Source organism: Flavobacterium sp. TMP13, from assembly GCF_050847115.1.
In the GTDB taxonomy this organism is placed as follows: Bacteria; Bacteroidota; Bacteroidia; order Flavobacteriales; family Flavobacteriaceae; genus Flavobacterium.
Window position 1 is genome coordinate 2,208,529 of the sequence record NZ_CP193656.1, and the last position, 57,671, is coordinate 2,266,199.

The 57,671-nt window shown below is 35.1% G+C and carries 37 protein-coding genes (2 of these 37 only partly in view); 23 read left to right on the top strand and 14 right to left on the bottom strand.

Annotated features, from left to right (window positions below; translation table 11 throughout):
- The 7 genes from ACRASX_RS09665 to ACRASX_RS09695 all read right to left on the bottom strand — a co-directional run.
- A protein-coding gene (locus ACRASX_RS09665; RefSeq protein ID WP_432221046.1) for a TIM-barrel domain-containing protein crosses the window boundary here: on the bottom strand, positions 1–1,880 show its beginning. It extends 1,990 nt beyond the left edge of the window; only the first 1,880 of its 3,870 coding nucleotides appear in the window; it begins with the start codon at positions 1,878–1,880; the stop codon falls past the left edge of the window.
- Between the two features lie 144 nt (positions 1,881–2,024).
- Positions 2,025–4,220 carry a beta-N-acetylglucosaminidase gene (locus ACRASX_RS09670; protein ID WP_432221047.1) on the bottom strand — a complete coding sequence of 732 codons (2,196 nt, stop codon included), beginning with the start codon at positions 4,218–4,220 and terminating at the stop codon, positions 2,025–2,027.
- A gap of 91 nt (positions 4,221–4,311) precedes the next feature.
- A complete protein-coding gene (locus ACRASX_RS09675; RefSeq protein WP_432221048.1) occupies positions 4,312–6,078 on the bottom strand; it encodes a glycoside hydrolase domain-containing protein in 1,767 nt (588 codons plus the stop codon).
- A gap of 148 nt (positions 6,079–6,226) precedes the next feature.
- Positions 6,227–7,786, bottom strand: a complete 1,560-nt coding sequence (locus ACRASX_RS09680) for a sulfatase (protein WP_432221049.1) — start codon at positions 7,784–7,786, stop codon at positions 6,227–6,229.
- Positions 7,779–10,076 (bottom strand): family 20 glycosylhydrolase, encoded by a 2,298-nt coding sequence (locus ACRASX_RS09685; protein ID WP_432221050.1) that lies wholly within the window; start codon positions 10,074–10,076, stop codon positions 7,779–7,781. Before ACRASX_RS09685 ends, ACRASX_RS09680 begins: the two co-directional genes overlap by 8 nt.
- A 29-nt stretch (positions 10,077–10,105) precedes the next feature.
- Positions 10,106–11,758, bottom strand: coding sequence for a beta-N-acetylhexosaminidase (locus ACRASX_RS09690; protein ID WP_432221051.1), 1,653 nt, complete (start codon positions 11,756–11,758; stop codon positions 10,106–10,108).
- 555 nt (positions 11,759–12,313) lie between these two features.
- The gene (locus ACRASX_RS09695) at positions 12,314–13,270 is read right to left on the bottom strand and encodes a M28 family metallopeptidase (RefSeq protein ID WP_432221052.1); all 957 of its coding nucleotides are present in this window, start codon (positions 13,268–13,270) and stop codon (positions 12,314–12,316) included.
- A 734-nt stretch (positions 13,271–14,004) separates the two neighbouring features.
- Here ACRASX_RS09695 and ACRASX_RS09700 point away from each other — a divergent pair.
- The 6 genes from ACRASX_RS09700 to ligD all read left to right on the top strand — a co-directional run bounded on the left by ACRASX_RS09700 (position 14,005) and on the right by ligD (position 25,615).
- Positions 14,005–15,807 (top strand): T9SS type A sorting domain-containing protein, encoded by a 1,803-nt coding sequence (locus tag ACRASX_RS09700; RefSeq protein ID WP_432221053.1) that lies wholly within the window; start codon positions 14,005–14,007, stop codon positions 15,805–15,807.
- A gap of 103 nt (positions 15,808–15,910) precedes the next feature.
- The gene (locus tag ACRASX_RS09705) at positions 15,911–17,329 is read left to right on the top strand and encodes a hypothetical protein (RefSeq protein ID WP_432221054.1); all 1,419 of its coding nucleotides are present in this window, start codon (positions 15,911–15,913) and stop codon (positions 17,327–17,329) included.
- A gap of 404 nt (positions 17,330–17,733) precedes the next feature.
- Positions 17,734–20,172, top strand: a complete 2,439-nt coding sequence (locus ACRASX_RS09710; protein ID WP_432221055.1) for a PAS domain-containing protein — start codon at positions 17,734–17,736, stop codon at positions 20,170–20,172.
- A 152-nt stretch (positions 20,173–20,324) separates the two neighbouring features.
- Positions 20,325–20,525: a hypothetical protein gene (locus ACRASX_RS09715; protein ID WP_432221056.1), complete on the top strand. Its 201-nt coding sequence runs from the start codon at positions 20,325–20,327 to the stop codon at positions 20,523–20,525.
- A 272-nt stretch (positions 20,526–20,797) separates the two neighbouring features.
- Positions 20,798–22,945, top strand: coding sequence for a catalase (locus tag ACRASX_RS09720; protein ID WP_432221057.1), 2,148 nt, complete (start codon positions 20,798–20,800; stop codon positions 22,943–22,945).
- Between the two features lie 129 nt (positions 22,946–23,074).
- A complete protein-coding gene (ligD, locus tag ACRASX_RS09725) occupies positions 23,075–25,615 on the top strand; it encodes a DNA ligase D (RefSeq protein ID WP_432221058.1) in 2,541 nt (846 codons plus the stop codon).
- Here the strand turns inward: ligD and ACRASX_RS09730 are convergent.
- The 4 genes from ACRASX_RS09730 to ACRASX_RS09745 form a co-directional block, all read right to left on the bottom strand.
- Positions 25,612–26,385, bottom strand: coding sequence for a Ku protein (locus ACRASX_RS09730; RefSeq protein WP_432221059.1), 774 nt, complete (start codon positions 26,383–26,385; stop codon positions 25,612–25,614). The two genes, ligD and ACRASX_RS09730, sit on opposite strands and share 4 nt — an antisense overlap.
- Positions 26,386–26,441: 56 nt before the next feature.
- The gene (locus ACRASX_RS09735) at positions 26,442–26,891 is read right to left on the bottom strand and encodes a hypothetical protein (RefSeq protein ID WP_432221060.1); all 450 of its coding nucleotides are present in this window, start codon (positions 26,889–26,891) and stop codon (positions 26,442–26,444) included.
- Positions 26,892–27,089: 198 nt separating this feature from the next.
- A complete protein-coding gene (locus tag ACRASX_RS09740) occupies positions 27,090–27,563 on the bottom strand; it encodes a hypothetical protein (protein WP_432221061.1) in 474 nt (157 codons plus the stop codon).
- A 384-nt stretch (positions 27,564–27,947) separates the two neighbouring features.
- Positions 27,948–28,616 (bottom strand): flavodoxin reductase, encoded by a 669-nt coding sequence (locus ACRASX_RS09745; RefSeq protein WP_432221062.1) that lies wholly within the window; start codon positions 28,614–28,616, stop codon positions 27,948–27,950.
- Between the two features lie 723 nt (positions 28,617–29,339).
- Between ACRASX_RS09745 and ACRASX_RS09750 the strand changes: the two genes are divergently transcribed.
- Complete coding sequence (locus ACRASX_RS09750; RefSeq protein ID WP_231739501.1) at positions 29,340–29,909, top strand: GNAT family N-acetyltransferase; 570 nt, start codon at positions 29,340–29,342, stop codon at positions 29,907–29,909.
- Complete coding sequence (locus ACRASX_RS09755) at positions 29,890–31,152, top strand: MFS transporter (RefSeq protein ID WP_432221063.1); 1,263 nt, start codon at positions 29,890–29,892, stop codon at positions 31,150–31,152. Before ACRASX_RS09750 ends, ACRASX_RS09755 begins: the two co-directional genes overlap by 20 nt.
- A 364-nt stretch (positions 31,153–31,516) precedes the next feature.
- Here ACRASX_RS09755 and ACRASX_RS09760 read toward each other — a convergent pair whose 3' ends face one another.
- On the bottom strand, positions 31,517–31,891 hold the full coding sequence (locus ACRASX_RS09760; protein WP_066307004.1) for a hypothetical protein: 375 nt from the start codon (positions 31,889–31,891) through the stop codon (positions 31,517–31,519).
- 91 nt (positions 31,892–31,982) lie between these two features.
- Positions 31,983–33,080 carry an exopolyphosphatase gene (locus ACRASX_RS09765; RefSeq protein ID WP_432221064.1) on the bottom strand — a complete coding sequence of 366 codons (1,098 nt, stop codon included), beginning with the start codon at positions 33,078–33,080 and terminating at the stop codon, positions 31,983–31,985.
- A gap of 1,575 nt (positions 33,081–34,655) precedes the next feature.
- Here ACRASX_RS09765 and ACRASX_RS09770 point away from each other — a divergent pair.
- From ACRASX_RS09770 to ACRASX_RS09840, 15 genes are all read left to right on the top strand, one after another.
- A complete protein-coding gene (locus tag ACRASX_RS09770; RefSeq protein WP_432221065.1) occupies positions 34,656–37,727 on the top strand; it encodes a SusC/RagA family TonB-linked outer membrane protein in 3,072 nt (1,023 codons plus the stop codon).
- Between the two features lie 72 nt (positions 37,728–37,799).
- Complete coding sequence (locus ACRASX_RS09775) at positions 37,800–39,284, top strand: RagB/SusD family nutrient uptake outer membrane protein (protein WP_432221066.1); 1,485 nt, start codon at positions 37,800–37,802, stop codon at positions 39,282–39,284.
- A 353-nt stretch (positions 39,285–39,637) separates the two neighbouring features.
- Entirely contained in the window at positions 39,638–41,161 is a 1,524-nt protein-coding gene (locus ACRASX_RS09780) for a sulfatase family protein (RefSeq protein WP_432221067.1), read from the top strand.
- 113 nt (positions 41,162–41,274) lie between these two features.
- Positions 41,275–42,873, top strand: coding sequence for a sulfatase (locus tag ACRASX_RS09785; RefSeq protein WP_432221068.1), 1,599 nt, complete (start codon positions 41,275–41,277; stop codon positions 42,871–42,873).
- Positions 42,874–43,172: 299 nt separating this feature from the next.
- Positions 43,173–44,147, top strand: coding sequence for an aldose epimerase family protein (locus ACRASX_RS09790; protein ID WP_066306992.1), 975 nt, complete (start codon positions 43,173–43,175; stop codon positions 44,145–44,147).
- 21 nt (positions 44,148–44,168) lie between these two features.
- Complete coding sequence (gene galK, locus ACRASX_RS09795) at positions 44,169–45,335, top strand: galactokinase (protein WP_432221069.1); 1,167 nt, start codon at positions 44,169–44,171, stop codon at positions 45,333–45,335.
- A gap of 4 nt (positions 45,336–45,339) precedes the next feature.
- On the top strand, positions 45,340–46,395 hold the full coding sequence (locus tag ACRASX_RS09800) for a UDP-glucose--hexose-1-phosphate uridylyltransferase (protein ID WP_432221070.1): 1,056 nt from the start codon (positions 45,340–45,342) through the stop codon (positions 46,393–46,395).
- A gap of 115 nt (positions 46,396–46,510) precedes the next feature.
- Complete coding sequence (galE, locus tag ACRASX_RS09805; protein ID WP_432221071.1) at positions 46,511–47,524, top strand: UDP-glucose 4-epimerase GalE; 1,014 nt, start codon at positions 46,511–46,513, stop codon at positions 47,522–47,524.
- A 34-nt stretch (positions 47,525–47,558) separates the two neighbouring features.
- Positions 47,559–49,223, top strand: coding sequence for a sodium/sugar symporter (locus ACRASX_RS09810; RefSeq protein WP_066306985.1), 1,665 nt, complete (start codon positions 47,559–47,561; stop codon positions 49,221–49,223).
- A gap of 259 nt (positions 49,224–49,482) precedes the next feature.
- Positions 49,483–49,884: a hypothetical protein gene (locus tag ACRASX_RS09815; RefSeq protein WP_432221072.1), complete on the top strand. Its 402-nt coding sequence runs from the start codon at positions 49,483–49,485 to the stop codon at positions 49,882–49,884.
- 112 nt (positions 49,885–49,996) lie between these two features.
- Positions 49,997–51,376 carry a TolC family protein gene (locus ACRASX_RS09820; protein ID WP_432221073.1) on the top strand — a complete coding sequence of 460 codons (1,380 nt, stop codon included), beginning with the start codon at positions 49,997–49,999 and terminating at the stop codon, positions 51,374–51,376.
- Positions 51,377–51,386: 10 nt separating this feature from the next.
- The gene (locus ACRASX_RS09825) at positions 51,387–54,545 is read left to right on the top strand and encodes an efflux RND transporter permease subunit (RefSeq protein ID WP_432221074.1); all 3,159 of its coding nucleotides are present in this window, start codon (positions 51,387–51,389) and stop codon (positions 54,543–54,545) included.
- A 16-nt stretch (positions 54,546–54,561) separates the two neighbouring features.
- Positions 54,562–55,656, top strand: coding sequence for an efflux RND transporter periplasmic adaptor subunit (locus ACRASX_RS09830; RefSeq protein ID WP_432221075.1), 1,095 nt, complete (start codon positions 54,562–54,564; stop codon positions 55,654–55,656).
- A 154-nt stretch (positions 55,657–55,810) separates the two neighbouring features.
- A complete protein-coding gene (locus ACRASX_RS09835) occupies positions 55,811–56,431 on the top strand; it encodes a redoxin family protein (RefSeq protein ID WP_432221076.1) in 621 nt (206 codons plus the stop codon).
- A gap of 192 nt (positions 56,432–56,623) precedes the next feature.
- Positions 56,624–56,944, top strand: coding sequence for a four-helix bundle copper-binding protein (locus tag ACRASX_RS09840; RefSeq protein ID WP_432221077.1), 321 nt, complete (start codon positions 56,624–56,626; stop codon positions 56,942–56,944).
- Between the two features lie 151 nt (positions 56,945–57,095).
- On the opposite strand, the gene ACRASX_RS09845 is transcribed toward ACRASX_RS09840, so the two are convergent.
- On the bottom strand, positions 57,096–57,671 hold the 3' portion of the coding sequence (locus ACRASX_RS09845; RefSeq protein WP_432221078.1) for a hypothetical protein. Its footprint extends 231 nt past the window's final position; only the last 576 of its 807 coding nucleotides appear in the window; the start codon falls outside the window, past its right edge; it ends in the stop codon at positions 57,096–57,098.

Below are 57,671 nucleotides of genomic sequence, written 5' to 3' on the forward strand. Positions count from 1 at the left end.
TCTGATGCCGTTGCTTGGTAAATAGGAGCAACTAAGAAATAGGGTCCGTACATAAATTGGTATTGCGTTGCCTTACCTTCAGTATACGTATTTTTAGACTCCATAAACATCGGTCTGATCATCGGCTTTCCATCAACCGCTTCTTTTGCAATACTATAGGAATAAGGTAAAAGTTCGGACTTTAATTTCAAATAATTTCTATTGATAGAAGCTGTCGGTTCTGCCAAGGCGTGCGGATATTTTTCGTTAGATCCCCAACCATCCATGTTCAATTGCAGGGGTGTAAAAGTTTTCCATTGGAAATCACGGGTGTTGATGATTGGTTTTTTTCCTCCAAAAATACCATCCATATCCGATGAAATATTCGGTTGTCCCGATAATCCAGAACCAATATAGGTCGGTATGTGAAAACGAATGTATTCCCAAGAGCCACCGGTTTGATCGCCAGACCAAATGGTTGCATAGCGTTGCGTACCGGCCCAACCATCTAAAGAAATGATAAATGGCCTTGCCGTATTACCATATTTAGACATGATCGTTGCGGCATCGGCAACACCATTAAGTCCGAACGAATAGCCAGGGCCCACCCAAGCCACATCGGTTTTTAATACGCGTACGCCAGCATGGCGTACTTCTTTAACAATATCACGTTGCAATAAAGCGCTAATGCTGTCAATTGGATGCAAGTCGGATTGGGTCCATAAACCAATTTCTACGCCATTTTTCCGAGCGTAATCGCCAAAGGTTTTTAGGTTTTTAATGTTGCCATCCAAAGTTTCGGTTTGTCCATAACCTGCACCATAGCCATCATTTGGAAGAATCCATCCCAAAGGCATATCATTACTTTTATAACGGTCAATAACAGCTCTCGCTGAAAATTGGTAATTCTTAAATTCTCCATTAAGGGATTCTTTGATTCCCGTATTATTTTTTTGACTTTCCTTGTAGCGTTTGCCGTCTTCAAATAAAATTCCTTTTTCATCTTCAGCCCAATAATCGCGATTGTAAGCATTCAAATGTCCTTCGTAAAAACCAAATTTTGGAATTAATACAGGGTTTCCAGTTAATTGGTGAAAATCATTCAGCAAGGCAGTAGGAGTATCATTTATCATAAAGAAAACGTCTAGATAATCCGTACTGTGTGATAGTTTGACGGTTCCAGATTCTTTACTTCCAAAATCGTAAATTCCTTTTTTAAAGGTGTACCACATCACCGCGTATCCTTTGGTCGACCAAAAAAATGGGTTAGGAGAGGCCACTCCGCTATCGGTCCAATTGTTTTGGTTTTCGATAGCAATGACATTTCCCTTATGAGAAAATCGTCCGTTTTGAACGCCTCCGCCGTAGAAATATTCGTTTGTATTTTCTTTTAAACGGATCGAAACTTCCTTTTCCTCAAAAACAGGTAGTGCTGTTTCTTCTACAATAACGGATTGCTTTTGCGCATCCAGAATTTTAAACAAGGCAGTTTGCTTATTAAAAACGACCGTTATTTTTTCTGTAGAAATAGATATTTCATTTTGTTGGTCAGTAACGTTTAAATTGGAGACGGCTCTTCTCGGATTATCTACCAATATCTGAGCTTCAGGTTCTGCTTTTGGAGCACGCATTCCTTTTCCCGAATTGTCTTGAAAAAGTCTGAAAATAGTATTCCCATAAAAATCAAGAAGCATTTTCTCATTGTTAGGAAAAGACACTTCTACAGTCGTGCTATTTATTTTTTTTGCAGAAATCACTTGAAGACTTTCCGATGATTCTGCTTTTTCAGTTCCCTTTTTAGTTCCGCCTTGAGCGTGAAGATTATTTACAGTTACAATCGAAGTTATTGCAAACAAAAAACGTGCAATGGGTTTGATGGACCGAGTTCTAATTGTTGTCATATTTTGATTTATTATTCCCTTTATATGTAAAAAACGGCTTTTAATACCTAGAAATACCCCTTTGATTTTATAATTTAAGGTGTTTTAGGAAAATTATAATTTTTCCACCTAGCCTTATGTTATTTACTGAAGCGAGTCGTTTTTTTACTTTACTGTAACGGTAAATTGTCCAATCTTAGCTTCCACGTTTTCTTTAGATTTGTTGCTAATGCGAATGAATTTCACCGCTTGATCCACTGAAGCGTTCCTGATCGCTTTGTCTTCTTTAGTTTGCAGCGTTTTCCAATCGGTTCCATTGCTAGAAACTTCTAATTGTAAACTTTCATAAACAGACGAAGGAGTTAGTTTATAAGCAATTTTCTTGACGTTACTCACTTCTTTCAATTCAAAACCAAAGTATGCAGCTGGCGCAATTTGAATCACTTCCAAAGGCGGATTTAGAGAAAGCGTTCGGTCTTGCAACCTAATTTGTTGGTTATTCAATTGTGCAATAGAAGTATATAAAGAATGTGGATTGTAATTGGCTTCTACTTCTAACTTGGTATGAAACTCTTTGTTGTAAGCATTAGTCATATAAGCAAAACCAATATCGATTAAAGGAGCAACAACCAAAGTAGCGGTTTGTATTCCGGGTTGGTACGGATTCTGATTTTCGGTATGATCGATCGTATACATTTGTGCTTTAATAGCTTTAATGGCTTGGTAACTCAGTTCAAAATCAGCAGTATTTTTAGCTTGTAACGCTTTGTACATTTGCAACATCGCAAGACCCGATTGTCCTTGCAATTTAAACTGTTCTACCCACGCACGAATTTCAGTCAAAAGCACTGGATTATCAGTACTGTTTAATAAAACATCCGAAGCTTCGACCATCGCTTGAAATTCATTTTGAATGCTTTCAAAGTTTATAATGGTTTGATTGGCTTCTAAATTTTTAAGAAATAAATCGGCTTGCGGTTTAAAATTCACCGATTCTACGCGTCGGTACAAATGACCGTTTGGACCTAAGTCACTATTGTGACGAGCGAAAATTTCTAGGGCTTTATAACTTTCTGGCATCACTACTTTTAAAGCGCTCAACCATTTTTTGTCCGCGTCATAATTGGACATGTTCCAAGAATAATCAGCCACACCATAAATGGCAATTTTAGATGCTTCGGCATGTTCCATTGGGTTAGAAACAAAACCAGAAACGGAGTTGGCGATATTTGTTGCGTTTCCGTAAGTTGGACCTAAAAGCAGGTGGTTTCTAACGTAATCTGAAACGGGGAAATTCCACCAAATAAAAGCTTCTCTTTGAATCTTCGAATTGATCCATTGCATCGTTTCTTGATCAATATCGGCAATCACACGATTTCCTGTCCACATAATTCGAACAGAAGGATCCAATTCTTTACCTAAAGTTACGAGATATCCATTTTTCGGATCCGACCAACTTTTGTTATATTCTGTAGGACACATGATCAGAGGTTTTACATCCTTCTTTATCTTTACAAATTCAGTATTGATGTAATTTAACAATTGAGCTTGTTGACTCGGATTGGTTCCTTCGCCTGAAATATCATCAAAAAATACCGCATAAGAACGTATTCCTAAATCGTACATCAGTCCAAATTTATGCAATAAAGCCGCTCGATCTGTATCATTCCAGTGAATATCTTGTCCGGGATGTATGGCCCAAACAAAATCAACGTGATTCATTTCGGCTCTGTCAATTAGTTTTTTTAATTGAATCGCTTCGTTTTCAGGATACGGTTTTCTCCAATTCGGAGAACTGTGGTACGGATCGTCTTTTGGACCGTATATATAAGTATTTAATTTGTTTGCGCCGTAAAAATCCAATTGACGAATGCGGTGTTCAAAACTCCAAGGCGTTCCGTAAAAACCTTCAACAACGCCACGTGCCGTAACATCTGGAAAATCGATAATTTCGCCCATTGGCATTTTGTTCGCTTGCAGTAAAGCGAGTAAAGTTTGTGCACCATAATACGTGCCTCTAGCATCGCTACCAATTACTGTAAGTTCTTTTTTAGAACTGGAGATATAATAACTCTCTGGTTTTGTGGGTACTTTTTTAATTAGATTTTTTGAGAACTTACTCTTGATATCTCCTATATTGATAGTAAAACCAGTACGCGCTGTGTTTTTAGCTGTAAAAAATGACGAAAGTAAGGCACTAGTTGCTTTATCGGTATTCTTTTGTTGCACATTAAATTGCGTTGGAAGCGCAATTTCACTGGTTATCGTTACGACTTGTGGAGTGGGATTGATTGCTGTATTTTGAGCAAATCCTACGCTACTACCGAAAATAAATAGGATAGAAAGGAATTGCTTTCTCAAAGAAAACTGGTTTTTTATTTTCTGTTGGTTCATCCTATATTTATAATAAAGTACAGAAAAGGCGGTTTGTTTTTTGGTTGAGTCCATTTTTTTAAAATTTATTTTCGGCTAATATATTAAGTTCGTTTTTCGCTTCTTTCAGGAGCTTTTCTAAATTTTCAGGCTTGCTTGTTCTATCAAATTTTTGAACGATTGTGTTGAGTTGATTCAATTCGGTAGTCATTTTATTTTCAGCGAAATGCGCTCGAAGTATTCTGATTTTTTCGGCATCTTGAATTCCTTCTCTCAACGTTTCAAAACGGATAGAAGTTCGATTGTTAGGATAAACAATATAAGTATCGCCAGCTGGCCAAGCTCTAAAGCGGGAATCTTGCAAGGGATTTTCCGTCCAACTGTTGTAAGCCCAACGAAGAAAGCCATCAAAATCAGCCGCCATCGTGTACCAACCAATAAAAACGCCTTCGGCAGGAGGAGAAAAGGTAAACGTGTTGGGGAAACTGTCTGTACAGCAAACGTAATGCGTGCTAACGTAGTCGTTTTCGCGTCGTTGTAGCAAATCGCCTGCATCTACCGGATGTCCAAATGCAACTGACATGTCTTTTAAATCATTCGGGTAGAGCTTGTAGCTTTTGTGATTGTCAGCAAAAGAAACACCAAATTCAGGAGCATATCTATTTAATAATTGCAACATTGCTTTCATTTCTTCGGGACCGCGCTCGTCCATCGCAATTCGGGTAATTGTATTCCAACCTTTTTGTTCTAGATGTATTTTGAATTGTTCTAAAAACGGAATCCATAACGCTTCGTAGGCTGGTGTTCCGGGCGCAGCACTTATTTTAATTTCCTTGTTTTCGTTTTCATCAAAATAGTAAAACTCATTACCCCAAGGAACCATAGAGTAACAGCTAATTTGTTTTTTAATGCCCAAATCCATCATCATTTGGACCCACGTATCAAAAATAGAATAGTTGTATTCCCACGTCCCATCTTTTTTCTTTTTCCATTCAATCATCGCCTCAAATTGATCGAACGTTTGACCGCCCCACGGACGTTTATTCAGCGATACCGTTATTACTTTTTGTCCCGCATCGGCAAGACGTTTCATTAACGGCTTTAAAAGCGCAATGTGCTCGGGAGACCACGGTTTTACATTATGATAGCGCGATACAGCATACGGATTTTGCCATAAATCCAAATGGAATTTCCAATCGGTTGCGACGGGTAAAACGCGATCAACAACGTTCAAATTCAACTGAAACTGTTTGCTTTTTTGTCCTTCAATATGTAATGTAAAAGTACTTTGATACGATCCAGCTGTAGCGTTTTGAGGAATCTCGATTGTTACCCAAACTGGTCTGGTTTCTCGTGCTTTTATCGCATAGCTAGAAACAGGCTCTAGAACATCGGCCGCTAAAGAAGACGCGAAATCTTCCGGTTTTCGATAACCGCAACCTTCGCCAAATTCGTCTGTGATTACGTATTTAACGAAATTAATTGTTGCATTTTCAGAAGAGATAATTTGTCCTTTATCCGATTTAAAATCAGAAATTTTAGTATTAACTTTGGTTAGGGAATCAGTGCTCCATAAAACCAATTGCAGTGAGATGCGTTCGCCTTTCCAAGCAGTTCCAGACCACGAATTTTGGGGTGTTATTTTGGGAACTTCACGGCGTAAGAACCGAATATTTGTGGATGCAATCGATGCTTGTAAAGCGTTTGAAACAAGTAACCAGTCTTCATTTTTGGTGGGATTGGGATCTTGCGGTTCTTGGTACGTTTTCGCGACCACAATGTTTTGCTGATTTTTACAACTAAATGCGAATAAACAAATACCGAAGAGTAGCACTATACGTTTCATAGTAATGAATTTTAGGATGAGGTTTTAATGCAAATTGCACATAATAAAAAAAGTCCAAACACACAGTTGCAATGTGTTTTCTGTTTAAAGAAAAGGTATGCTTCCATGTGTTTGAACCACTTTATTCATTTTAATTTTTTTCTACTGTTTATTTACGCAATCCTGTGTCACTGTCTGGCCAAGGAACCAAGGTATTGGTATTGGTATCTGTTGGCATTTGCGCATTGACACTTCTTAAATATGCACTCAATTCCTGCGCTAATGCTTTGACTTTGTTCGGGTCTTGGTTTGCCAAATTAGTAGTTTCTCCAATATCATTGGTAATGTTAAACAACTCAAAACTGCGATTCAAATGGTAGTAAATCAATTTCCAATCTCCTTTTCGTATCGTGCTTGACGCTCCAATTCCAGGACCAGTTGGTCCCCAATTGTTTGGATAATGCCAAAATAAAGCTCTGGTATTGTTGTCTTGTTTTTTTCCTTTTAAAATGGGCGTAAAACTTTTTCCGTCGACAGTTTGAACGGTTTTGTATTTGGTTATTCCTGCCATTTCTAAAAGTGTAGGAAAATAATCTTCTATAATAACAAAATCATCAGTAGTTGAATTTGCGGTTGTGATTCCAGGCCATTTTACGATCATTGGCTCGCGAATTCCGCCTTCGTGTACCGAACCTTTTCCACTAGATAAAGGTTTGTTGTGCGTGTGTTTTACGCCTCCTCTTTCTACTGCACTTAAGCCGCCGTTGTCAGACATGAATAATATAATCGTGTTTTTGGAAAGGTTTTTTTGGTCTAAATGATCTAAAATATCTCCCAAACTTTTATCCATTCCTTCAATCAAAGAGGCATATTTGGCTTCCGTAGGATCCAAACCAGCATCCTTGTATTTTTGCTCAAATCTTGGATCTCCTTGAATTGGGGTATGAAGTGCATATTGCGATAGATACAGATAAAACGGTTTTTTATCAGCTACAGCATCATCCATGGCACTAATCGCTTCTTGGGTCAGTGCTTCGGTAAGAAAAATGTCTTTTCCGTGGTATTTCTCTAAACCAGGAACATCATAATCAGTAGTTTTTCGATTTAGATCTCTAAAATTATCTGTCCCATAATAACTGCCCGGTTGACCCGCAGCGTGACCGCCAATATTAATATCAAACCCAAGATTAGTAGGATCTGCACTCGGCGTTCTAAAGGCACCAAAATGTGCTTTTCCAACGATAATAGTTTGGTAACCATTGTTTCTTAAAATTTCTGGCAACGAGGTAATATAGGTAGAACGAGGTATAGTGTCGGAAGATTGCGCACCGTTCAAATTCCATTCGGGCATTTTTAATCCAGCAGGAGGAGCGACCATCAAGGTGTCTCTTTTAAAAGTCCAATTGGTTACTCTGTGCCTCGCGGCATTCATGCCAGACATTAAGCTCACTCTAGTAGGTGTGCAGATAGGAGTTGCATATGCTTGCGTGAATTTCATTCCTTCTTTGGCCAAACGCTCCATATTGGGTGTGTGGTATCTCGAATTTAAAGGCGTCTTTTCTGTCCAAAAAGGAACAGAAGTATCTTGCCAACCCATATCATCTACTAAAAACAGAATAATATTTGGTTGCTTAGCTGTAATTGCCTGGTTGTTTTTCGTGCTTTTACAAGACGTAAAAGCTACGAAGACACCGCATAAAAACAATATTTTTTGAAATGATTTAGTCATGTGCTATTGCATTTCCATTTAAAACTTTTTTCTCACTATTTGGTGCTTTGTAAAAAACCTCAAGTGCACCGCCACCAGTTGCCTCGTGGTAATTGATCGTAATTGGATGCCATCCTTTTTTTAGAGCGACCATTCCGTTTTTTTCGATTGCCGAATGATTTCCGCCGTTATCTACTACAAATTTGTCGCCAATATATAATAAACTACCATCGTCAGATTTTGTAGCGAACTCGTACAGACCTTCTGTTTGTGCGTAAAAATAACCTTTGAAAACCATCGAAAGTTGTTCAATGCCCTCTTTACCTGCTAAATTAATCTCTTTCACAGTAGTAAAAATGGAATTTTTAGGCAAAGCCACAGAGTCCACAACAGTAAATTGTTTTACCGCTGACCAACGTTTTAATGCTCCTTTAGTCGGAGTGATCGTTACAGGTTCTAAGTAGGTTTGCTTTTCGATAAGTGCCGATTTTGTTTCACTTGCCACTTCTCCGCGGTAAGCGATCGTGTTTAATTTTGTTGTTGCTGTAAATTCTAACGGAGCCGTATATCTTTTAGATGTTTTTGTCGGTATACTTCCATCGGTGGTGTAATAAATCTCCATATTTTCTAATGGCGCTTTCAATTCGACAGTCGCTTTATCCAAAAAGGCCACTTTGTCTTTCAAACCAGTTACGGTAGGAATATGGTAACGAATATTCAAAGCATCTAATCTTTGATACTGCATGTTCATTCTTCTTTGAAAATCTTCGTAATTTTTATCCTCTTTTCCTGTCCATGCTGTTTCTGCTAAGGCTAACATTCTTGGGAAAGCCATGTATTGCAAACGTTTGAAATTGGGAATCATTTCGGACCATAAATTCGCCTGAACACCCAAAATATGTTTGGCTTGTTCTTTAGTAAAATTTTCTGGAACTGGCTCGTATTGGTATACTTTCTCGAACGGAGTTACCGCGTGTTGTGCATCAAAATAGTACTCGAAGCAAGGCGTAATTACCATATCGTTACCATGTTGTGCAGCAATGTCTCTCATCTTTGGAGCCCAGTTGCGCCACCACATCATTGTTCCGTCTTTAGACAAACCACCTTCAACAATTTCATCCCAACCTAATAATCTTTTTCCTTTTGAATTTAAAAAAGCTTCAATGTCTTTATTGAAAAAAGATTGTAATTCGTGCTCATTTTTTAAATGATTGTCTTTGATTGCTTTTTGGCAAAGCGGACATTCTTTCCAAGATTGAATATTTACTTCGTCGCCACCGATATGAATGTATTTTGAAGGAAATAATTCGGCAATTTCAGTTAATATATTTTTGGTAAATTCATACGTAGTTTCTTTTCCTAAACACGCTGGGTGAGAGAAGTTTTCGCCCCAACCTGCTTCATTGGTACAAGATAAATACGGATAATTATCAATAGCTGCTTTTAAATGTCCAGGCATATCAATTTCTGGAATCACTTCAATTTGTCTTTCTGCAGCGTAGGCAATAATTTCTTTAATCTGTTCTTGAGTAAAAAAACCACCGTACATTTTTTGTCCATCGCGCTCGTGATAATGCGTTGGGTCGATACTATATAAAGGATCTGTTTTGGCAAGTTCATTGCACGTTTTATCGTGAGAACTCTCAATACGCCAAGCCCCCTTTTCGGTTAATAAAGGATATTTTTTTATTTCGATACGCCACCCTTGATCATCTGTTAAATGCATGTGGTAGGTATTTAATTTGTACAATGCCATGTAATTTAAAAAGGTCTTTACATCATCGATTCCAAAAAAGTGTCTGCTAAAATCCATTTGCATTCCTCGCCAAGAAAAACGAGGTTGATCATTAATTACAACGCTTGGAACCAACCAATTTTTCTCGTCGCTGTTTGCTTTTTCAATGCTTGCTGGAAGCAATTGACGAAGCGTTTGAACCGCGTAAAAATAACCAGCAGCATCACTTGCTTTTATACTAATTTTTTTTGGAGTGACTTCTAAATGATACGCTTCTGGTTTAATGTTATCATCTTTTGAAAAAACAATAGCGGCACCGTCTTTACTTTCTGAAACAGCAATAGGATAACCTGCAGCATTTTTAAATAAATCAGATAAATAAGTGGCTGCAGGTTTTTGTTTGTCATTATCAATAAAAACCGTGGTGCTTTTAGAAAAGGAGTACGAACCTTCCGTAAGAACCATTTCAGACGGTTTCGGAACAAGGGATATTTCCTCTTCCGTAAATGTTTTAGTGGTGGTCTGACAGCTGTTGCATACTACTAATAGCATCAGGATTATCGAATAATATTTCATCTTTTTGTTATTTTGGGGGTGTTGATTTGTTATTTTGCTTGTAAAGCAGCTTCCAATTTATCAGTATCTTTAAAATAATTAATGCCTAAAGTATCCCAATGTTTTTGCATTTTCTTTAGCGCTACTTTAAAGGTATTGTAATTTTTATTTTCCATTGTTGTCCATCCTACTTCGGCGTAAGCAGCGATTCTTGGAAAAGCTTGGCGTTCTACGTCTGCATTTGTTGGTGTCCATTCGCTCCACATTTGGCAACCTACTCCATAAATATTTTTATGAAATTGCTTATCTAAACCTTCTGGAATTGGGTCGAAGCTATATGCCTTTTCTAGCGGAATAGATTCGTAGCTGTAATCTAAATACGTTCTGTCGTGTAAAGAATTTACAATTCCGTAGCCCTTTTTGGCAGCATCTGTTAAGAGTTCTAAATCACCTTTCCAGAACTGAACAATAACGTTTTTAGCTAATTCTTTCTCAGCTTCTTGATCGCCTTGTTTTTCTTCAAAATCAGTATGAATATTTTTTCCTAAAATTTCATTCCATCCCATCATTCTGCGCCCGTTTGCTTCAATGAATTTAGAGATGCTATTTGTAAAATCAATTTGTAAATCGGCAGGTGTGTTGATGTTATGTTCTTTCATGTATTTTTGAACCGACTTAGAGTTTTGCCAAACTTCATAACCAACTTCATCACCACCAATATGAATTACTTCTGATGGAAATATTTGAAAGATTTCAGTTAAAACATCTTTAATGAAAGTAACCACTTCCGGTTTAGTGACATCGTAATTGTCGTATAAACGACCAAATTTAACGGGTACGTCAATCTTTACACCAGCAGTTCCTAACCACGTATAGGCAGCAATTGCGGCACTAGAATGTCCTGGCATTTCAAATTCAGGAACGATGTTAATATTTCGAGCTGCGGCATAAGCCACAATATCTTTTAACTGCTCTTGAGTGTAAAATCCGCCGTGAGGTTGGCCGGAAGTTTTTCCGCTTTTCCACGTTCCAATTTCGCTATCAATACGAAAAGCACCTACTTTAGTTAAAAGTGGGTATTTTTTTATTTCAATACGCCATCCTGCATCATCGATCAAATGCCAATGCAAGGTGTTCATTTTTAGTAATGCCATTTGGTCAAGCATTTGTTTTACGAAAGCTTCGCCATGAAAATAACGGGCATCATCCAACATAAAAGCGCGCCATTTAAAACGGGGATTGTCCTCTATAGCGATCGATGGTATTAAATACGTTATTGCTTGAGCTTCTTTTGTAGCTTCAACAGACAGTAACTGTTTCAATGTTTGTACACCATAAAAATAACCTGCTTTACCAGTAGCAGAAATGATTATTTTTTTGGGTGTTACTTGCAATTCGTAAGCTTCGGGATCCAACCCTTCCTTTTTCTCAAATACAATCGCTGATTGCTTATCGGCGTTTGCGACTAAAGTAAACTTTGTTGTTGCTGTAACGTAGTTTTGCAAATCTTTTACAGCGCTTTGCTGTTCATCTAAATCTGAAAAAATAGTTTGTCCGTCTTGTAACGCAAATGAAGATTCGTTTAAAACCAAAGACAATGGCTGTGGAACTATAGCGATGTCAGTTTTTGAAAACGATCTGTTTTTTTCGGCACAATTGGTTAGTGTTAATAATGCTACGAGTGCAAATACGGTTAGTCTCATGTTTACTAGTTTAGGTTTCAATAGTTTTTAGTTTTCTTAATTTTAGTATAAATCGATTTCCAAAAATAGCAAAGATTATATATTAATCACACCAGTGCCTACCAGTTTTTTTGCGAATACTTTAAGGATTGCTAATTAATTTTGAACAGATGAAATAAATTGTAGCTGTAAATTGATAAAGCTGATTGTATTTGCGATTTAGAACGGTTAATAAAGAATCTTTTATAAATGTTTGTACAAATCTAAAATAGTACACGCTATTGATTTAGTTGAGATCAAGTGGTTATCAACTCATTTCAATTATTATTTTACTTTCTAAAAATTTGCACTACCATTTTTTTATCCTGAATGTAAATTAGAGTGCTGTTTTGCAGTACTATGCATAGTTCGAATTTATATTAAATTTAAGCAAGACTAGTATTATTTCGACCAAGGGCATATTTTTGAGGTTAGCGGGTGAATTTGTTTCGCTTAAAGTGTTATGCTGTTTGTATAAGGCATAAAAAAACGAGCTTAAATTGCTTTAAGCTCGTTCGTTACACTATTTTAACAGGTCTAATCTTGTTTGATAAATTCCATTTTGTAATCGGTAGCAGCAAATTCCATTAGCGCTTTATAAATGTAATCGCTTACTTTTTTCTCACCGGGAATATTAATTAAATCCACAGTGTCTTCTGGCATGTGGTATTGTGGGTGACCACCAGTATGCAATCCTAAAACCGATAGATCTTTGGCGTAAAACGATACGTGATCAGATCCGCCAACAGAACCCGCATGAACGATAGGAGATAAACCTAGCGACTCACCCAAATTTTGCATAAATGCTACGCCACCGGGAAAAGTACCAGCACCGCCCATATAAACATGGTTTTGTTCATTTAATCGGCCAACCATATCCATATTGATCATTAACTTAATTTGTGAAAGGGGAACTAGTGGATTTTCTACAAAATAGTTACTGCCTAACAATCCTTGCTCTTCGGCACCAAATGCAATAAAAATTACGCTTCGTTTAAGTTCATTTTTGTGAGCAGCTAACTTTTCTGCAATTTCTAAAAGTGCCGCAGTACCGCTGGCGTTGTCGTCGGCACCGTAATGAATGGTGTTTTTCTTATCTGATTTTGACGAAGGTCCACCCATTCCTAAATGATCGTAATGTGCCCCCAGAATAATATATTCGTTTTTAAGAATGGGATCATTCCCTTCTAAATAACCAACCACGTTTGACGTATTCACTAAAGGCTTTTCTTGTTCGCCTTTTTCTACACGCAACCGTGCTTTAAAATTTTGATGATACTTTTTTTCAAATAAAAGCAATCCTTGCTTTTTAAAATCTTTTTCGAGGTATTTAACTACTCTTTTATTTGCTTTTCCTCCAGGATAACGGCCTGCATTTTTTTCGGACGCCAAAAATAAAATATGGTCTTTTATTTCTTTTTCAGTAATTTCTGATTGCGAATATCCAGAAAAACAAAAGATCGTTACAAGTATTATTAGAAACGTGGTTTTCATCTTATTTTTTATTTTGTGAATTTGCGAATGTAAGGAATAATGATTTTGTCATGGTTAAACCTGTCTTTTATTAACTATAAATTTTGCAAAAATATAGGACTTATCAAATTTTATTAAGCACTATTTTAATACGATTACTTTATAAAATAGGAGCACTATATACTTACTTTCATTCCTTCTGACATTCTACAAAATTAGCATTTTTATCTTAATTCGTGTACGAACACAAATTATTTTCGCGCTCAAATCTTTAGTTTTTTGTAAGATTAATTCTTTTTTTTAGTGATTTTAATGTAGTTCATCGTTTATTTGTGCTTTTTGTCGGTAAAATTCAATATATTTTTATCTTTGCCGACTATTCACGTTATCAGTCGATTAAGTTTTGCTATATTTAAGAAACTTTTTAATTAATTGCTGTAAAAGTGAATTGTTGTAATGAATTTTATAAACTCAGAACTACGATTATTATGCGAAATAAAAAATTCATTATCACATTATGTTTGTTCATTTACACATTTCTTGAATGTACAGCACGATCTATACCGCCACCGCCTGGATTACCTCCTAAAAAACTTCCGATAGATGGAGGAATACCTATTTTTATTGCCATAGCAATTATAATGGGACTGTATTTCATTGCTAAGAAGAAAAAAAAGTCCAAACAAATTACTAATGAAATTGCTGCAAATTAATTGTAATTAGTCAATCAAACATTTCATTTTAAATTTTGTAACATGAAAAAAACTACTTTATTTTATTTATTACTCGCATCAAGCAGTTGTTTTTCTCAAATCAATTTTCGTTCAAGCGCTTTGATGTATGTTAAGGATGAGATTCTTTTTGTAAAGCAATATGTAGATTTAGGAGAAGGTTCTAATTTATATTTAAGAAATAATGGACAATTAATTCAAGGTTCCGAAACCGCTTCAGTAAATAGTGGTTCGGGTGAATTGTCAGTGTATCAAGAAGGTACCTCTGATAATTATGACTTTAATTATTGGTGTTCACCCGTAGGAATCGCCTCTGCAACTCCAGGGAACGGGAATTTTGGTGTAAGTATGTTGAGTCGACCCACAACTACAATATTTTCAACATCTGCAATTTTAATCGATGGTCTTGAAAATTTGGACGGTGTTTCAAGTCCGCTTAAAATTTCGACATATTGGATTAATAAATTAGTAGCTGGAACTGAGTATTCAAGTTGGGTTTCTGTAGAGGGAGCAACTTCTATTCTTCCAGGCGAGGGCTTTACAATGAAAGGTACGAGCGGCACTGATACTACTAATCCAGATACTAGCACTATAAATAATCCTGGTAGTGCACAACGATACGATTTCAGAGGCAGACCAAACGATGGAAATATTTCATTTTCATTAATACAAGATAATTTACTTTTAACTGGAAACCCTTATCCATCTGCTTTAGATTTAAATGCATTTCTTAATGAAAACGTTACAGTCACAGGTGGCATTGCCTATTTTTGGGATCAAGATGTGACAATAGATTCTCATTATTTAGAAGATTATAGTGGAGGGTATGGATCGTATGCTGCTGGCTCATTGGGTAGTGATGGAATATATACTCCAGCAACTTTTAAATCTTATAATGCTGATGGCTCAGTCAATCCCGGAACCGAAGTTACGAGTATAATTTATCCTCGAAAATATGCTCCTATAGGGCAAGGATTCGTACTTAATGCAGTTACTAGTGGAACTGTAACGTTCAAAAATTCGCATCGAATCTATATTAAAGAAGGTTCTGGACTTGGCAATTCACAATTTCATAAGCCAGCAGTTAAAGAGGATAAAACAAAAAAAACTGCAATTGCTGAAGATACGGTCAATGAGATGTCTTATTTTAGAGTGAATACGATTATAAATAATCAATTTACCAGACAAATAGCTTTGGCGTTTTTACCTACCGCAACTGATGAAGTTGATTTTGGAATTGATGCATTAAATATGGACAGCGAGTTACCCAATGACGTTACTTTTTGGTTAGCCGACGATAGTTTCGTAATTCAAGGTGTCAATTTTGACGCAACTAAAAAAATACCGTTACTTGTTAGAGCAACTACAAATTCTACTTTTAAATTTTCTATACCAGAATCGGTAAATTTTGATCCCAATCAAATGGTGTATTTGTACGATAATGCAACAGGTACTTACCACAATATTAAAACAGATTCATATTTATTAAATATTCCTGCTGGCGTTTATACCGATCGATTTACATTGACTTTTTCTAATAGCACGCTCGGAACTACCGAAAATACACAACAGCAATTGGTTATTTATCAAGACAATTATAATCGCAGTTTAAAAGTAACTAATCCCAATGCTATTGATTTACAGTCTTTTCAGTTGTATGACCTAACCGGGAAACGTCTGTTGTCTAAGACAAAATTGGGCAGTGACACCAATTTTGAATTTTCAACTAGTGCTTATAGTGACGGAGTCTATATCGTAGAATTTCTTACCACTAATAATGAAAAGATCACACAGAAAATACTGATTTCAAAATCAACCAAAAAATAATTAGCAGCCATTCCAAAATTAATAACCCTTAACACTAGTATAAATTATGACACATAAAATTACTCTCCAAAATCATAAGAAATTCTTATTATTTATTTGCTTAATGATTTCTATAGTAGTAAATGCACAAATAGGAATTGGAACTACGACACCAGACGCTAGTTCTATTTTAGACATTAGCTCAACCTCACAAGGAATGTTAGCGCCGAGAATGACAACTGTTCAGCGTACAGCTATAGTAGCACCAGCCGATGGATTAATAGTTTATGATATCGTATTAAAATCTTTTTATTATTATGTCGAAGCTCCAACATCGTCGTGGGTTCCAGTTAATAGTTCAGTAAATGGTAGAACTAATTTTAAAAGAATAAAATCTGTTGCAGATTTAGCACCAGAATTAACAGCGGGTGGCGCTTCGAAATATCTTTTGGATGCAAGTACCTTGTATGAGATTAACGGGACTATAAACCTAAACTTTCCGATAGATTTGAATAACGCTTACATTCAAGGATTAGATTCTGGTGAAGATAAATTAATATCTGCAGGCGATATTTTCCAGGGAAGTAAAGGTGGAGGAATTAAGAGTTTGACACTTAGTAGTACAGGCGGTAAAGTTTTTAATCTTAGTGGTGCAACCTCACAAAATCTAATATTTCGTGATTGCATCGTTTCAAGTTCTAAGAGTGTTGGTTCAATTAATAATTTTGGTCTTGTCTTTTTAAGTATAATTCAGTTTTCTGGAAATACGACTGGAATTGAATATTCCAATATTAGTCAACTTTTATTAAGTAACTTAGGGTGGTTTGGGAATAATGCGGGAACATTTGAAAAGCTCACCGGCACATTCGGTTTAGTTCAAAAACAAGGTGGTTTCAGTCAGGTCAATGGAACTGCAGTAGGTTTTGACGTTTCTTCTAATCCTATAATATCTGGCGATGCAGTTCTAGAATCGGTAGTTTTTACTGGAAGCATTGGAGCAGTATTTGTTAAACCTTACTCATTAAATACATATACAGGATATAACTTTACTAATGCGTGGACGGTAGATTCACCCGGTATTCCTAGAGAGAGTGATGGTGTCGCAACAGGTGATATTAATTTTAGTACAGGGGTTGGTAACGTAGCTACAACTACATTTACTTCAACAGGTCCTACTGGTAGAAAAAAAATATTTGGCCCAACAAGTTCTAATAATTTATTTCGTTTTAAACAAGATGGTGATAATAAAATCATTTATACTGGTACTAAGACAAGGTATTTTCAAGTGGCCGGTTCAGTTTCATATCAAGGTACTGGGGATTTTACATTAATTCTTTACATAGCCAGAAATGGTGCAGTAATTACAGAAACAAAAGTCTACGGTAAAGGAGCTACGGGTTATTTTACAAATGCAGGAATTTTAGCACTGCCTATTATAGGAACGGTCGAATTAAAAAAATCAGACTATATTGAAATTTGGGCTGAACGTTATGCAGGAAGTGGAAATATGGAAACAGTTTCGCTAAATTTAATTGCTAGATAAACTTTTTGACCATCAGAGATATCTTTTTTTTATTTTAAAAAAACTTAGCCTTCAGTCAGATACACTGAAGGCTTTTTAATATAAATTAAATAGTGTCATAATTCAATTATTGATTTGTAAGTAGTTATTTTTTTCACAAGTTTTTAGCTGCTTAATTTCATTAAAGAAATATTTTACTGTAATATTATATCATTTTACCACTTTTAGAGCTATTATTCCATTTTTTGAGATCTTAGTTTTTAAAATGTTTTTGTATATTTACTAGCCTTGTAATTTTATTAGCTAGTAAAATTCGAGAAAAATTTAAACTTTTTTTGTAAAGGAAAGATGTTTTCATTTTTTATTAAAAGGTATAAAGTTAGAAGCTGAGGTCGCAGTAAAAATTAATTACTAAATTTTAACTAATGCAGGAAGAGAGAAAAGATACTAAAGGCGGGCTTAAATTATTTGACTATTCTAGTTTCAGCAGTACTAAAAAGTATGCAACCAAAACAGTACTCATAGTTTGGTTGGTTTTATTTGTCTCTTTTTTTATTAGAGGATTTTATTTATTTCCTGATCTATGGTTAAGATGGGTCACTTTTTTAAGTTTTTTGGTCATTGTCTCGACCTTTCAATTTGTTTTAATAAGTTTAGGTAAATTACGATTGGCTAATTGGTCTCTTTCTATAGCATTGTGGCTCTTTATTGCTTTTTCCGGCTATTTAATCGGTGTATCTATAGCTCCAATTTTATTCATACAGATAAGTGTGGTTTTAACTGCATTATTTTTATTGGGATGGAAAGGTGGAATAACATTATTGATTCTAGTTTTAATTTCAAGCTTTACAAAACCTTATTTAGACAGCATTACTTATTTCGCTTCTCCAATTGTTTTAAATTATCCTCTCGCAGGGTGGATTGAGTTTACAATTGTACTCAGTACTATTTTTATACTGTGGTATTATAAAAGTCAGGATAAAAATAGTAGCGACAGTATTCTTCAACAGAAAATTACGGGATTCGCTCAAGAGCTAAAAGTAAAAGAAGTAGCTATTGCCGAACTGCAAACTAAAGTTAAACGCGCAGAAACACTTTATGCAGTGAGTCGTATTTTGCACAAAGACGAGTTTTCTTCTCCGATCGTATACCAACAAGTCATAGATACTATAGCTCAAACCTACCAGCATCCACATAAAATTGCGGCACAACTGAACATTGGAAAAGCTTGCTACAAAACCGCCAATTTCCGATCATCGAACCATGCTGTTCATACCGAGGTTGAGTCAGTAAAGGGTGTTGCAATTCGTATCGAGGTAGACTATTTAAAACCAAGACAAGAACTTGACGAAGAGTCACTTTTAGAAGAAGAAGAAGAGTTGTTTTTAAACGAATTACTAGCTATGCTTACGGTGTATGCCAAACATAAAGAGTGTACGACGGAGCTTAATGATTATAAAAAAGCGCTCGATAGCGCTTCTATGGTATGCGTTACAGAAGTTGGTGGCGATTTCTCTTATGTGAACGAAAATTTTGCTAGAATTAGTAAGTACAATTGTTCAGAACTAATTGGTAAGAACTACAAAATGTTATCAACTGATTTTCATTCCACCAAAAAGTTTCAGGAAATAAAGGATACAATAAAAAAGGGGGAAATCTTTAGAGGAGAATTTAGAAACAAAGCAAAAGATGGAAGTTTTTACTGGATTGATTCTACAATAGTTCCTATTTCAAACCAAGAAGGAAAAGTATGTAAATACATTTGCATCAATCATAATATCACAGAATTAAAAGAGGTATTAGAGAATTTTAGAATTAGTCAAGAACGTTATAAATCGATCATTAACGTTTCAAATACTGGTGCTTGGGAATACAATTTTGAGAATAATCAAGTTTGGTATAGCAAACAATATTTTTCGTTGCTCGGTATCGATCGACCTGATATGACGTTGCCGCAAGGAATTAATACAGATTGGATTGATAAATTGCATCCTGAAGATAAGGAAAAGGCAGTACAAACTTTTGAGGATTTTATTAAAGGTGATTCAACTGGTTTTTACGAAAATATTTTTAGATTAAAGCATGAAAACGGAAAATGGGTTTGGATTTGGTCGCGAGCCAAAAAACTGAAAGACATTAACGGCAACGTTACCAGTATTACCCTCGGAACACATATTGATATTTCAGACCGCGTCAAATCAGAACAAAAAATTAGGGAAAGTGAACAACTGATGAGAAAAATCACCAGTCAAGTTCCTGGTAATACCTATATGTTTGAAATTGAAGAAAGTGGTAATTGTATCATGATTTTTAATAATAAAGGAACAGATCTTTTTAACCATCCGTTTGAAACCCACGAACTTTTAAAAGCTCCTGAAAAACTTATAAATTTAATACACGAGGATGATAGAGTTAAGTTTGATAATACGATGAAAGACGCGTTTCATACGCAAGCAGCAATTAGTATACAGTTTAGGTTAGTGGTAAATGGGCATAGTAGATGGCGATGGCTGCAGGCAATTCCTGAAAAAGATGTAAACGGCAAAATCATTTGGTATGGTGCAACAAGCGATATTACCGATCTGGTTGATTATATCACGTCTATCGAACAAATTATATTCGATATCGGTCATGTCATTCGCAGGCCGCTTTGTTCTATGATCGGTATGACTAAACTACTTATGGAAAATTATTTTAATCCGAATGAACTCAAAGATTCTTCTACTAAGTTGAACCTTATTGCATTAGAAATGGACAAATTTATTCACGAACTCAATCGAAATTACCAAGAGAAACGAAAGAGTACTAAACTCAATATTGATGTTTCGACAGCAATTGACAATAGAAATTCGTTATTCAAGTAATCAAACTATATTCAAATCATTGCTATTTACTGACTTAAATTTCATTTAATCTAGATTAAGGAGGTATTGTATAAGATATTTAAAAAAACATATAAAATATTTTTGTAGTCAAAGCGTAAATTTGAAAAGTAAATAACTTAAAATTAACTATTATGAAAACAGTACTTAAAATAAAAATTGGAGTATTAGCGTTGGCGATGGGTACTATTGTTTCTTGCAAAGATAAAGATACAGTTGAACCAACAACAACTACTGATTATGATATTAACTCATCAGAAGGTGATGCAGATAGTATTTACGTAGTACAAGACAGTACTATTATTGATACGGCAACAACGGTGATTCAACCATAAATTGAGAGGATAAAGTTTTAAATTAGACTACAAATTTGTATTCTTTTATTAATTATAAAACCTGTAATGTGTATGCATTACGGGTTTTTTATTAAATTCTCCTTTCAAAATAGGATTTACTTCATTTATAAAAGCTTACTTGAAAAAGAACGATAGTTGTAGATATGGGCAAAAATGTAATTTACACCGTAATTGTGTAATAATAAAGCAGTTGTGATTTTTTAAATTTGGGTGGTAAAATCAAAATTTTTTTAATTTAAAGCAGTATCACAATGAAAAATCAAATTCCGAAGGACAGTTCTGATGCAAAAATTCAGGACTTAAACAGAAACACGTCTGAGGGTACCGATCAATTTTTAACGACTAATCAGGGAGTTAAAATTAATGACGATAATAATTCTTTAAAATCTGGCGAAAGAGGTTCTTCATTACTGGAGGACTTTATTCTTCGAGAAAAAATTACTCATTTTGATCATGAACGCATTCCAGAAAGAATTGTTCACGCTCGAGGATCTGCAGCGCATGGTTATTTTGAATTGTATCAATCCATGGAAAAATACACCAAAGCAGAATTTCTTACAGATACTTCGGTGAAGACCCCCATTTTTATTCGAATTTCGACAGTGGCAGGTTCGCGTGGCTCGACCGATTTGGCTCGTGATGTTCGTGGTTTTGCAATTAAATTTTATACGCAACAAGGTAATTATGACTTGGTAGGAAATAACATGCCGGTCTTCTTTATTCAAGATGCCATGAAATTTCCTGACTTGGTGCATGCCGTAAAAGCGGAACCTCATAATGAAATTCCGCAAGCCGCTTCGGCCCACGATACGTTTTGGGATTTTATTTCGCTCATGCCAGAGTCGATGCACATGATTATGTGGATTATGAGTGATCGCGCTATTCCTAGAAGTTTACGAATGATGGAAGGTTTTGGAGTCCATACCTTTCGTTTTATCAACAGTGCCAATGAATCTCATTTTGTCAAATTCCACTGGAAACCAAAATTAGGAACACACGCTGTAGTTTGGGATGAAGCACAGAAAATTTCAGGAAAAAATTCTGACTTTCACAAGCAAGATTTATGGGAAGCAATTGATAACGGAAACTTCCCTGAATGGGAACTTGGGGTTCAAATAATTCCAGAGGCAGATGAACATAAATTTGATTTTGATTTACTGGATCCAACCAAACTAATTCCAGAAGAATTGGTACCCGTCACCATAATTGGTAAAATGGTTTTAAACAGAAATCCAGATAATTTTTTTGCAGAAACAGAGCAAGTGGCGTTTCACCCTGGGCATGTAGTTCCGGGAATCGATTTTACAAACGATCCTTTACTGCAAGGGCGACTATTCTCTTATACCGATACTCAATTATCTAGATTAGGTAGTCCAAATTTCCATGAAATTCCGATTAACCGAAGCATTGCACCGACGCATAACAATCAACGTGACGGTCACATGCGACAAGAAATAAGCAAAGGCCGCGTTGCGTATCATCCAAACTCTTTGGGTGGTGGTTGCCCGTTTCAAGCTAAAATAGACGAAGGAGGTTTTAGTAGTTTTAATGAGCGAATCGATGCTAAAAAAGTGAGAGCTAGAAGCACAAGTTTTGCAGATCATTTTGGCCAAGCTACTTTATTTTATAACAGTCAAACTCCCGTTGAACAAAATCATATTATCAAAGCCTTGCGTTTTGAATTGGGTAAAGTAGAAACCGTAGCGATACGAGAGCGAATGCTTGGTTTACTTTCTCAAGTTGACAAAAGTCTGGCCGCAAAAGTAGCCAAAGGTTTGGGATTGTCAGTACCCCTAACTCCAGAAAAACCAATGAATCATGGAGTAGGAGCAGATGCGGATAACAGCCAAGAACCGACTAAAGTGGAGCAAAAAATTAAAAGTTCGGATGCGTTAAGTATGTTGAAAAACAAAACATTGTCTGATACGATAGAAACGCGTCAAATTGCCTTTCTATGTGCCGACGGCGTTGCTATGGAATCGATAATGAACATGCGTGCGAGCCTAGAAGCGGCCGGTGCAGTAGTTAAAATTGTAGCGCCACATTTAGGTACAATTGTATGTTCGGATGGAACTGAGATTCCTGTAGATCAAAGTTATTTAATTGCGGCTTCTGTTTTATTTGATGGCGTATTTGTGCCAGCAGGCGAAGGGATATCAGAATTAAATAACATGGATGAAGTAAAAGAATTTATCAACGATTCTTTTAAACATTGCAAATTTATTGCTGCAGAAGGTCAAGGAGCATCAGTTCTCGATGGAACTCATGCAAAACCGAGTGATAAAAAAGCGGACGAAGGAATACTACTCTCAGATCAAGCAGGAGACAAAATTTTAGCTCAAAATTTTATAAAAATGCTTGGTAAACACCGTTTTTGGGAAAGAGAAAAAGAACTGTAAAATAAGTTTTATAGTTTTGAAGATTTAGAATCATGACATCAGCTGTACTTTTAATCGTTCAGCTGGTGGAATGATTTTTTTATTTGGGAAAAGACACAAAAATACTAATGAAAATGATACAATAGAATTATGTCTTTAGAAAAATACAATCAAAAGCGCGATTTTAAACATACATCTGAACCGAAAGGTAAACTCGAAAGTTCATCAGATAAGTTGATTTTTGTAGTTCAAAAACATGCGGCATCGCATCTGCATTATGATTTTAGGCTAGAACTGCAGGGTGTTTTAAAAAGTTGGGCCGTCCCAAAAGGACCATCACTAGATCCTACTGTAAAACGTTTGGCTATGATGGTTGAAGATCACCCGTACAGTTACAAAGATTTTGAAGGCACTATTCCGAAAGGGAATTATGGTGCTGGAAATGTTATTGTTTGGGATACCGGAACGTATGAATCTAATGATGAAGATAAGAACAAAACTAACGAACAAAAACTAACGGAAGATCTAAAAAAAGGTCATTTGAGTTTTACGTTACACGGTACAAAATTGAAAGGTGCTTTTTCATTGGTTAAACTAAAAGGAAAGCAAGAAAATGCCTGGTTGTTACTTAAAAAGCAAGATTCTTTTGCAACCGATACCGATATTCTAACAAATGATATTTCTGCTATTTCAGGTCTTACTTTAGAAGCAGTGACGGCAAATAGCGAACAGGAAAAGCGATCAGAAGCTCGTGTTAAGTCAACAAAAGTAGCGGATCATTACAATAGAAGTCCAGTGGCTTTTCAAAGTCCAATGTTGGCAACCGCAGCAAAAAAATCTTTTGATGATGCCGATTGGATCTTTGAAAATAAATACGATGGATACAGAACTATTGCTGTTATTAAGAATCACGAAGTTCAATTGTACAGTCGAAATGAGCAATCGTTTACGACTGACTTTCAATCGGTAACTGATGACTTAAAAAAGTTAAATCATCATGTTGTTTTGGATGGAGAAGTGGTTGTAGAAAATAAGTATGGTCAATCTGACTTTGAATTACTTCAAAACTATATTAAAACGGGCAAAGGTAAATTGAAATATTATGTATTTGATATGCTAAACCTCGATGAAAACGACATTACAAATTTTACCTTACTACAGCGGAAAGAGCTTTTAGAAAACTTACTTACAAAATCAAATCTTTCTACAGTATTTTATTCAGAGCACATTCATGAAAAAGGAATTGCTGCGTTTGAACAAGCCGAGAACTTAAATGCGGAAGGTATAATGGCCAAAAAAGCCAATGGTAACTATCATATATCAAAGCGGAGCAACGATTGGCTTAAAATTAAAGTATTGCAGCAAGAAGAAGCTGTAATTATTGGAATTACAGAACCTAAAAATTCTCGAAGTCATTTTGGTGCTTTACTCTTAGCACAGTATAAAGACGGAAGATTAACTTACATTGGTAAGTGCGGAACAGGATTTACTGAACAAAATTTACATGAATTGCACCAACAATTTCTGCCTTTTTTCGTAACTGATTCTCCAATTATCAAAAAAATTGCGCTGCGTGAAAAGATTCAATGGGTAGAACCAAAATTTGTCTGTTCGGTAAAGTTTGCACAATTTACTAAAGACGGAAAATTGCGACATCCTGTTTATAGCGGACTCCGACTAGATAAAAATGTTGAGGAAGTTATTTTTCATGAAAATGTAGCAGCGGAATCAACTGAAATAAATGAAATAAAAGAAAAAAAATTAGAGCCAAATCGATCTTTGAGAAATGATTTTGAGAAAAAAATCGGAAAGCAACAATTAGTTTTTTCCAATCAAAGTAAAATATATTTTCCTGAAGATAATATAACCAAAGGAGATCTTATCGCTTACTATGATGAGGTTGCGTCTTTTATTTTACCATATTTAAAGGGTCGTCCTGAATCGCTCAATCGCTTCCCGAATGGAATTGATCAACCAAGCTTCTATCAAAAAGATATCGATTTAAAAAAGGTTCCTTCATGGCTCACTACAAAACAAATAGCTTCAGAATCGGGCAAGTCCGAAATAGAGTACCTCATTTGCAATGATAAAGAGACATTATTGTACATGATAAATTTAGGTTGTATTGACCTAAATCCATGGAATTCGACTGTCAAAAATCTCGACAATCCAGATTGGCTGGTGATCGATCTAGATCCTGAAAAAGATGATTTTAAAGAAGTAGTTCAAGCTGCATTAGCGGTAAAAGAAGTATTAGATCAACTAGAAGTTGATGGTTATTGCAAAACGTCTGGCGCAACTGGTTTGCATGTCTACATTCCTTTGGGAGCAAAATACGAGTACGATTCGGTTAAATTATTTGCACAACTTATCGCTCGTGAAGTGCAAGCAAAATTACCAGATACCACGACTTTAGAGAGAAGTATAAAAAAGCGAAACCATAAGATATACATTGACTACTTGCAAAACAGAAAAGGCCAAACTATTGCAGCTCCCTATTCTGTTCGACCTAGAAGAGGAGCTACAGTGTCGACTCCGCTAGAATGGAGCGAGGTAAATGTCAAATTATCTCCCTCTCAATTTACTATTAAGAATGTATTGCAGCGATTTGAAAAAAAAGGCGATTTGTGGAAGCCGGTATTAGGTCCTGGCATTGATATGTTGGAAATTTTAAAGAATTATAATTCTTAAGAAGATTTTTTCTTTTCGAGGCTCGCTTTAAGCATTTCCATTAGGTCATCATTTTGTTTGTGAACAACTTCTAACTTAGGTGCAATTGCTTTTTTTCCCTTAGATTTATTTTTAATAATTGCTAGTAAATTTTTAGAGTAATCGTCCTTATAAGCAGAAATATCAAATTTTTCAGTTAATTGTTCGACCAGCTGATTGGCCATATCCAACTCTTTTGCTGTGGTTTTCTTAGAAATTGCAGGTAACTTTAAGTCTTTGGTATCGCGTATTTCTTGTTCAAAACGAATCCTATTCAAAACAATTACATTTTTATACGGTTTTAAAATGGCCAAAGCTTCTTTGTTTCGCAGGACAAAGCTAGTCACACCCACTTTGCCTGTTTTCTCCATGGCATCACGCAATAAAGCATACGCTTTGGCTGCGCCTTTGTCAGGCTCTAAATAATACGGTTGTTCGTAATATAAGCTGTCAATTTCTTTTTCTAATGCAAAACTCAAAATGTCAATAGTTTTACTTTTTACGGCCGCGGCTTCTTCAAAATCTTCATCATCCAAAACCACATATTTATCTTCGATTTTATAGCCTTTTACAATATCAGCATAAGAAACTTCTTTGCCCGTATTTTCATTGATGCGTTTAAATTTAATATTCGCATGATCTTTTTTGTCCAGCATATCTAAGTCCAAAGTACTAGTTTGCACCGCAGAAAAAAGTTTTACGGGAATATTAATAAGTCCAAAGCTAATGGAGCCAGTCCAAATTGATCTCATATATTAAAATTTATAGTTTAAGTAATCCGAGTGTTTTTATAGTAAAGGCTATAAATTTAATATAAGCTAGGATTATCGATAGGATCACTTTCTTCTACATCTTTTCCCGAATATTCATCTATCGGAGATTCAGTGGCAGTGTTGCTCGGCATATGCTCTACATCTACATAAATATCTTCATCGTCTGTGGTACTGTCTTGATCTGGATCTTCTGGTTGAGGTGCATATTTTTTATCGGGGTCTGTCTTTTTGGGAGAATCGAGTACAAGAGATTCATAAGTATCGTGCTCTTGATCGTTCGTAATAATTTCATCTTTTAAAACAGGATCAGTACCTGAGTTGGTAGGGGATGCATTGGAGGAATTACTTTCGTCCTCTTGGGTTACAGAATTTTTCTTTTTAGAAAAATATTCTGGATTAGAGTGCGACTTCGGACTTGGAAAATACTGGTTATCTCGTGAATCTCTGTTTACAATGGTACTGCTTCTATGATTTGAAAATTCCATACTGTGATTTTTAATTTTGTTCAATTAAAAGTAGCTACTCCACAATCAAATTTTTTATATATACTTTCGTTTCAATTATATAATTTTCAGTTGGTTGTATTTTATTTTTAAGCGTTTAGGAGTGAGTAGTCAAGGTAAAATACCGTGTAGAAACTTATACATATTTGAGTACATCAGCATCTGTTCAGAAAACAAATACTAGTCTTTTTCTACAATTTCTAAAAAATTACCATCATGATCAAAAACAACGTCATAAAAAACGTGATCTCTAACAATTCCTACTTCATAAGTAGTAACAGTACTAGATTCGATGGTTTTGGCTGCTTCGGTGATTGTAAAGTAAAGGTAATTGTCGTTGAGATACCGAATTGCATTTGCTGGAATGTCTTTGATCGGAATCAAAAACTCGTACACTTTTAAGTTTCCGACATTATCGAATACGGCTAAACCTTCGGCAGTAGCAGTTTTAAATTTTGCTCTATAAATAAGTTGATCGTGGTCTTGTCCTTCATAGTCTTTCGACCACTTGGGTATTTCTTTCGGGAAGATTTTTTCAAATGTACGTGCCACTTCAAAAGGCGGTGTAGTATTTTCGGTTAGGATGTCTTGTGCATCTATCTTGAATATAAAAACCAAAGAAAAAAAAGCGATTGTTAAAAATACTGTTTTCATAATAGTACTATTTAAGTATTTATTTATGAGTGCTTTACGTGTCAAAGGTAATTATAAAAAATTAAGATTGAATGAAGTAGAGTCGTAAATTTAACTGTTGTACGATTTTATTCTCGAAATCGACTTTAGATGCCAGTAAATCGTTTTACTCTTTTTTAATGTTCATTGTACGTTCAATTAGTCTTTTAATTTTGAGCACAAAACGGATCTAATTCTCTTTTTAAATGAAAGCACTACTTTATGTTGGGTTTTTGTAGGCTTATTGAAGCAGTAAGTACATTCGACAAATCCAGTTTTTCGTTACGGTTGCAAAAAATTTATAAAAAGATACAACTGACACGGTGTTGCTTCCTCAAAAAGAATTGACATGCTTGATGTGTAAATTTAAAAAGCTTCTTTAATAATTTGATTTACAGTAATGCCAAGCGATGCTAAAATTTTTTCGACAGCTTCCATCATCGGCGGTGGACCGCAGAGGTAGTATTTATCTTCATTTCCCTTCACGTATTTTTTAATTATTTCAGCAGAAATACGACCATGCTCGTAGCCTTCTACATTTTCTTCAGAAAGAACATTGATAAAATTTTTATCTAATATTTTTTCAAAATATACTTTATCAATAATGTCAGTACTGGTTTTGTTGGCAAAAATTAATTTACTGTTCCCGATTTTTCCGCTTTTCTCTAATACTTTTAAAATAGCAATAAATGGAGTAATACCAGCTCCACCAGCAATAAAAATTCCTTCGCCTTCATTTTTTATGTCGCCAAAAGCTTCTTCAAGTACAAGTTGATCTCCAACTTTGGCCGAAAGCATTTTATTAGTTACTCGTTCGTGCACGGGATACGTTTTCATAGTGAATTCTAAAAAATCATCTTCGGGTAATGAGGTGAACGTAAAGCAACTGAGTTTGTCCTTCCAGCCTTCTTCATCAAAAGAAATATCTGCTGCTTGACCTGTGATAAATGAATATCCTTCTGGTTTTTCAAACTGAATTCGAAGTACATCGGGCGTGATTTTTTCTAAAGATTGAATTTTTACAAGTTGTCCCATGGTAGTATTTTTTTATTTTTTCGATCTAAAATTAAAGTAATACAATTTTTAACATCACAAATTAGGTATAGTAATGCAGTTGAAATTCAAAAATTTTAGCAGTCGAATATGATTTTTGCATTTTCTTTTTACAATTAGCTTTGCTGCTTTGTAGCACAATTGTGATTGCGTTTAATTCAATTTGCAATCGCAGCGTAAATAATGATTCTATCAAAGATAAGCTTTAGTTGTTTGAAAATCAGGTTATTTTAATTGTTCTTTTTGTATTGTGTAGCTGCTTTTATAAAATTTATTATATAATTGTAGAGTAGATAAAAAGAAGAAAAGTGGTGAGCGATACAATATTTGTTGACTAGATTTCGTCAATTTCAAATATTTCGTAAATGGATATATTTACTAATTAACACTAAATGTTATGAAAACACACTTAGCGTTGGCGTCAAATTTACAGTGAAGTTTAAAAGTGAACGCTAAAGATTATTTAGATTAAATAGATAGCTGTTTGTCTGATTTTAGCCTAGAAAATGTGAAGTTATTTTGATTTATATAAGGACTTAATTCTGATTACATTTCACGTTTTAAAAAGAATATTTTGGGCGCTGCTAGAAAGAGAAATCGTACTAAAAAAAAGAGCTAATTTTCTCAGTATAATTAAGTTAAAGTATTGCTTTTTATTGAAAATTTTATATAAGTTTGCATCACTTTAAAAATTATTTTCAAGTCTTGTCAACTCCTGAATTCATTCAGTTTTTTAATCTAATTCGCTTTTTTTTGATGGATAATTTGGATGATATTGTAGAGATAAAGTTTAAAGATTTCGATTTAGTGTCGGATATAATTTACGAATCGAAATTGATCGACGATAAACTGCTTGACAAGCAAAATGCAGCGCTTTTTATCAAAAATAAAATGATGCGAAATAAGGCTAAAATTTTTGTAAAAAAACACGAAGATACATTCATTGCTTTTATACTCTTATATTATAAAGTAAATCCATTATCTGCGATCCATTACAATTGGCACATCTCTTATTTATATGTCAAACCAGATTGTAGAAGAAAATACATTGCAAGTGAAATTTTAGAAAAATGCATTGATTTTGCCTCGACAACCAAAGTAAATCATATTTCCTTAAATACAGACGCTGATAATTATCCGTCACACAAGCTGTACGAAAGTTTTGGTTTTAGACGAATGAACTTTATAGCCAATTATTACTATTACGAACTGCAGCTGACGCAGGAATTAAAAATAAATTATAAAAATAAATTATATGATAAAAACATTACTTAAAAATTATCTTAAAAATTTCAGTGGGTTTTCGCTTGAAATTAAAATTTTAGCCATTACTACTTTTATCAATAGAGCAGGAGCGATGGTTGTGCCATTTCTTTCTAAATACATGCTCGAAGAACTTCATTTTTCTTACGGTCAAATTGGTTGGGTAATGGTGTTTTTTGGTGTGGGTTCTTTTCTAGGAACATGGATCAGTGGCAAATTAGCAGACCAAGTTGGCTTTTATAAAATCATGGTTTTTAGTTTGTTCTCAACAGGTTTAATATTTTTAATTTTACCTTTTCTAACTACTTTTTTTAGTTTTTGCTGTGGCGTATTAGTGCTAACTACCGTTGCAGATATGTATCGACCAGCCATGTTAATCTCTATAGATACCTATGCCCGTAAAGAAGAAAGAACCCGAGCATTGTCGCTCGTTCGATCATCGGTAAATTTGGGTTTTATGTTCGGACCAGTAATAGGAGGTATTATAATCACGTTTTTAGACTATGATATGCTGTTTGTAATTGATGGTTTAACTTGTGTTTTAAGTGTTTTGTTGTTTTCAATCTATGTAAAAGAAAAGAAATTATTGTATGTATTAAAGAAATTTGAACATTTAAAAGATACTGACTCAATTTTATCTGATAAACCTTTTCTCATTCACTTAGTGGTGACACTAATTACGGGATTTTTGTTTTTTCAAATTTTCACCACTTTATCATTATTTTATAAAGAAGGTTTTAATTTTTCTAGCTTTCAAGCGGGATTGTTCTTGGGTTTAAACGGGATCATACTTTTATTGTTTGAGTTGCCTATTGTAACCTATGTCGAAAAAAAGAAAATTGATCGTTTGGCAGTGGTTTCGGTAGGAGTTTTGGCCATGGCAATAAGTTATTTGTTTCTTTTAGTAGAAGGAAGTGTGGTATCACTAGTTTTAATGATGGTATTTATGACAATTGGGGTGATGCTTACATTTCCGTTCGCTAACCATTTTGTTAAACAGCGATCGCGTAAAAAACAGGAAGGAAGATTCATGTCTATTTTTACCATGAGTTATAGCGTTGCTCAAATTTTGAGTACTAAAACAGGTATGGAAATCATTGCAAATTATGGTTACAGAACCAATTGGATCTTTTTAGCTTTTCTAGGATTTATAGGTTTTGCTATCGCGTATCGCTTGGTCTTCATCGTTAAAAAGGAGAAGTTAGAGATCAATGCTAAAATTATACAATCTATTTTCGCTACAGAAAAAAGTTAAACTTAATGTCAAAATATTGTGACAATTAACTACGAATTCAAATATTCATCTTAATTCCAAAGCAACAGCTTGTATTTGTATTAAAAATATATAGTGCGATATAAAATTTCACATTAAAAATTAAGCCTAACCTATATTGGGCTTAATTTTTTTTGCTCAGTGGTATGCAACGTGCTTCTGATTTGATACTTTCTGAATTGGTAGACAATTGCAGAAACCAATACAATTACGTTTACGAAACACTATTAAAGCAAAAAAGTTTATTAATGCATAGCATCAATAAACTTTAGTAATTTTAAGTAGGTTTTTTAATATACACTAATCTATTGGGGAAAAATCAGGTAAATTTTAAAGTAAACTAAAACTATAGTTTACTAGCAATCTCTTTTTTATACTTATTAAGTAAAGCCTTAGTTAAACCTAAGTTTGCTTTAGTAGAGTCTACTGCTAAGTAAATAAAGTACTCGCTGTTCTCTGAAATGTCAATAATATGTATTTGATTAGTCAATGTGATCAAAATATCATCAATTTTTTGATCTAAATCTAATGCGCTAATAGCATTAAGTTTTGCTTTTACCACCTCTAAATTAAAAGCCGATGCAAGTTCTGGATCAAATCCAGCTATTGCAGAATCACTGTAATATGAAATTCCGCTTTTAATTTCGGTAACAGCAACTGCAATGTAACCAGGAATATTTTTTTTAATTTCCTCTCCGAATTGTTTTAAAAAATCTGACATTTTTATATATATTAAAAAATTACTACTAATTAAGGTTAGCCTAAGTAGTTTGCTAAGGCTTGAGCAAGTTTAGTTGTGGATAAAAGCGGAATTAAAAATTAATTTTTACTTTTTTAGAACGGTCTACAACATAAGAAACCAGCCAAGCTATTTGACCCTCCTTAGCAAAATATATATTTTTACTCTTTATGTCTGGGATAGTTTCTAAACAAGTAAGCAAAATGTTATTGGCAGAAATTAAATGCTTCTGACTGTACGTTTCTATTACTTTTTTAGCGTTACTGTTTGTTCTTGATAATGTTTCGAATTTGCTAAAATTGTTCTTTAGTATCGCATCATACTCCATAACATCACGCAGCTTCATCGGAACTAAATTTTTATCATTTGCACTATCATTATAGTACAACTCATTAAAAGCCCATAGTGCTCCGCCAGATAAGTATACATTTTTCTTGCGGTTTACAATTGGTTTTGAGTTTAACATGGCTGCTACTTTTTCTCTTAACATCGAGATATAAGCAAAAGACTTCTCTTTATACACTTCGATGTTATCGATATCGGCCTTGTTAACGATTGTTTTATTTACTGCTTCAGTTAGTGTTATGGTACCATAATCTAATGACAATGGAAAGAATTCAAATTTATTGTCATTTAAAGTATCTACATAACCACCTTTAGTGTTACCACCGCCAATGTCTAAAACCATAGCGCTTTCGTAGTCTTTTGGAGGTATACAGCCTTTCAAGAGCATTTTTCCTTCGGTTTCTACATCAATAAACTCAAGATCTTTTCCTGTTAGTGTTTTTACTCTTGCAGTTAAATCTTGGGTATTACTGGCCATAGCTACTCCCGAAGAACCAACAATAAAAATATTGTCATCGGCAACGGCGTATTTGTTTTTAATTTTGGCTAAGTTTTCGAAAACGACTGCTGCGGCTCTATCAATATCTTTTTGATCTAATTTGCCATCGATTTGAATTCCTTTCGCTATTCCGACATTTTCAGTCCAATAGGCAATAATATCGTAATTACCTTTTTTGATGTTGCTCACGTGAATTACCGAAATTTTGACACCCTTGCTTCCAATTTCAATACCAGCGTAAAGTTCTTTTTGTGCAAAGACAGTTGTAGAGGATAAGGATAATATAAGGATATAAAAAATAGTCCTTAGAAGTAATTTTGTTTTCATTCAATTCTGTTTTAAAGTGGTATTTAACAATATACTTGTATATACAAGTATGTAGAAATGAAGTGCAAAATTATGAGATTATTTTGAGGTTTCAAGCTATTAAAAGTGAATTGAATTATTTTTAATTTAAATGTAGCGAATGGTATTGCAAAGATTAGCAACCTTTTATTTAAACCTTTTTCATTGCTCTTTATTCGTTATTTTAACAGTAAAAAATATTTTAATGTTTTTATTTAAAATGTAATATTTATTGAAATTATCGATTTTTCTTTTTTTTTTCTTAAAAGTTAAGAGAAAATAGTGGCGAAAATTAAAATGACTGATTTTTTTTCGTTTTTGCTCTCTTACAACTGTAGCTACTTTAAAATAAAATTACTCCAATTTTTACGATAAGAGCGAATAGATGTTTGCCGTTAAAGGAATTTTTATTTTCCAATAGGATCCGGTGTTTATTTCATACCAATAAAGAAAATACATGAATAAGATTGCAATATGGAGCTAATTAAATTTTTAGAACTACCGATTACTTCATTACAGTTGTAGTAATTGGATAGTACTTGACTTCAGTTTTATAAATAAAAAGCAGATTCATTGATGAAATTTCTTTGTAGCTCGCTGATATTTGATTGTTGTGTTATTTTCGACCTTAGAAGATTATCGTGATTTATACGTAAAACGGGATTATCAGCCCATATCAGTACCTACCAGTTTTAATTGGACGAAAATTATTGTATTGACTATTTAATACTGAGATAAATTGTTCGTCGCAGTTGTATCATGTACCAATAAATAATTTGATAGGCACTGTTTAAAAACATTTTTTCTTGATCTCTGACTCAAAATTTCGTTCTGTCTAAAATTTCTGATTGTACTAGTAGAAAGATCTTATTTAAAAAAAATTCAATTGTACTCTTACAAATAAAAACGATATAAAATAAGCTTCAGGTGCTATGGCACGTACTGATTACACTGAAAATTCTTCTAAAAAAAAACTTAAATTAAAGAATATGTAGTAGCTGTTTTATTTTTATGTGGAGCTGTAAAATAGGAAGTAATCTTAAATATTAGTCAATATAATTAATTCAAAAATCCATAGAAACTCAGATAAAAAAATGAATTTTGGTCGATTGACAGCTGCGATAAAATTTTTAAAAACCAAAAATAATCCTACGAATTTTTATTCGACAACTATAATTTCGACTATCTCGATTGCGGAGTTTTCTTTATGTTTTTATTAATTAAGCCGTATAAAATGTACTAATGCTTTATTTTTTTTTCACAATTAATAAAAAAACTGGTTGGTAGTGATATGCTTTTTTAAAAATCCGTTCTACTTTTGAAATCTAAATTAAAATATTTTAATAAAAAATTAACTAAAACTAAAAGCCAAATACTAATCAAAACAATAGATATGAAAAAGGGAAAACCGACTTAACAAATTAATCGAAAAAGATCAGGAAGATTTTTTTTTAAATTCTTCCTGATAAAAAAGTTATTGTCAAGTGATAGTAACGCATTGTAAAAGTTATGAACTAACAAACAAACTAAATAATGGTTATAAATAATAAAACTAAAATGATTTTCAATAAAAATAAAATCGTATTCCTACAATTGGTTCTAGGATCTATGATAGCTACTACTTCGTACGCTGGAAATAGCAACGAAGTTAAATTTTTAGAAAAATACGATGTCCTTGCTACTAGAAATGTGGCAAGTATCGAAATCAATACGAATTTAAAATTGGTAAAAGCAAGTGATGTTGCATTTGATCAAATTACAGGAAAAGTAGTTGACGAACAAGGCTTGCCGCTTCCTGGAGTGAATATCGTTAAAAAGGGAGCTCAAATGGGAGCAAGTAGTGATATGGATGGTAGTTTTACCATTGATGCTAAAAAAGGAGACGTATTTATTTTTTCTTATTTGGGGTTTACTGATCAAGAAGTTCAAATTAAGGACAACAGCATGCTGACTATCGTTTTAAGATCGCAAGCTCAGCAAATGAACGAAGTAGTTGTTGTAGGTTACGGTACTGTGAAGCGTAAAGACTTAACAGGGTCGGTTTCTACTTTATCTGCAAAAGCATTTAAAAATCAGCCTGTATTAGACGGTGCTGCGGCAATACAAGGAAGAGTAGCTGGAGTTTCTGTTAGCGCAAACTCTGGAGCTCCAGGTGGAGATGTGAAAATTAGAATTAGAGGGGCGAACTCGATCAACGGATCAAATTCACCATTGTATGTAGTTGATGGAATTGCTTTAGGAAGTATTGGTTTCAACCAAATCAATGTAAACGATATCGAATCGATGGAAGTTTTAAAAGATGCTTCTGCTACTGCAATTTACGGTTCAAGAGGAGCAAATGGTGTAATTATCATAACTACTAAAAAAGGAAAATCGGGCGTGGCTAAAATAGAGTTTAACAACTTTACCAGTTTTAACTCTCCGATGGAAAAGTATGATGTAATGGACGCAGTAACGTATGCTAAAATTGCTAACCTTTCTGCGCCTGGAGCATTTGCTAATCCAGATTCATTTGCTGGTAAAGGTACCGATTGGCAAGATTTAATTTTTGCAAACTCTATTACAACCAGCAACCAATTGTCTGTATCTGGTGGTTCAGAAAGTGTTAAATATTTTGTTTCTGGATTTCATATTGATCAAGGCGGACTTTTAATCAATACAGGGCAAAAGAAGTTTGGAGGTAGGTCTAATGTTGATATTAAAATTAGTAGTAAATTAAGTCTTGGAGTAGATGTATTTGCTAGTAGAATTGAAGGTCATAATAATGATGACTACGGTTACAAAGGAAATCCAGTTATGGGTGCAGTTACTTGGGCACCAACTGAATTGGTTTATGATTCGGAAGGAATTTACAATGTGACAGGAGTTTCACCAATTTGGAACAATCCGTACATGACTAGTAAAGAAACCAACAAAGACTTTTTCAGAAATATTGGATCTTTTAATGGTAAAATTAAATACACAATTACAGATTGGCTTTCATTTACTAATAACTCAGGTTTAGAAATGCTAAATGAAAAAGCAGCGTATTTGCAAAACCAATGGTTGCAACCATCTTATGGTTCTGGTCAATCGTATTCTGAAAATTACACGTTCCAAAACAGTAGTATATTAGAATTTAATAAAACTTTTGACAAGCATAACGTTAATGCTGTAGCCGTATTGGAGTCGTTGTCAAATACAAACAGCGGTTTTAAAGCATCTGGTTCTGGATTAGCGTCTTTAACTAACGGCTATTATAATTTAGGATTAAATGCTTCTCAAGCGATTTCTTCTTATTATTCTGATTACTCTTTGTTGTCTTATTTAGGTCGTGTTTCTTATGGATATGATGATAGATTTTTATTGACAGCAAGTTTAAGACGTGACGGTTCTTCTAAATTTCAAGGAGATAACAAATGGAGTACGTTTCCTTCTGTAGGTGCTGCTTGGAAACTTTCAAATGAGTCTTTTATTCAAGATCTAGACGTTGTGTCTAATCTTAAATTAAGAGCGGGTTGGGGAATTACAGGTAGCCAAGCAATTAATCCTTACAGCACTTTAGGATTGTTAAATAACTTGTCCTATTCTTATGGAACGGGTGTTTTATCTCCAGCATACAGTTTGGGTAGTCCATCTACACCAGATTTAAAATGGGAAACTACTGAGCAAAAAGATTTTGGAATTGATGTATCATTTTTAAACAATAGATTAAACATTAGTGCAGACTACTACGATAAAAAAACGTCAGATCTTTTGTTAAAAACAGTTGTAAATAATTATGACGGTGGAGGTTCTTTCTTCAAAAACGTTGGAGTGGTAAGTAACAAAGGATTTGAACTTGTAATTGACGGTACACCGATCAAAACAGATAATTTTCAATGGTCTTCTGGTTTTAATTTTGCCTCTAACAAAAATAAAGTACAGAGTTTAGGTAAAGACGATTATATCAACATTCCGCACATTGGTGGTGGTTTAATTACTACTAATATTCAGGTTGTTAAAGTTGGAGAATCAATGGGTGCGTTTTATTTAATTCCATGGGAAGGAGTATACCAAACAGACGAAGGAACTCACAAAGCTGGAGATGCAAAATATAAAGATGTAAGTGGAAATGGTTCTATCGGTTTTGAAGACAGAGTAGTTTCTGGATCTGCAACTCCTAAAATTCAAGCAGGATTTAATAACACTTTTACGTATAAAAAATTCGAATTGAACGTTTTCTTTCAAGGATCTTTTGGAAACAAAGTATTTAACGCAACGTATGCTGCTGCTGCAATTCCTACAAGTGATAATAAATTTATTACGCTAGCCGATGCTGCAAATTACTGGACTCCAACAAACACAAGTTCAACTTGGGCAAATCCTGGTAATACAAGTAAGAGTTGGATTGAATCTACTCAGTTTTTACAAGATGGTAGTTATGTACGTATGAAGAACATTAGTTTATCTTACGATATTTCTAAAGACTTATTAAAATTTGCAGACATTAAATTAACAGTAAGTGCACAAAATTATTTAACATTTACAAAATACAAAGGATTTGATCCAGAAGCAAGTACAGTAACAGGAGACACTAATGCAGGTGTTGACTTAGGAGCTTACCCGTCACCTAAAACTATTACAGTAGGAGGTCAAATTAGATTTTAATAAAATTTTTTCCCTTATTATTTGTACTAGTGATAAGGGAATAATTTAAAATAATTTATAAAAAATAAAACGATGAAAAAATATTCTATATGCCTTTTAGCGGCAGCCTTTTTATCTTCTTGTTCAGGTGATTTTTTAGACGAGAATCCTAAAGGAAGTTTAACGCCAAGTAATTTTTATAAAACAGAGCAAGATTTTGACATGGCTCAAGCTGCTCTAGTGGTGCAGTTTAATGGTATGTTCAATCAATTGCAGGGTCCTGCCTATGCTGCTGATGATATTACTTCGAAAAGAACTGGTAACAAAATTGAATTTTCTGATTTTGATGTTTTTAATGCAACGTCGTCCAATAATAGAATGACAGCGCTTTGGAATTATGCGTACAGTACGATTAAATCGGCTAATTCACTTGTTGCTAATTATAATGAGGCCACAGATGTAAAAGAAGAAGTACGAAATAATGCAGGTGGTATGGGTTACTTTATGCGTGCTATCAGTTATTTTTATTTAACAAGAACATGGGGTGAAGTTCCTATGCCTACCGATACTAAAATTGATGAAAATAGATCAAATGCAAAAGTGCAAGAAATCTATGAATTAATGATTGCCGATCTTCAAAAAGCAGAAACCATGTTACCAGATCATTGGACAGGTTTAAAGCAACAAAATGGCGTTGATATTTTTCCAACAAAAGGATCTGCTAAATCATTGCTAGCTAGTGTGTATTTAAATATGGCAGGATGGCCAATTAAAGACCAAAGTAAATATGCGTTAGCAGCTGCAAAATCCAAAGAAGTAATTGATAATAGTGCAACTTGGGGCTATGATCTTTTACCTAATTATGGTGATTTATGGAGAATTAAGAACAAATTCAATAAAGAAACTGTTTTTGGATGTTACTATAATGTAAATGTTCCTGAATATGTTTGGGAAAACGGTAGCCAAAATGGACCATTGTCAACAGGTCCAGATTTTGAAGAAGGTGGTTGGGATGATTTATTAGGAGATATTACTTTTTATAAAAATTTTCCTGAAGGTCCTAGAAAAGCGGCTACCTATCAAGAAGAATATTTTGTAAAAAACAACCCTAATAATGTAATAACTTGGCAACAAACACAACAAAAGCATCCTTACTTTTGGAAGTACAGAGATACTAACGATTATGACTGGGCTACCCATTCAAGTCCAAACTGGTGGGGAGACGCAACTAGTTATCTAATTCGTTATTCTGATGTATTGCTTATTTATGCAGAATCGCAAGCTATGGCTTCTGGTGCAGATGCTTCTGCATATGCAGCTATAAACAAGGTGAGAACTAGAGCTGGATTGGCAAACTTGACAGCAGGTTTATCACCAAAAGATTTTAAAGATGCTGTTGTAGCAGAAAGAGGTTGGGAATTTGCAGCTGAATTTGGTAATAGATGGTTTGATTTATTGAGAACAGAAACGGTTCAAAAAATGAATTCGACTAGAGATGCTAGCGAAGCTGCTCTTATCAATCAAGCAGACGATGCAAGTCATAAATATTACTGGGCACCGATTCCTTTCGTAAAATAGGTCCAAAGTAAGTGTTTGTTTACTTACAATAGTAAAATAAGTTAAACCATTACTCTCATTTACCGATGTTTAAAATTCAGTGAATGATAGTAATGGTTTTTTTTTAATGCCTAAACAAGTAGCTAAATAGCAAAAATATAAAATATCTTTTTGCTCTAAAGCCATAAAAATAACTGGTAGGTTCTAGTGTGTTCTTGAAACAAAGAGTTCTATTTTTGAATTTCTAGAGTTCCTAAAATCATCCAATTGTAGTCCAATCGATTCCCAATTATTACTAATATAAGTTAGACTTCCAGTCAGTATTGTATTGTTGCTTGAAACCATAAAATTTAAATTAAACTAAACTAAATATCATGAAAATAAGTACTCAGAACAGTTGTTTTCTTCTGCTACTAAGTTTTTTTTACCTTGGATTATATAGCAGTAAAGCTCAATCAAAAGAGGCAAAGTCAAAACCCAATATAGTTATAATTTATCTAGACGATCTTGGCTACGGTGATTTGAGTTGCTACGGAGCAACAGCGCTTCAAACACCAAATATTGATGCTTTGGCAAAAGGAGGCATACGTTTTACCGACGGCTACGCTACTTCGGCAACTTGCACGCCAAGTCGATACGGCATGTTAACAGGACAATATCCTTGGCGTAATAAAAATGCTAAAATTTTACCCGGAACTGCACCATTATTGTTAACTACCACGCAAGAAACGATTCCGAAGATGTTAAAAAAAGAAGGCTATCAAACCGCTGTTATCGGAAAATGGCATTTGGGTTTAGGTAGCGGTCATACCGATTGGAATAAAAAAATTACTCCAGGTCCTAACGAAGTTGGCTTTGATGAATCGTATATCATGGCAGCTACTCAAGACCGAGTGCCTACAGTTTATATAGAAAACGGAACAGTAGCGAATCTGGATGCTAATGATCCGATAAGTGTAAATTACGATACTAATTTTGAAGGAGAACCAACTGCACTTTCAAATCCGGAACTTTTGAAAATGAAATGGGATCACGGCCACAATAACAGTATTGTAAACGGAATTCCGCGCATCGGATTTATGAAAGGTGGAGAAACAGCAAAATGGAAGGATACAGATATGGCTTCTAGTTTTTTAACTAAAGCGCAGAATTATGTAAAAACTCATAAAGAAAAACCGTTCTTTTTATATTATGCAATGCAGCAACCGCACGTTCCTCGTACGCCATCAGCGCAATTTGCTGGTAAATCAGGTCTTGGTCCGAGAGGTGATGTTATTTTGGAGGCCGATTGGTGTGTCGGTGAATTTGTGAAGACCTTAGAAAACGAAGGTATTTTAGAAAACACATTAATTGTATTTTCAAGTGATAATGGTCCCGTTCTAAACGATGGCTACGCCGATGATGCCGTAGAAAAAACAGGCGATCATAAGCCTGCAGGAAAACTAAGAGGAGGGAAATACAGTCTTTTTGAAGGTGGAACTAGAGTTCCGTTTATTACCTACTGGAAAGGAAAAATCAAACCTGGAGTTTCCAACGCAATAGTTTTTCAACTGGACTTATTAGCCTCCTTCGCTTCTTTAACAGGAGAACAAAAAATAATTTCAGACAGTAAAAACTACTGGCCTGTACTTTTAGGAAAAAGTATGAAAGGAAGAGAAAGTTTAATTTTAGAGGCTGATGGAAATACGGCTTTGCGACATGAAAATTGGTTTATGATTCCGCCTTACAATGGAGCAGCATTCAATAAAAATGTGGGTATTGAACTTGGTAAATCATCAGAATATCAATTGTATGATTTGAGAAATGATGTAGGTCAGCAGCAAAATTTAGCTTCTTCTAAAAAGAAAGAATTAGCAAAATGTATTGCAATTTATAACGATTTAAAAGGCGATGAATAACAAAATATTTATATATGAAAATTAGAAATAAATAAGCCGACATATCATGAGTTTTATGGAGATAATTTGCACTCGTTATGTTTCTCACTTTTTAATAAAGTAAAAAAAATAGTATGGTAAGAACAGTTAAAACTCTTGGGGGAATTTGTTGCATGATTTCTTTAGTTCTTGGTTGTAAAACGACTAACCACAAAGAAATTGTAAGCACCAAAAAACCCAACGTAATCTTTATTCTGGCAGATGACTATGGAGTTAATGATCTTAGTTTTTCTGGAAGTAAATATTACGAAACACCAAACATAGATCAACTTGCGAAAGAAGGTGTGGTGTTTACTTCGGGTTATGCAGCTTGTCAGGTATGTAGTCCTTCAAGAGCTAGTATTATGTTAGGTCAATCTACAGCAAGACATGGAATTACCGATTGGATTGGTGCTACTTCTGGAACGAATTGGAGAGTGCAAGGCAATAATGATAAAGTAATTCCGGCAGACTACAAACATGGCCTTTCTTCTACTGATGTAACCATTGCTGAAGCGATGAGAGCAGGAGGATATAAGACATTCTTTGCTGGAAAATGGCATTTGGGCAATGGTGATTCAACTCCTGAAAATAATGGTTTTGATATCAATAAAGGAGGATGGGAAGTAGGTAGTCCTGCGGGTGGCTATTATGGTCCTTGGGAAAATCCAAAATTGCCGTACAAATATAAAGGAGAGAATCTTTCGATGCGATTGGCACAAGAAACAGCCGATTTTATTTCCGATAATAAAAACAAACCCTTTTTTGCATTCTTGTCTTTTTATGCCGTTCATGGACCTATAGAAACTACGCAAGAAAAATGGAGCAAATACAGAGACAAGGCTGAAAAATTAGGTATTGCCGATTCTGGATATAAAATGGAACACGTACTGCCGATTCGAGTGGAGCAGGATAATCCAATTTATGCTGGATTAGTTGAAACCATGGATGATGCTGTTGGATTGCTAATGAAAAGACTGAAAGAGTTGAATTTAGATAAAAATACGATTGTGATTTTTACGTCAGACAATGGTGGTGTAGCAAGTGGTGATTCGTTTTCTACATCAAATTATCCTTTACGAGGAGGAAAAGGCTACCAATGGGAAGGCGGAATTAGAGAACCGTACTTTATAAAACTTCCTGCTATGCAAAATGCTCCTAAAACCGTAAGTTTTCCTGTTTCGGGCATTGATTTTTATCCTACGATACTTGAATTGGCGGGTCTAAAAAGCAAACCAATACAAAAAATAGATGGCATTAGTTTAGTGCCACTTTTAAAAGGGAAAACTATAACTAGTAGGCCTCTTTTTTGGCATTATCCTCATTATGGAAATCAAGGGGGTGAGCCAGTTAGTAGTATTAGACTAGAAGAATGGAAACTAATTCATTATTGGGAAGATAGCCGCGACGAGCTTTATAATTTAGTAAACGATCCTGCAGAGAAAAAAGACGTTTATAGAGAAAACACCAAAGTAGGGCAAGAATTGAGAGCAAAGTTAGATACGTTTCTAGCCGAAACTAATGCTAAAATCCCAAAAGCAGATCCGAATTACGATTCCGTTTTAGCTCAAAAACAGTACGAAACGCGCGAGAATACTATGCTTCCCGAATTAGAGAGGCAACGCAAAGCAATTTTAAATAAGGATTTTGTGCCAAATAAAGATTGGTGGAATAGTAAAGCTACCAACGATTAATTTCTAAAAAAAAAATAAAATTTGATAACGTTGCTTTTAATTTTTATCAGCTTCATCGTTAAAATTAGATTTAGCAAAAGAGCGTCATCTCTCGTATGAAAGAGGATCTAATTAAGCGCACAAATTTTTTTTAATAAAACAACTGTAAAACTGGTAGGTACTAGTATGTATTTATACTGTTTTATTTTAGATTTGTATTTTTAAGTTTTTAATGAAATGTCGTATTTTAAATTGATTCTTTAATTTATTTACATTTTGTTTTTTTAATTCACTGCCAAAATTAATAAGTATTACGATAAATGGATAATTATACCTTAACAAATCAAAATGGCATAAGCGTTACACTGTTGAGGTATGGCGCAACGCTTTCCTCTATTATAATTCCTTTAAAAAATGGCAAAAAAGTAGATGTAGTTCTTGGATTTGATTCTATTGAAAAGTATATCAAATCGTTTGATTCCGCAGGAGCGCCTTATTTTGGAGCTACAGTAGGACGATATGCCGGTAGAATAAGTAGAGGTGTTTTTTCATTAAACGGTCAAGAATATCAATTGCATCAAAATAACCATGGTAATTGTCTACATGGTGGAGCTGTTGGTTTTAGTCAAAAAGAATGGCAAATAGCCGCTCAAAATTCAGATAAAAACCCGTCCGTGACTTTTAAGTACATCAGTCCAGATTTAGAAGAAAATTTTCCAGGAGAATTACAAATTGAAGTTACTTATACGCTAACCGAAAAAAATGAAGTTTGCATCGAGTACGCTGCAGTGTCATCAAAAGACACGATTGTCAATTTAACGCATCACAGTTATTTTAACTTAGAAGGACACGATGCTGCCATTGTAGATCAGGAATTATTTGTCAATGCAAAGGAAGTCTTAGAAACTAATTGTGACAATGTGCCATCGGGGAAAATGATTGCTTTACAAGATCATGCGTTTGATTTTTCTACGATTAAAAAATGCCCAACTACTATTGACAGTACGTTTGTCGTGGCTGACAACGCAGAAGTAGCGGCGACTTTAGTGAGTAAGAAAAATGGACTTCAAATGGATGTTACCACCACTCAACCTGGAATTCATATTTATGTGGGCGGTAATTGTTCTGAGGATCTCAAAGGAAAAGAAAATGCGAGGTATCATGCTTTAAGCGGAATTTGTTTTGAAACGCAAAATTTTCCTGATGCACCGAATCATAAAAATTTTCCAACAGCAGTATTGCGCAAGGGCGAAAAATACTATCATAAAACAACATACAGGTTCCAAAATATATAAGGATCCCCAAAAATATATATTATGAATGAAATTTTAATAAAAAATACTACTAACGCTTTTGAAGAAAAGTTTGGCACAGAACCAAAGACCATTGTTCTTTCGCCAGGTAGAATTAATATTATTGGCGAGCACGTAGATTATAATGACGGTTACGTATTACCTGCAGCAATAGACAAAGTGATTTGTTTTGCTTTTGAAAAAAACAACAGTACTACGTCGAAAATATTTGCAATAGATTTAGACGAAGAATTTGAAATAGATTTAAATTCAGAAATGAAATTAAATAATGCTATCTGGACTAATTATTTTTCAGGTATTATTAAATATTTAAAAGAAGCAGGACTTTCTTTCGAAGGAGTAAATTGTACTTTTAGTAGTAATATTCCAATTGGTTCAGGTTTGTCGTCTTCAGCAGCTTTAGAATGTGGTTTTCTTTTCGGATTAAAATCCGTATTTAATTTTGAAATTTCAAAAAAAGATATGGCTTTAATGGGACAAAAAGCAGAACATTGGGTAGGCATCAATTGCGGAATTATGGATCAGTTTGCCAGTGTTCACGGTAAAAAAGACAAAGTAATGAAGTTAGATTGCAATACGTTGGAGTTTTCATATCATGACGCTAATTTTAGCGATTACTCTTTGGTTTTGTTAGATAGTAACGTAAAACATTCGCTGTTTACATCGGCATACAATACTCGACGTGAAGAGTGCGAAGAAGGTTTTAAAATGCTAAAAGAAAATTTTCCATCTCTAAAAACTTTTAGAGATTGTACCACTGACCAAGTAGTGGAAATAAAAGATAAATTAAGTCCCAATGTGTATAAAAGGGTAGATTATGTGGTCAAAGAAATTGCCCGTGTAAGTCTAGCTTGTGCAGCTTTGGATGCTGGAAATATTGAAGTGCTAGGTCAATTACTTTTTGACACGCACGAGGGTTTGTCTAAAGATTACGAGGTAAGTTGTGCAGAACTAGATGCTTTGGTTGGTTATGCTAAAGATGACGCTTCAGTTATTGGTTCGCGTTTAATGGGTGGTGGCTTTGGAGGTTGCACCATCAACTTAATCAAAAAAGGGCAAGAAGAAGCAGTCAAAGAAAAATTTGCAGCATTGTACGATAAAGAATTTGGAATAGAATTGAAAGCCTACGATGTCAAAATCAGTGAAGGGACTTCACTATATAAAGGATAAACCAATGAAAAAATTTGATATATACGAAGATCCACATAGAAGATACAATCCGTTGTTAGACGAATGGGTTTTGGTTTCGCCACACCGATCGAAACGTCCGTGGCAAGGTCAAAACGAAACAATTTCTACCGAAAAAAGACCAAAATACGATCCGGAATGTTATTTATGTCCTGGAAATGTGAGAGCCAATGGACTTCAAAATCCAGAGTATAAAGACTGTTACGTTTTTGAGAATGATTTTGCCGCGATGAAAGAAGAAGAACTAGCTTTTGAATCCGACATAAAACCTACTTTTTTTAAATCGCAACCCGAACGCGGAATTTCGAGAGTAGTTTGTTTCTCGCCTAGGCATGATTTAACACTTCCAGAAATGGAAGAAAAAGATATTGAAAATATTATACGCACATGGCAACAAGAATATACAGCTTTAGGTGCAAAGGATTTTATCAATTACGTACAAATTTTTGAAAATAAAGGAAGCGTGATGGGCTGCAGTAATCCGCACCCGCACGGTCAAATATGGGCACAGTCATCACTTCCTACACAAGTGTCTAGAACACAAGCAAGTTTTAAAAAATACTACGCTGAAAATCAGTCGAGTCTTTTAGGAGATTATTTGAAACAAGAAGTAGAGCAGCAAGAAAGAATTGTAATCGAAAACGAGTATTTCGTGGTGTTGATTCCGTTTTGGGCCATTTGGCCGTATGAAACGATGATTATAAGTAAGCGTCATTTTGGTAAAATTACCGATATGACCGATGAAGAAATTAAAGCGTACGCCGCAATTTTAAAAGCAATTACTGTTAAATACGATAATTTATTCAGTACGTCTTTTCCTTATTCTTCTGGAATTCATCAAACGCCGACCGATGGAGAAGCCCATCCAGAATGGCATTTTCACATGCATTTTTATCCACCATTATTACGTTCGGCTACAGTCAAAAAATTCATGGTAGGTTACGAATTGTTAGGTGAATCACAGCGCGACATTACCGCAGAAAAAAGTGCGGAAATTTTACGCAATTTACCAGATGTACATTATAAATTGAATAGTAAATAAAAGATTGGATTTATTCGCTTATTTTTAAGTATATATAATGTAAGTATTTGTTTATTAGTGTAATTAGAACCAATAGAATTGCCAAATCGATAGTTAAAAATTAAAAAATAAAACAATGAAAATCTTAGTTACAGGAGGTTTAGGTTTCATCGGTTCCCACACCGTGGTAGAATTGCAACAAGAAGGATTTGAGGTAATTATTGTAGATAATTTGTCTAATTCATCGATTGATGTGTTGCAAGGAATTCAATCTATTACTGGTAAAGAGCCCATTTTTGAAAATATCGATTTAAGAAATAAAGTAGAAGTGCAGGCATTTTTTAAAAAACATACTGATTTATCAAATGTGATTCATTTTGCAGCATCAAAAGCTGTGGGCGAAAGTGTTGAAAAACCGTTGGACTATTATGAAAATAACATCAGCTCTTTAGTTTATTTATTACAAGAACTACAAAATAAGCCAGAAGCAAATTTTATTTTTAGCTCTTCTTGCACGGTTTACGGTCAAGCCGAAAAAATGCCAATAGATGAAAATTCACCTATTCAGCCGGCTGTTTCTCCTTATGGAAATACCAAGCAAATGGGAGAGGAGATTATTACTGATACGGCGAAAGTAACTAATATGTCAGCAATTTTATTGCGTTATTTTAATCCAGTTGGAGCGCATTCGTCAAATGCAATTGGAGAATTGCCTTTGGGAGTTCCTCAAAATCTAGTACCATTTATAACTCAAACGGGAATTGGTTTGCGTAAAGAATTATCAGTTTATGGAGCCGATTATGACACCGCAGACGGAACTTGTATTCGTGATTATATACATGTCGTTGATTTAGCCAAAGCCCACGTTGTAGCGTTAAAGCGTTTGATTGATAAAAAAAATAAAGACAAAGTAGAAGTTTTTAATTTAGGTTCTGGCGTAGGCAGTTCGGTGTTGGAGGTGATTCAGGCTTTTGAGAAAGTTAGCGATCAAAAATTAGCTTACAAAATAGTAGACAGACGCGAAGGTGATATTACTAGAGCGTATGCAAATACAGATAAAGCCAATAAAGTATTAGGTTGGAAAACAGAATTAAGTTTAGAAGATGCCATGGCCAGCGCTTGGAAATGGGAACAAAAGATTAGAAAATAAAATAAGAAGAATTTAATTTTATGAAAATATTGTAATGGAAACACATTTTGGATTAGTAGATTATTTAGTTTTTGCAGCGTACGCTGTATTAATTTTAGGTGTAGGTTTATGGGTTTCGCGCGATAAAGACGGACATGAGAAAAACGCCGAAGATTATTTTCTGGCTAGTAAGTCATTACCATGGTGGGCGATTGGATCTTCACTTATCGCAGCAAATATTTCGGCAGAACAATTTATTGGTATGTCAGGATCTGGTTTTGCGTTAGGTTTAGCAATCGCATCTTACGAATGGATGGCTGCGTTAACGTTGATCATTGTAGGTAAATATTTCTTGCCAATTTTTATCGAGAAGGGAATTTATACCATTCCACAATTTGTCGAAAAGCGATTTTCAACTAATCTAAAAACAATTTTAGCGGTTTTCTGGATCGCTTTGTATGTTTTCGTAAACTTAACAACCGTTTTATACTTAGGAGGTTTAGCAATCGAAACAATTTTGGGTGTAAAAATGGTTTATGCCATCATTGGTTTAGCCTTATTTGCAGCTGCTTATTCTTTATACGGAGGTCTTTCTGCTGTAGCGTGGACTGATGTTATTCAAGTTATATTTTTAGTACTGGGAGGTTTAGTAACTACGTACTTGGCATTAGATACTGTTTCTAACGGAGCAGGAGCTATTGAAGGGTTGAAAGCTATTTACAATGCGGCGCCCGATCATTTTACAATGATTTTAGATGAGTCAAGTCCAGAATACTCTAATTTACCAGGAATTGGTGTTTTAGTAGGTGGTCTTTGGGTTGCCAACTTGTATTATTGGGGATTCAATCAGTACATTATTCAACGTACTTTGGCGGCTAAATCATTAAAAGAAGCACAAAAAGGAATTTTATTAGCCGCTTTCTTAAAATTAATTATTCCGCTTATTGTTGTAATTCCAGGAATTGCGGCTTACGTAATTATTAAAGATCCAGCAATAATGGCACGATTAGGTGTTACCGCTTTAGAAAATTTACCAGGTGTAGGAACAGCAGACAGAGCGTATCCGTGGTTGTTGCACTTTTTGCCTACCGGTTTAAAAGGATTGGCTTTTGCAGCCTTAGCGGCGGCAATTGTATCGTCTTTGGCCTCCATGCTAAATTCGACGTCAACGATTTTCACAATGGACATTTACAAACAGTACATCAATAAAAATTCAAGCGAAAAGAATTTGGTAAAAGTGGGTCGTTTGTCTGGAGGTATTGCTTTACTAATAGCAGTAATTACAGCTCCTTTATTAGGAGGTATTGACCAAGCGTTTCAATTTATTCAAGAATATACCGGTGTCGTTAGCCCAGGTATCTTAGCGGTTTTCCTTTTAGGTTTATTTTGGAAGAAAACAACTAACAAGGCGGCAATTTGGGGCGCTTTGCTTTCTATTCCTATCGCAATGTTCTTTAAAATTGGTCCAAAAGGTTGGGTTTCAGGATCAGGTCTTGAAAACATTTTCCCTACACTACCGTGGATGGATCAAATGGGAATAACAGCAGTTCTTACCATGATCATTATTGCAGTAATAAGCTTAACTCAGAACAAAGGAGTTAATGATCCTAAGGCAATTACATTAAGTAAGAGTTTATTTAAAACATCTCCATTATTCAACATTTGTGCTTTTGCTATCATGATCATTTTAGTAGCAGTATATGCTGTTTTTTGGAAATAAAAATACGTTTAGAATTCCACACTTCTAAACTTAGGTTGGTTTGGTTAGCCAAAAAAGGAGCTGTAATGGCTCCTTTTTATTTGTCTTTATTTTAAAATTTTTGGTTTGATGAATCTCTTGGTTAGTAGATTTTTTTTTAAGATTATTTTGCTTTGAATTTTTATCTGTACGATATAAAAGAAGTTAACTAGAAGTTAAAATTAGTTGTTTAAGTGCTGTTTTTTTTGCGCTTGCAAACATTAAACATATCTTCGCAACAATGAACAAGTGTTTACAAAATAGAACGAAATCCTTGTTGCGACATTTATTTTCAATTGTCGCAGTAACTGTGGTGCTTTTTTCTACTTGTTCTGTAAAGAATGAAATAAAAGAAATTTTAGGAATTCCAATCGCAATCGAGCAAAATGGAAACCAAAGAGTTACTTTATTTTCTACTGCTCTATCTGATCTTTGTGCGAACGCTTTTAATGCTGATGTATCGCAATCTCCAAAAATCACATTACTTTCTTCAAATTTAGTAGCAATTGTCACTTTAAGTGCAATTGTAATGCTTCTTTTTTCTGTTTATGAAATTGAAAAAAGAAAACATCCCCGCTACAATAGCTTAAAAATCACGGATTCTTTTCCGATTTTCCTGCTGTACCGCAAACTCATCATTTGATAAAATAGTAGTTTTAGTTGTGCCTTTCAAAATTCTTCTGAAAAGGCATCTTTCAGTACATCAATTTTTTAATTAGATGATCAAATTCTGATCTCAAAAACTATTATTTAGTATGGTCAAATTAGTATTGGCGGTCACATTCCTGTGGCTAGTCACGGGAATAACAGTTCCCTTATATGCCCAACAATCTTCTAACAATTTAGCTGATTTGTGGCGAAACGTAGCCGAAAATTACGCCGGAATTAAAGCCAAACAAACTGCTACTGATGCTGCTGCCTTGAATGAGCGCGCGGTACAATCCAATCGCCTTCCGCAAATCAAAGCACAAGCACAAAGTAGCTACGGAACGTATAATGGAGCTGGCGGTGCATTTTTCCCGCAAGCTGGATTTTTTAATGTGAGTGGCGATGCTTCCTTGCATGGCGCTTCGCTTTCTTCCAATTCATTTGGATCTGCTGTGGTAGATTGGGAAGTTTTTTCTTTTGGGAAACTTCAAAATGAAACCCAAGCGGCGCGATCGTTAACCAATAAAGCAAGCAGCGAAAAAGAGACTTATGTGCTCACGCTTAAAAAGCTTTTATCCGAAAGGTATATCAAACTCTTATACAACAAAACAAAACTATCGTGGAATGAAAAAACGCTCGAACGATTAGATGAGATTCGGTTGATTACTTCAGGTTTATCAAAAGCGGGATTAAAACCTGCTGCCGATAGTTTGTTGTCTTCATCTGCCTATACACAATCACTCGCACAAAATGATAAATTGGAAGGAAACAGTAGTGCTGCGCTTATTAAACTTCAAGAACTTTCTGGTAAGGAAGTGATACAGTTCAATAGTTCGTTGTCGCATTTTGCTAAACCTATGGTTTACATCGAAAAACGGACTGCAATAATAGATAATTCGCATCCTGTTCTGGCGACTTTAAAAAATCAAACCGAATTTTACAGATCTAAAAGTGCAGTCGAAAAAAGCGCTTCTTTACCATCCGTTCATTTTTTGGGAGGCTTGTCATACAAAGGAAGTAGCATCAATGACAACGGTTATGTTTCTGGGAAATGGGAAGATGGTTTTTCTAATAATGCCAATAATTTTTTAGCTGGAGTTGGAATCACATGGAATATTACCAATGTGCTCGCCAACAACTATAGAAGCAACCGTTTTAGCAAAGAAGCGGAAAGTGTGGCGCATCTTCATGTCCAATACCAGCAAGCAATGCAAGCAGATTTAACGGCGGCACAAGTGCAAATTAGTCAACAATTTAAACAAATTGAAAAAACCACCACAGCAGTAAAACAAGCCGATGATGCATACAATATGTATTTGTCACGTTACAAGAGCGGACTTATTGCGCTGAATGAACTGTTGCAAATTCAACTTTTATTTGAAGTGGCAGAAAATCAGCATTTAGAAGCATCGCGAGACTATTGGATGTTGGTCGCTTATGAAGCAGAATTGACTTCAGATTTTAATTTTCTCTTCACTAATCTTTAAATCAATTTAGATGAACTTAATACAATTTGCATTAAGAAGACCCATATCGGTAATTGTGGCTGTGGCTGCCATTGTCTTCTTGTCCTTTGCAGCAATAAAAAAAATAAACGTAGATATATTTCCCGAAGTTGAACTTCCAGCCATGTATATCGCCATGCCTTACGGCGGACTATCACCTGCTTATATGGACGGTTTTATGGCCAATGAATTTCAAAAAGTACTCCTTTTTGTTGGCGGAGTAAAAAGCATGGACTTCAAAAGTATTCAAGGTCTAACCTTAATGAAATTGACTTTTTATCCAGGAACTAATATGGCGCAAGCTGCTGGAGAGGTTTCGACTTCAGTGTCTAGAGCAATGGGATTCCTCCCGCCAGGTGCCGTACCGCCTATGGTAGTTCGTTTTGACGGAAGTTCCTTGCCTGTTGGACAGTTGGTTTTTGAAAGTGACGAGCGCTCTATTAATGAAATTCAGACTTTGGTACTTACCAAAATACGCCCAATGTTTGTGGCCATTCCTGGCATTACTGCGCCAGCTCCATTTGGCGGAAACGCACGTTCTATTATTGTTAATATTGATCCACAAGCCATGCAAGCCAACGGTTTGAGTGCCGAAGAAATTACTATTGCAATCACTAAAAACAGTTTACCGTCGCCAGCAGGAAACATTCGCATTGGCGATGAAAACTTAATGGCACCTATTAATTCTATTGCAAAAAGTCCCGAAGAATTTTTAAACACACCCATTAAAACGAACGATTCGCGCACCATCTATATCAGAGATGTAGCCAATGTGCAAGATGGCGCAGATCAAACGGTTGGTTATGCACTCATCAACGGCAAACGGTCTGTTTATCTTCCCATTATAAAAAAAGCGGATGCTTCGACACTAGAAGCTGTTAAAAATTTGAAAGAAGCTTTGCCAATGCTGAAGGATCAACTTCCTGAAGATGTGAATATAAAATACGAATTTGACCAATCCAAGTACATCGAAAGTTCGCTATCTAATTTAATCCACGAAGGATTATTGGGAGCAGTATTTACAGGATTGGTTATTTTATTGTTTTTGGGAGATTCTAGAGGCGCACTAATTGTGGTGCTCACCATTCCCATTGCGATTTTAAGTGCGGTTGCTGCGCTTTATTTTTTAGGAGAAACAATCAACATTATGACCTTGAGCGGTTTGGCACTTTCGATCGGGATCTTAGTAGATGAAGCCACCGTCACCATTGAAAATATCCACCAACACATGGAAATGGGAAAACCCAAACAGCGTGCTATTAGTGACGCTTTGGTTGAAATTTCGATTCCGAAACTCCTTATTTTACTTTGTATTCTAGCAGTTTTAACGCCTGCTTTTATTATGACGGGGATTCCAAAAGACATGTTTATGCCTTTATCGATGGCAGTAGCTTTTGCGATGGTGGCTTCTTTTATTGCTTCTCAAACCTTTGTGCCAATTCTGGCCAACTGGATGATGAAAATGAAGAAAAATGAGGTGGCAAATACACCTCGCAAACGTGCTTTCTTTGATAAATTTCGTGTCAATTATTCGTATCGAATGCGCAAGTGGTCCACAAGATCGATGTCGCTTTTTATACTTTATATTTTTGTAGCTGTAGGTATAATTGCATTGTTGCTGCCCAATGTAGGAACAGATGTAATGCCGGTATCCAATAGTGGTGATTTCCAACTCCGCATTCAAGCGCCAACAGGAAGTAGGTTGGAAAAAACAGAGCGAATTGTAAAAGAAATTTTAGAAGAGATTAAAACACAACTTCCAGAAAATGGAGTGGCTATATCTTCGGCTTTTGTTGGAATACAACCTGCAACTTCACCCATCAATCCAATATTTACCTTTACCAATGCTTCTCACGAGGCCATTTTGCAAGTATCGGTAAACCAAGACTTGTATTCTGGATCAATTCAAGATTTAAAAGAAGAAATTAGAATAAAACTTCAAAAAAGTCATCCAGCTGTGGCGATTAATTTTGAACCGATGGAACTTACTGAGAAAATTATGGGTCAAGGCGCTATGACTCCGATTGAAGTAAAAGTGGGCGCTGGACAATTAAAAGGTGCTGTTGCTTTTGCGAAGAAAATTGAAGCCAATTTAAAAGCAATTCCCTACTTGCGAGACGTTCGCATTGCAGAACCTGTTGCTTATCCTACGCTAGAAATTGAAATCAATCGTGATCTCGCTGGGCAATTTGGCTTAACAGTTCAAGAAATTACCAAAAGCTTAGTGACGGCCACGTCATCGACTCGTTTCACCGATAAAAATCTTTGGATTGACCCAAAATCGGGACTTGTTTTTCAGGTGCAGGTTCAAATTCCAGAAGCCATTATGTCATCAGAACAAAATCTCAGAGCATTGCCTTTAAAGAAAGGTAGTTTGAGACCTGTTTTAGAGGATGTGGCCACCATAAAAAGAGTAAGTTCTCCCGCCCAAGTAAACCGAAAAGGAGCCAATCGTTATGTAACCATAATTGCGAATTTGCACGGCAAAGATTTGGGAACTGCTTCTGGTGCGGTAAAAAAAGGAATTAAAGATGTGGGTGAGCCACCGCGAGGCGTTACTGTCTGGACCGAAGGAACTATTAAACTTTTAGACGAAACATTGAGCAATTTATTAGCTGGTTTAGGCGTGGCAATTATAGCTATATTTTTAATGTTGGCCGCTTATTATCAATCGTATAAAGTGCCGCTTATTATTTTATCGGTGGTTCCCGCCGTTATTGCAGGAAGCTTGCTGATTTTATTTCTAACGCAAAGTACACTCAATTTACAATCGTACATGGGAATCATTATGTCGATTGGTGTTTCGGTTTCTAATGCTGTTTTGCTGGTCAATCAAGCCGAATATTATCGAAAAGACTTGTTGCTGAAACCTGCAAATGCAGCGCGTTTAGCAGCATCATCTAGACTTAGACCAATATTAATGACAGCTGCAGCAATGTTAGCAGGAATGTTACCAATGGCAATCGGAATTGGTGATGGCGCCGAACAAGTGGCACCTTTGGCTCGCGCCGTGATTGGTGGTTTAATAGCGTCTACTGCTACCATATTATTATTGGTACCGCATTTCTTTGCATCCATGTTGTCAAAAACGGCAGTTGTGAATCCTTCCCTTGATCCAGATGATGAGGAAAGTCAATATTTTATCAAATAACTTTAATACCTAAAAAATGGACACTATAAATCAAAAAATAAAAATGATCGCAATTGCAGTCTTTACTTTGCTCTTTCTTGCCGCTTGTTCGGATAAGAACGAAGTTAAAGCGGAAGTTGAGAAAGCGCCAACGGCAAAATTACAAAGTCATAAAACAGAAGTTATCCAGTTTATAAAGCCTGAATACGAACTATCCTTGCCGGCAGAATTGCAACCGTATGAGGAAGTAGCGGTTTACGCTAGAGTGAGTGGATTTGTACAAAAGCTTTTTGTAGAACGTGGCCAAAAAGTAAAAAAAGGCCAGTTGTTGGCCGAGCTTGTTGCACCGGAAATGAATCAAAAGTACATTTCCGATCAATCTTCTGAACAAAAAATTAAAAGCGATTATTTGTATGCCAAGCAAGCGCACGACCGAATGTTAGAGGCTTCGAAAACTGCAGGAGCTGTTGCAGCGATTGAAGTAGAACGATCTAAAAGCGCTATGGAAAGTGCGCAAGCAGCGTACAGAAGTGCAAGTGCTGGAACAGCAGGATCTGCACAATTGCAAAAATACTTGAGAATTACAGCACCTTTTGACGGCATTATTACAGCTAGAAATGTATCGGTTGGAGCGCTTGCTGGATCGGGTTCAGGAGTGCCATTGTTTATGATTGCACAAGGAAACCGTTTGCGTTTGACCGTTTCGCTACCCGAAAAACATGCAGCGTCAATCACTGACGGAATGCCGGCTACATTCACGATCAGTTCGCAACCCGGAAAAACATTTAAAACGAAACTATCGCGCAGTTCAGGATTCTTAAACAAAGCCGATCGATCATTGACCATAGAGTTTGACGTCGACAATCCTTCAGGAGAATTGCAAGGTGGCGATTACGCCCAAGTCAATTTGAAATTGCAACGCAAAGCACCCTCCTATTGGGTCAAAAACGAAAGTATTTTAAATACGCAACGCGGTAATTTTGTGCTTACCTTTAACGATAATGAGATAAAAAAAGTTCCGATCACCGAAGGCATAAAATTGGATACCATATCGGAAGTATTCGGTGATTTTTCAGATCAAGATCTGATACTTTTGAAGCCTTCAGAAGAAATGAAAGAAGGAAAGATTTAATAATTAATTTTTGAAAATAAGGTTTTATTGTTTTCAAATCGAGCGCAGTCGATAGTGTAGGTTACTTATAAATAGGGTTTTGACTGCGCTCAACCTAACAAAAGGTATAATTAATAATTGTATTCAAAAAAAATAGAATTTAAAAATATTTATAATGATTGAAAAAAATACAAACGAGAAAAAACCTATTGCATTATCAACTTGGGAAAAAGTAAAGAAAAAAGTACCGACAATCTTAATGGTACTTGTTTTTGGCCTGCTGATTTTTAGTCCAGATGCAAAATCTTTTCTGATCAAACAGTTACTTTTTACTGGAATTTTTAACGCTGAAGTTTCTTCGGTTAATTCGACCGATAACGAACTTAAAAATCATTTTGACTTCGAGGATTATGAAGGAAACATAAAAAACACAGCCGACTTAAAGGGAAAAGTAGTTTTTATTAACTTTTGGGCTTCTTGGTGTCCACCTTGCATTGCCGAATTCCCTTCGATAGAAAAATTCCATTCTAAGTTTAAAAACAATGATAAGATGGTGTTTTTAATGATTAATATGGACGATGACATTAAGATCGGACAACAATTTTATGATAAGAAAAACTATTCGCTGCCAATTGCTCAAGCGACATCCGCTGTACCTAAAGAAATTTATTCGGGTTCTTTACCGACTTCGGTCATTTTAGATAAAAATGGAATAGTGCGAATGCGCCATACTGGCTTTGCTAATTATGATGCTAAAAACTTTCATCTTCAGATCGAAAAAATGCTTGCTGAATAAAATAGTGAATTCGAAATCAATGCTTTAACTAGCTTAAATTCTGCGAAAGCATATTGAAGAAATAGCAAATGAGTTAAAAATAATATTTTTTAGAACAGTTTACTAAACGTAAAGTCAATACCTTAAAAATTATTAAGAAGCCTTTTCTAATTAGGAAGGTTTCAAATTTTATTAATTTTAAATAGGTTAGATATGAAAAATACAAAATTGATTGAGGCTTTAAATAATTGTGCGATGCATTGTAACTATTGTGCAGATGCTTGTCTGGATGAAGATCACGTAAAAATGATGGTCAATTGCATTAAAACAGACATAGCTTGTGCAGAAATTTGCGCTACAACAGCAAAACTGCTGGCAGGAAATTACGAAGATGTAAAATCACTAGTGCAAGCATGTCTTGAAATCTGTAAAAAATGTGCAGAGGAATGCGAACAACACGACCATCAACATTGTAAAGATTGCGCAGCAGCGTGCAGAGCATGCGAAGCAGCTTGCGAAGCTTACTTAAAATAAAACTCAATTTTTAAATTATTTAATTTTAAGTTTAAAATAAAAAAGCTGTCCAAAAATAATTGGACAGCTTTTTTTGTTTTAGAAATTACTGATAGTTAGTCAAACCATTTTCGAACCCATTTTTTAATTGAACGTAACTAATCTGCATATCTTATTGGGTAACGTTAAAAAATGTATATTCTAATTTTAAGAAAACACCGTCAGTATTGATGCGGCTCATCGAGCTGTACAATTCTTTTTTGTACGCCAAGTCAATTCTAGCCTGACTGTTGATGATGAATTGAACAGAAGGCACGACATCCAAATACGATTGACCATTTTCTGTAATCGTCTGCCCAACAAATTCTAACATCGTGTTAATGTTGGTTTGCTTAAAGCTGGTGTATTTTTTAGGATACATTAAACGTCCAGCCGACAAAGTATAGTTCACAGCTCGCTTGCCGTGGTTGTTTGGAAAAGAGTAATCTCCATTGTTAAAAGCTTGACTATAACTCACAGAAGAACTAATTGCCACTTTTTTAATCAATTGAGTTGCTACTAATCCAGCTTCGTAACCGCTATTCATTCCGTTCATATCGATGGCTTCCTGCTTAATTTCAGCGTTGTTCCAACTGTAGCGACCGTAAGCTGCCATTCTGAAATGACTCTGCAGATCGTCTACAGAGAAAAAACGGTATTTGGCATACAAACCAGCTCCTCTGTAATCAAGCCCATCGTTCATATCATC

What these genes read in the sequence shown, in the direction of transcription:
- ACRASX_RS09755 (WP_432221063.1), top strand. Translation starts at nt 29,890, where the DNA reads ATGATAAAAACATTACTTAAAAATTATCTTAAAAATTTCAGTGGGTTT.
- ACRASX_RS09785 (WP_432221068.1), top strand. Translation starts at nt 41,275, where the DNA reads ATGGTAAGAACAGTTAAAACTCTTGGGGGAATTTGTTGCATGATTTCT.
- ACRASX_RS09730 (WP_432221059.1), bottom strand. Translation starts at nt 26,385, where the DNA reads ATGAGATCAATTTGGACTGGCTCCATTAGCTTTGGACTTATTAATATT.
- ACRASX_RS09800 (WP_432221070.1), top strand. Translation starts at nt 45,340, where the DNA reads ATGAAAAAATTTGATATATACGAAGATCCACATAGAAGATACAATCCG.
- ACRASX_RS09700 (WP_432221053.1), top strand. Translation starts at nt 14,005, where the DNA reads ATGAAAAAAACTACTTTATTTTATTTATTACTCGCATCAAGCAGTTGT.
- galK (WP_432221069.1), top strand. Translation starts at nt 44,169, where the DNA reads ATGAATGAAATTTTAATAAAAAATACTACTAACGCTTTTGAAGAAAAG.
- ACRASX_RS09765 (WP_432221064.1), bottom strand. Translation starts at nt 33,080, where the DNA reads ATGAAAACAAAATTACTTCTAAGGACTATTTTTTATATCCTTATATTA.
- ACRASX_RS09815 (WP_432221072.1), top strand. Translation starts at nt 49,483, where the DNA reads ATGAACAAGTGTTTACAAAATAGAACGAAATCCTTGTTGCGACATTTA.
- ACRASX_RS09835 (WP_432221076.1), top strand. Translation starts at nt 55,811, where the DNA reads ATGATTGAAAAAAATACAAACGAGAAAAAACCTATTGCATTATCAACT.
- ACRASX_RS09780 (WP_432221067.1), top strand. Translation starts at nt 39,638, where the DNA reads ATGAAAATAAGTACTCAGAACAGTTGTTTTCTTCTGCTACTAAGTTTT.
- ACRASX_RS09760 (WP_066307004.1), bottom strand. Translation starts at nt 31,891, where the DNA reads ATGTCAGATTTTTTAAAACAATTCGGAGAGGAAATTAAAAAAAATATT.
- ligD (WP_432221058.1), top strand. Translation starts at nt 23,075, where the DNA reads ATGTCTTTAGAAAAATACAATCAAAAGCGCGATTTTAAACATACATCT.
- ACRASX_RS09735 (WP_432221060.1), bottom strand. Translation starts at nt 26,891, where the DNA reads ATGGAATTTTCAAATCATAGAAGCAGTACCATTGTAAACAGAGATTCA.
- ACRASX_RS09690 (WP_432221051.1), bottom strand. Translation starts at nt 11,758, where the DNA reads ATGAGACTAACCGTATTTGCACTCGTAGCATTATTAACACTAACCAAT.
- ACRASX_RS09740 (WP_432221061.1), bottom strand. Translation starts at nt 27,563, where the DNA reads ATGAAAACAGTATTTTTAACAATCGCTTTTTTTTCTTTGGTTTTTATA.
- ACRASX_RS09825 (WP_432221074.1), top strand. Translation starts at nt 51,387, where the DNA reads ATGAACTTAATACAATTTGCATTAAGAAGACCCATATCGGTAATTGTG.
- ACRASX_RS09680 (WP_432221049.1), bottom strand. Translation starts at nt 7,786, where the DNA reads ATGACTAAATCATTTCAAAAAATATTGTTTTTATGCGGTGTCTTCGTA.
- ACRASX_RS09695 (WP_432221052.1), bottom strand. Translation starts at nt 13,270, where the DNA reads ATGAAAACCACGTTTCTAATAATACTTGTAACGATCTTTTGTTTTTCT.
- ACRASX_RS09820 (WP_432221073.1), top strand. Translation starts at nt 49,997, where the DNA reads ATGGTCAAATTAGTATTGGCGGTCACATTCCTGTGGCTAGTCACGGGA.
- ACRASX_RS09830 (WP_432221075.1), top strand. Translation starts at nt 54,562, where the DNA reads ATGGACACTATAAATCAAAAAATAAAAATGATCGCAATTGCAGTCTTT.
- galE (WP_432221071.1), top strand. Translation starts at nt 46,511, where the DNA reads ATGAAAATCTTAGTTACAGGAGGTTTAGGTTTCATCGGTTCCCACACC.
- ACRASX_RS09685 (WP_432221050.1), bottom strand. Translation starts at nt 10,076, where the DNA reads ATGAAATATTATTCGATAATCCTGATGCTATTAGTAGTATGCAACAGC.
- ACRASX_RS09745 (WP_432221062.1), bottom strand. Translation starts at nt 28,616, where the DNA reads ATGGGACAACTTGTAAAAATTCAATCTTTAGAAAAAATCACGCCCGAT.
- ACRASX_RS09715 (WP_432221056.1), top strand. Translation starts at nt 20,325, where the DNA reads ATGAAAACAGTACTTAAAATAAAAATTGGAGTATTAGCGTTGGCGATG.
- ACRASX_RS09770 (WP_432221065.1), top strand. Translation starts at nt 34,656, where the DNA reads ATGATTTTCAATAAAAATAAAATCGTATTCCTACAATTGGTTCTAGGA.
- ACRASX_RS09720 (WP_432221057.1), top strand. Translation starts at nt 20,798, where the DNA reads ATGAAAAATCAAATTCCGAAGGACAGTTCTGATGCAAAAATTCAGGAC.
- ACRASX_RS09810 (WP_066306985.1), top strand. Translation starts at nt 47,559, where the DNA reads ATGGAAACACATTTTGGATTAGTAGATTATTTAGTTTTTGCAGCGTAC.
- ACRASX_RS09790 (WP_066306992.1), top strand. Translation starts at nt 43,173, where the DNA reads ATGGATAATTATACCTTAACAAATCAAAATGGCATAAGCGTTACACTG.
- ACRASX_RS09705 (WP_432221054.1), top strand. Translation starts at nt 15,911, where the DNA reads ATGATTTCTATAGTAGTAAATGCACAAATAGGAATTGGAACTACGACA.
- ACRASX_RS09710 (WP_432221055.1), top strand. Translation starts at nt 17,734, where the DNA reads ATGCAGGAAGAGAGAAAAGATACTAAAGGCGGGCTTAAATTATTTGAC.
- ACRASX_RS09675 (WP_432221048.1), bottom strand. Translation starts at nt 6,078, where the DNA reads ATGAAACGTATAGTGCTACTCTTCGGTATTTGTTTATTCGCATTTAGT.
- ACRASX_RS09840 (WP_432221077.1), top strand. Translation starts at nt 56,624, where the DNA reads ATGAAAAATACAAAATTGATTGAGGCTTTAAATAATTGTGCGATGCAT.
- ACRASX_RS09775 (WP_432221066.1), top strand. Translation starts at nt 37,800, where the DNA reads ATGAAAAAATATTCTATATGCCTTTTAGCGGCAGCCTTTTTATCTTCT.